The sequence below is a fragment of the Mediterranea sp. An20 genome (assembly GCF_002160055.1).
Taxonomy (GTDB): domain Bacteria; phylum Bacteroidota; class Bacteroidia; order Bacteroidales; family Bacteroidaceae; genus Bacteroides; species Bacteroides avicola.
In genome coordinates, this window is record NZ_NFJV01000018.1 from 1 (window position 1) to 57,671 (window position 57,671).

General features: G+C 52.2%; 31 protein-coding genes and 1 pseudogene (1 of these 32 running past the window's edge). 8 read left to right on the forward strand and 24 right to left on the reverse strand.

All coding sequences use genetic code 11. The features are described from left to right. The 21 genes and pseudogenes from B5F34_RS18080 to B5F34_RS11150 all read right to left on the reverse strand — a co-directional run. Positions 1 to 1,227: pseudogene (locus B5F34_RS18080) on the reverse strand (SusC/RagA family TonB-linked outer membrane protein); the annotation flags it as partial. Between the two features lie 766 nt (positions 1,228 to 1,993). Continuing rightward, positions 1,994 to 3,589 carry an alpha-galactosidase gene (locus B5F34_RS11050; protein WP_239448928.1) on the reverse strand — a complete coding sequence of 532 codons (1,596 nt, stop codon included), beginning with the start codon at positions 3,587 to 3,589 and terminating at the stop codon, positions 1,994 to 1,996. A gap of 173 nt (positions 3,590 to 3,762) precedes the next feature. Then, complete coding sequence (locus B5F34_RS11055) at positions 3,763 to 5,214, reverse strand: tetratricopeptide repeat protein (protein WP_087338797.1); 1,452 nt, start codon at positions 5,212 to 5,214, stop codon at positions 3,763 to 3,765. Positions 5,215 to 5,237: 23 nt separating this feature from the next. Beyond that, positions 5,238 to 6,185 carry a substrate-binding domain-containing protein gene (locus B5F34_RS11060; protein ID WP_087338801.1) on the reverse strand — a complete coding sequence of 316 codons (948 nt, stop codon included), beginning with the start codon at positions 6,183 to 6,185 and terminating at the stop codon, positions 5,238 to 5,240. Between the two features lie 9 nt (positions 6,186 to 6,194). Continuing rightward, positions 6,195 to 7,010, reverse strand: a complete 816-nt coding sequence (locus tag B5F34_RS11065) for an energy transducer TonB (protein ID WP_087338804.1) — start codon at positions 7,008 to 7,010, stop codon at positions 6,195 to 6,197. 30 nt (positions 7,011 to 7,040) lie between these two features. Then, complete coding sequence (locus B5F34_RS11070) at positions 7,041 to 7,691, reverse strand: biopolymer transporter ExbD (protein ID WP_087338807.1); 651 nt, start codon at positions 7,689 to 7,691, stop codon at positions 7,041 to 7,043. Between the two features lie 17 nt (positions 7,692 to 7,708). Further along, entirely contained in the window at positions 7,709 to 8,320 is a 612-nt protein-coding gene (locus B5F34_RS11075; RefSeq protein ID WP_087338810.1) for a biopolymer transporter ExbD, read from the reverse strand. Between the two features lie 82 nt (positions 8,321 to 8,402). Further along, a complete protein-coding gene (locus B5F34_RS11080) occupies positions 8,403 to 9,218 on the reverse strand; it encodes a MotA/TolQ/ExbB proton channel family protein (protein WP_087338813.1) in 816 nt (271 codons plus the stop codon). A gap of 789 nt (positions 9,219 to 10,007) precedes the next feature. Next, positions 10,008 to 12,149 (reverse strand): S46 family peptidase, encoded by a 2,142-nt coding sequence (locus B5F34_RS11090; protein WP_087338819.1) that lies wholly within the window; start codon positions 12,147 to 12,149, stop codon positions 10,008 to 10,010. A gap of 162 nt (positions 12,150 to 12,311) precedes the next feature. Further along, positions 12,312 to 14,201: a hypothetical protein gene (locus B5F34_RS11095; RefSeq protein ID WP_140392998.1), complete on the reverse strand. Its 1,890-nt coding sequence runs from the start codon at positions 14,199 to 14,201 to the stop codon at positions 12,312 to 12,314. A gap of 106 nt (positions 14,202 to 14,307) precedes the next feature. Further along, a complete protein-coding gene (locus B5F34_RS11100) occupies positions 14,308 to 16,635 on the reverse strand; it encodes a TonB-dependent receptor (RefSeq protein WP_087338825.1) in 2,328 nt (775 codons plus the stop codon). Positions 16,636 to 16,821: 186 nt separating this feature from the next. Further along, on the reverse strand, positions 16,822 to 18,276 hold the full coding sequence (locus B5F34_RS11105) for a lipopolysaccharide biosynthesis protein (protein WP_087338914.1): 1,455 nt from the start codon (positions 18,274 to 18,276) through the stop codon (positions 16,822 to 16,824). Positions 18,277 to 18,600: 324 nt separating this feature from the next. After that, positions 18,601 to 19,638, reverse strand: coding sequence for a Holliday junction branch migration DNA helicase RuvB (gene ruvB, locus B5F34_RS11110; RefSeq protein WP_087338828.1), 1,038 nt, complete (start codon positions 19,636 to 19,638; stop codon positions 18,601 to 18,603). A gap of 80 nt (positions 19,639 to 19,718) precedes the next feature. Continuing rightward, complete coding sequence (locus B5F34_RS11115; protein WP_087338831.1) at positions 19,719 to 20,393, reverse strand: bifunctional 4-hydroxy-2-oxoglutarate aldolase/2-dehydro-3-deoxy-phosphogluconate aldolase; 675 nt, start codon at positions 20,391 to 20,393, stop codon at positions 19,719 to 19,721. A 34-nt stretch (positions 20,394 to 20,427) separates the two neighbouring features. Further along, positions 20,428 to 21,453 carry a sugar kinase gene (locus B5F34_RS11120; RefSeq protein ID WP_087338834.1) on the reverse strand — a complete coding sequence of 342 codons (1,026 nt, stop codon included), beginning with the start codon at positions 21,451 to 21,453 and terminating at the stop codon, positions 20,428 to 20,430. A gap of 12 nt (positions 21,454 to 21,465) precedes the next feature. Beyond that, a complete protein-coding gene (gene kduI, locus B5F34_RS11125; protein WP_087338837.1) occupies positions 21,466 to 22,386 on the reverse strand; it encodes a 5-dehydro-4-deoxy-D-glucuronate isomerase in 921 nt (306 codons plus the stop codon). Between the two features lie 246 nt (positions 22,387 to 22,632). Then, complete coding sequence (locus tag B5F34_RS11130; protein ID WP_087338840.1) at positions 22,633 to 24,012, reverse strand: PTS transporter subunit IIC; 1,380 nt, start codon at positions 24,010 to 24,012, stop codon at positions 22,633 to 22,635. 41 nt (positions 24,013 to 24,053) lie between these two features. Then, positions 24,054 to 25,271, reverse strand: coding sequence for a DUF4861 domain-containing protein (locus B5F34_RS11135; protein WP_087338843.1), 1,218 nt, complete (start codon positions 25,269 to 25,271; stop codon positions 24,054 to 24,056). Between the two features lie 4 nt (positions 25,272 to 25,275). Then, positions 25,276 to 26,070: a gluconate 5-dehydrogenase gene (locus B5F34_RS11140; RefSeq protein ID WP_087338846.1), complete on the reverse strand. Its 795-nt coding sequence runs from the start codon at positions 26,068 to 26,070 to the stop codon at positions 25,276 to 25,278. A 437-nt stretch (positions 26,071 to 26,507) separates the two neighbouring features. Next, the gene (locus B5F34_RS11145) at positions 26,508 to 27,737 is read right to left on the reverse strand and encodes a DUF2264 domain-containing protein (RefSeq protein ID WP_087338849.1); all 1,230 of its coding nucleotides are present in this window, start codon (positions 27,735 to 27,737) and stop codon (positions 26,508 to 26,510) included. Between the two features lie 349 nt (positions 27,738 to 28,086). After that, on the reverse strand, positions 28,087 to 29,319 hold the full coding sequence (locus B5F34_RS11150) for a glycoside hydrolase family 88 protein (protein ID WP_087338852.1): 1,233 nt from the start codon (positions 29,317 to 29,319) through the stop codon (positions 28,087 to 28,089). 1,988 nt (positions 29,320 to 31,307) lie between these two features. Between B5F34_RS11150 and B5F34_RS11160 the strand changes: the two genes are divergently transcribed. The 6 genes from B5F34_RS11160 to B5F34_RS11185 all read left to right on the forward strand — a co-directional run bounded on the left by B5F34_RS11160 (position 31,308) and on the right by B5F34_RS11185 (position 47,346). Further along, positions 31,308 to 34,691, forward strand: a complete 3,384-nt coding sequence (locus tag B5F34_RS11160; protein WP_087338858.1) for a TonB-dependent receptor — start codon at positions 31,308 to 31,310, stop codon at positions 34,689 to 34,691. Positions 34,692 to 34,724: 33 nt separating this feature from the next. Beyond that, complete coding sequence (locus tag B5F34_RS11165; protein ID WP_087338860.1) at positions 34,725 to 36,659, forward strand: RagB/SusD family nutrient uptake outer membrane protein; 1,935 nt, start codon at positions 34,725 to 34,727, stop codon at positions 36,657 to 36,659. A 624-nt stretch (positions 36,660 to 37,283) separates the two neighbouring features. Further along, positions 37,284 to 40,625 (forward strand): TonB-dependent receptor, encoded by a 3,342-nt coding sequence (locus B5F34_RS11170; RefSeq protein ID WP_239448925.1) that lies wholly within the window; start codon positions 37,284 to 37,286, stop codon positions 40,623 to 40,625. Positions 40,626 to 40,660: 35 nt separating this feature from the next. Continuing rightward, positions 40,661 to 42,616 carry a RagB/SusD family nutrient uptake outer membrane protein gene (locus B5F34_RS11175; protein ID WP_087338862.1) on the forward strand — a complete coding sequence of 652 codons (1,956 nt, stop codon included), beginning with the start codon at positions 40,661 to 40,663 and terminating at the stop codon, positions 42,614 to 42,616. Positions 42,617 to 43,138: 522 nt separating this feature from the next. Then, positions 43,139 to 44,047, forward strand: coding sequence for an alkaline phosphatase (locus B5F34_RS11180; protein WP_087338864.1), 909 nt, complete (start codon positions 43,139 to 43,141; stop codon positions 44,045 to 44,047). Between the two features lie 362 nt (positions 44,048 to 44,409). Next, on the forward strand, positions 44,410 to 47,346 hold the full coding sequence (locus B5F34_RS11185) for a glycoside hydrolase family 88 protein (RefSeq protein WP_087338867.1): 2,937 nt from the start codon (positions 44,410 to 44,412) through the stop codon (positions 47,344 to 47,346). A 91-nt stretch (positions 47,347 to 47,437) separates the two neighbouring features. On the opposite strand, the gene B5F34_RS11190 is transcribed toward B5F34_RS11185, so the two are convergent. Further along, positions 47,438 to 51,367: an ATP-binding protein gene (locus B5F34_RS11190; protein WP_162609323.1), complete on the reverse strand. Its 3,930-nt coding sequence runs from the start codon at positions 51,365 to 51,367 to the stop codon at positions 47,438 to 47,440. Positions 51,368 to 51,406: 39 nt separating this feature from the next. On the opposite strand from B5F34_RS11190, the gene B5F34_RS17595 reads away from it, so the two are divergent. Continuing rightward, positions 51,407 to 51,763: a hypothetical protein gene (locus B5F34_RS17595; RefSeq protein ID WP_162609324.1), complete on the forward strand. Its 357-nt coding sequence runs from the start codon at positions 51,407 to 51,409 to the stop codon at positions 51,761 to 51,763. A 50-nt stretch (positions 51,764 to 51,813) separates the two neighbouring features. Here B5F34_RS17595 and B5F34_RS11195 read toward each other — a convergent pair whose 3' ends face one another. Together B5F34_RS11195 and B5F34_RS11200 are read right to left on the reverse strand one after the other, a co-directional pair. Next, entirely contained in the window at positions 51,814 to 54,111 is a 2,298-nt protein-coding gene (locus B5F34_RS11195; RefSeq protein ID WP_087338873.1) for a GH92 family glycosyl hydrolase, read from the reverse strand. Positions 54,112 to 54,116: 5 nt separating this feature from the next. Beyond that, entirely contained in the window at positions 54,117 to 56,348 is a 2,232-nt protein-coding gene (locus B5F34_RS11200) for a GH92 family glycosyl hydrolase (RefSeq protein ID WP_087338920.1), read from the reverse strand. A gap of 547 nt (positions 56,349 to 56,895) precedes the next feature. Here B5F34_RS11200 and fucI point away from each other — a divergent pair. Continuing rightward, positions 56,896 to 57,671 carry the 5' end (the start) of an L-fucose isomerase gene (gene fucI / locus B5F34_RS11205; RefSeq protein WP_087338876.1) on the forward strand. Its footprint extends 1,000 nt past the window's final position, so the window shows 776 of its 1,776 coding nt (coding positions 1-776); the start codon lies at positions 56,896 to 56,898; the stop codon falls past the right edge of the window.

The following is a 57,671-nucleotide window of genomic DNA, read 5'->3' on the forward strand; positions in this document are numbered from 1 at the left end:
CGGCCACATACGTACTATATCATGATAAAGCAAGCCACCCAAATCGGTGTACAAGGGGTTGTCCAGATTGGTATGCACGTACTTCACATTTACTTCTACGTCCAACCATTTGAAAGGCTGGGCATTCAGCTTGGCATTGGTGCTAAGACGCTCATAGGAGTCGTCGCCGTAACGCAGATTACCTTCCTGCCCCAAATAATTGGCCGACACATAATACTGCATCTTTTCCGAACCTCCATTCAGATTCAGGTTATGTTCCTGAGCCCATGCCCATTTGTACTGCACATCATACCAGTCAACATTATCGTTGGCTTTCTCGTGAAACTCCCAGTTCGTGCCATTGGCATTGGCAATGGTAGACGTCGTAATCTCTCCGTTCATATATTGCTGAATACGGTTCAGCGTATCGTCATTGAAGATGGCGTTGCCACCGCCGTTGATACTTCCCTCATTGAAATAGTTGGCAAACTGCCAGGAATTCATCAGATTAGGCAGATCCATCGGTCCATAGTAACGGGCGTTGCCGGCTTAGCTTACACTGGCCTTGCCCACCTTGCCTTTCTTCGTGGTAATCAGCACGACACCAAAGGCCGCACGCGAACCGTAGATGGAACTGGCAGCGGCATCTTTCAGCACAGAGATAGACTCAATGTCGTCGGGGTTCAGGTTGTTCATGTTGCCTTCGATGCCATCAATCAGCACCAGCGTGGAAGCCGTTGAGCCGGTAGAGATGGTACCGGTACCACGGATGTTGATGTCCATCGTCTGCCCCAACTGTCCTCCATAAGCACCGACCGAAAGATTCAGACCGGGCACCGTTCCCTGCAAGGACTGCCCCAGGTTGGTTACAGGGCGCGACTTCAAGACCTTGGTATCCACCGTGGCTACGGCTTCGGTCAAGTTGGCGCGGCGTTGTGTACCGAAACCTACTACTACGACCTCGTCCAACACCTCGGTATCTTCAGTCAGTGCAACCACATAATTAGTTGTACCGTCCTTTACCTCTATTTCCTGTGTAGTATATCCTATATATGATATACTCAGGACTTCGCCCGCACTAACATTAGAAATTGAAAACTTACCGTCCAAATCAGTAATGGACCCACGTGTTGTGCCTTTCACGGCTACTGACACCCCAATAAGGGGTTCGCCCGTTTGCTTGTCTGTTACCACTCCGGTAACCGTCTTGGTCTGGGCACACACTTGTGTCAAAACCGACAGAAGCAAAGTAATGATTAAACAAAATTTATTAACAAATATGATATTACTTTTTAGGTTAATAATAAATTGTCATAACAAATATACAAAAGTTGTCTAAATATTACAATATGCTCATCATAAATATGTTAGAGTTATTTTATTTTCGTATAAATAAAGATATAAATGTGGATTAATTCTGCATCCGAAATATGTCTTTTCCGAAACAAAACAGTCATAAAACAAAACAAATTTGTCAATTTAGACACAGTTCGGAATGCCCGAAAGTGGAAATCATAATAAGCCTTAAAGAAGAAAATAATTGGGGCAGAACGGCGAAAAATCACCTTTTCCCACCATTTCGCCACTCATGCAGATGCAGAACACTCCGCCGACATGCACCACCGCATTTTAAAGAAAAAGAATAACGAAACGTACCGGCATTGCGGATGCTGCGCAGGAAAAATCAGAGACGGATGCTGCGCGGTGTCATGCCCGCTGCCAGCCTTTTTTCCCCTATACAGATGGGGCCTGCTGCTTATACGTTTGCAGCAAGGTGCCGGTACCGCTGAAGCAGGGTGCCAATACCGCCGAAGGAGAACACCTGCCCATTCAAACCCGGCAAGCCCCCAATAGACCGACAGTCGATGTTCCGGCTGGCAGAAGCACAAAAAAACGACTTCTCCGCAAGCCTACGGATAAGGCTGTGGAAAAGTCGCAGTAAAACCAAGTTAAAGTCAACAGCCGGAAGAGACTGTCACCATAGAAGATAAAAAGGGTGGCAGCGCCTTTTTGCTCAATCCCCTACCCTCCGCAACGTAAAACAGTCAATATCCGGCGTCCAAGTATAGGGGCTGCACATCCGTACCACGTTATAGCCAGGATTCAACTTAACGGGAATAACCACCTGTACTACCCCGCAGGCAGGGTCTGACTCCAGGTCATCCAGCAGCACCTTATCCCCATTGACACTCACCTCGAGCTTTCTGTCCCAGATTTCGCGCCCGCTGCCTGCCGCAGGAACATACGATATGCACATCTCATAGCAGCCTCCCCGTTCGCTGTAGACCTCGTTCCATTCGGCATAGTTCTCGGCCTGGCCTCCCAGATTGCTGACCACCATGCCTCCGGAAGCACCTGCATAAGGCGCATAGACCACGGAGCGGGGTTTGGCCAAGTCGTTGTAGAGAGGCAGATAAGCCCACTCTGCCTCGTAACGTTCCGGCTCCAGACGTTTCCGGGCCTCCAGACGGAATATCTTCACACCGTGTGCCGGCACCAGGCAAGACAGGGTATCACGCACACTGCCTCGGTCTTTCCGCTCCACCAAGTCACGCAAAGCAGTCTTACCCCCCAGTTCCAGGGCAGCGAGAGGAACGGTAATCGTACAAGCACTGTCGGTAGGATTATATAAAGCCACTGCACGTACCAGACCGCGTTTCTGCCCGATGTCCTTCACCATGACATAACAGCCATCGACATGCTGCGCCACATAGGCTTGCAGGCCGAGCGGGTCTTGATTTAAAGCAATGAGTTCTTCGTTTTTAAGCAAGTTCAGCGAAGCTGTCGGAATGGTTGTCATGTCGCAACCAATCAACAAGGGCGACGACATCATGCACCACATGCCGAAGTGGGTCTGTTCTTCTGTCTGGGTCAGCCCGCGCCCTATCTCCAGCATATCCATGTCGTTATAATGCCCGCCGCCTGCATAGGCCGACAAATAGAGGTTCTTATGTATGATAGACTTAACAGACTGCCAGCTTGGGTTAATATCGGGACTGATGCGCCACGAACGCGCCAACGCTTTCACCCAGGTGCCGGGATAGGCCCAGCGGCAAATGTTGATAGCCACCTCCTTGCGGGCCACCTCACGGATAGCCTCCACGATCTCGGTATAACGCTTTTCCTCGTCCAAAGCCAGTTGCTGGCCCGCCCCGCAATAATCAATCTTTATGAAGTCGAATCCACAATGGTTAAAGAAGAAGTCGGCATCGGCCCTTTCATGTCCATACAGCCCCACACCTACCCCGTGCGTGTCGGCATCCCACAAAGAGCCACAGGTATTGCTGCCGGCATCCGAATAAATACCGGCTTTGAAGCCCTTGGCATGAATATAATCGGCCACAGTGCGGATGCCGTTGGGGAAACGCTCCGGATGTATCTTCAGTTGACCGTCGGCATCCCGCCCGTCAAAGAAACCATCGTCAATATTTATATATGAATATCCGACATCCTTCAGCCCCTGACTCAACATCGCGTCAGTCTGCTTCTTAATCAATTCCTCACTGATGTGAATACGATATGTATTCCACGAGCTCCAGCCCATCATGGGAGGAGCAAAAGATGCCTCTTGGGCATGCAGTCCGCTTGGAACACTCCCGCAAAGGAGCATGCCGAACAAAGCGGACAAAATCGTATGCCGGTGAAATAATGGTTTGTCCATGGTCACGAACCTATCAGTAAAAGAAAAGGCAGGAAGAGTCCGGGAATATCTGCCCCTGCTCTTCCTGCCTCCTATCAAACAATATTCTATCTGCTCAAACAGACTGGATGGCAACCTGGCCTTTATTGTCCAAGTTCCTCAATACCCTTCAAGGCAGTCTTTGCCATCGCATCCTCAGGGTTGATAGCCAGAATCTTGTTCCAATACTCCTTAGAAGTCGGATAATCAGTCTGCAGCATATAATAGTAACCCAAATATCTGTAGCACTCCAAAAGCTGCGAATTATAACGCGGATCGTTCTTAGCCAGAAGCATTTCGACCACCTTTTCATAATAAGGCTTAGCTAAGCCCTGCGTTGTTTCAGGGTCTCTGGCAGAATTAGTACGAGCACGCCAGAAGTTACCGATGTAGTTATCGGGAGCCACTTCGGCAATCTGTGCAAAAATAGTATCTGCCTGAATCAAGGCATTCTGTCTCATCTCGAGAGTAACCTTTACAGAGTCGGTAGAAGTACCCTCATCGTAATACAGACGGCCCAGTTCGAAAGTATTGGCCATGCTCTTTTCTTCAGCAGGAAGTGCATCGCAATATCTGTTGTAAGCCTCGATAGCCTTCTCATAGTCGTTGTTGCCAGCATAAGCGTCCGAAATCTGCTTCAACAAATCCACCGAAGCCGTATCCATCTCGTATGCCTTTTCGTACTGGGTGATGGCACCAGCGAAGTCGTCTTTAGCGCTGAGCAGGGCACCGTAGTAACGGTAGTCCAGACCGGAATAGTTGACATCCTTCAACTGGTTGAAGAACTTGTCGGCAACACTTACCGCTTCGTCATAACGCTTCATGTCAATGTAGTTGTACATGGCGAGACGATTGAAGCCCGTATGGTCGGGATTCTTCTCCAAACCTTTGTGGGCAATCTCCAAGGAAGCCTCAAAGTCCTTGTTCATGAAAAGAGCGAAAGCGTAACTCAGGATATCGCTCTCCGTAGCCAAGTCTGTATGAATAAAGCTTGCATAAGCCTTCACAGCTTCATCAAAGCGGTTGCTGGCATAATATACCTCAGCCAGTGCCTTATCGGCCTCTTTCATGTCAGGGGCCAGCTGCTTGAGCTGCATCAGTTTCTCGATAGCCATCGTAGGACTTGCCGACTTGTAAGCACGTGCATACTTCAGATAAGCCTCGTAGCAGTTGGCATCGAAATAAATAGCCTGTTCATACATCTGGCAGGCAGTACCTACATCTTTCTTGGCCAAAGCGATATCACCTTCCATCAGAGAGACCTTCGGATTCTGCTTGTCGGCTTTCTTGGCTTTTCCAATCAACTCTTCCACTTGCTCCATCTTCTGTGCGTCCAGATAGACTTTAGTCAGTGCCAGAATAAGATCTACATTCTTCTTGTTCTTACCTTTCGTCAGTTCCTCGGTCATATCCCAGGCCTGGTCCGGGTTCGACTTAATCAGTTCTTTCACCTGATTCACGCCAGCCTTCCATTCAGATTCGGGCGTTTGCGCAGAAACCATACCTGCAAAAAGCAGACCTACGCAACATAAAACAATTCTACTCTTAATCTTCATACTTCTATCTTATAAAAAAACAATTATTCGTCTTTCACATTCACGATACGCACAGCCTGCGTAGCCGGCAAAAGTCCCGACTTCTGGATAATCAATTGTCCGCGATAGGAAGTGAGGAAACCGGAGAATCCCCAGCACAGCCCGTTGCGCGGGTCGTTGACTAAAGCATAAATATCACGGCTCAGCGGATAATCACCATAGTAAAGATAAGCTTGATAAGGTTTGAAGCTATTCTCAATGTTGGGACGTGTAGATTGGCTGACCGACATGACACGGACTTCTTTATTGAACGAGAGTCCCGTGCTATCATTGCGGTCGCTCAGCCAATTCACACCGATAATGCCCATGGCACCGGGTGTCTTCGAAACGTAGTTAATAACTTCCTTATTGGTATTCAGAGCGCTGACATTGCCTGCAAGCTGCTTGCCACGACAAATGGAATCAATAGCGAAACGCACTGTACTTGAATTCTTGTTATCAAACACCAGCTGAATTTCGCCCAAACGCGAATCCGAATATATGTCTTTCCACTGTGTCTTCTCACCGGTAAGGATGCCGCGAATGGCATCTACGCTGATAAGCGAATCGGGATTACTGAGGTTCGTAATCAGAGCCAGACCATCGGTGGCAATCTTGATTTCCTGCGGAAAGAACTTACGACTATTGAAAGAATATTTTTCCTCAGGTGTCAGCCTGCGGCTGGCAATAACCAGCCGCAGGCTGTCCTTGAGCAAGAGGTTGACAGCTTCCACCTCAGTCACAAAATGCGGGACGATATCCGCTTGGGGATACAAAGCCTCAAAGACATCGATTTCTTCCTCCACAATAGGACGGAAGCTTTCATCGGCCGCGATGGCCACAGTCCCGGTGGTGTACGTGTCTGTACGCCCATCCTTTGCTTTTTGCTTACAGCCCACAAGCAGGAAGCCCACCATAAGGAGCCAAAGTCCAAACTGTCTATCTCTTTTCATAATACATGCTTAATTCAGTTTAAATCTGACAGGCAGAGTAAAACGTGCAGCAACTGCCTTACCGTTCTGACGACCAGGAAGCCATTTCGGCATGCTCATAATCGCACGTACTGCTTCCTTATCGCAAGAGGGGTCAAGGCTACGCATCACCTTCACGTCACGGATTGTACCATCCGAACCTACCACGAACTGGCAGACTACCACACCCTGCGTTCCATTTTCTGCAGCGATAGGGGGATAGTGGAGGTTCTTACTCAACCAAGCCATCATTTCTGCATCACCGCCGGGGAACTGAGGTTTCTGTTCCACCATATCGAATACCTGCTCTTCTTCGGGAGCTTCGGTAACGATTTGCTTCAGGTCTTCAAGAAGTTGTCCACCTTCTTCGTCGTTACCTTTCACGTCGGCGATAGAGATGGTAACCTTACTTTCTGTCAGTTCTTCCTGACTCTTCATTTCGTCTTCATCAGCCACTTCCTCGTCTTTCTTAATGACAGGGGCCGTAAACTTGATGGAGCTCTTCAGTGCGGGAGGTGGAGACTCCACAGGGCGTACTTCCTGCACTTTTTCTTCCTGTTTTACTTCGGGTTCTTCCAACTGCGAGAGCGTGGTTACCTCGGTCATCACTTCTTTCTTTTCAGGAGTAACCATCGTAATCAGCTTCGGGATGGAGAAGCCCACCAATGCAATCACAATTACCAGTATGACGGAGAACGTCAAACGTCTCGGTGCGCGGGCACGCATCTTATACGCGCCGTATTCCTTATTTCTGCCTTCAAAAATGAGGTCACACCATTCACGAGAGGTCAAATCCAATTTTGCCATAATTTTACTTCTTCATTTAGGTGTTACACATTATTGAGCCAGATTTTCAGCACCGTATGAGCCTTTACTTTCAAAGTTCTTAATAAGGAACTCATCGCCTTCGGCCATATCTGCAATCACATACTTACCGATATTGCAAATCTGCATCTCATCGAGCGCGTCAATCAGATTCTTGTAAGAAGCCTCGCCTTCGGCCTTGATGATGACAGTCGGCGTATCATCTCCGCTTTTGATTTCAGAGAGCTGCTCCTTATATTGCTCTTCGGTTATCTTCAGATCATCTCTGTCCTTCTTCAAGTCATTCACCTTCTGCACAGCCACGCGGTTACGGCGGAGAAGCATGGCACGGAGGCCGTCAGCCTGATACGAGGTTTCCTTCAGCGAGTTATAATCTTCGTAATTAGGTTCTCCTTCGTAGTAATACAGCTTATCTTCACCAGCCAGCAGAAGCGTAATAGCCTGTGAGGCCTTTACCTTTGAGCGCTGCTCATCGGTGATGTTCTTGTCGTTACTCGGCATGCTTATTTCCATCGTCTGAGGCTTGCTCAGCGTGGTACACAGCATGAAGAAGGTAATCAGCAACATGTTCATGTCCACCATCGGCGTGAAGTCCACGCGTACGGTCATCTTTTTCTGTTTGCTGTTGCTCTTCTTGCCGCCACTTTCTTGTATTTCTGCCATATTTGATCCTTTCCAATTTATTCTTCAGAAGTGGTCTTCAGCGTAGTAATCAGATTGTATCTGTTCTCGTGAAGATCCTGAAGTGAGTTCATAACATCTTTAATTGTGGAATAAGGAGTGGTGGCATCAGCCTTGATGGCAATACGCAAGTCCTTGTTGATAGCACGGGCGTTACGCATCCAAGCCTTGAACTCATTGTTCAGGCTGTCCGTCGGAATGCCGGCATCGGGGCTTTTCAGCAGTTCGGTTTGCTTTTCTTCCGGCTGAGCCAAGAAGGCCTTCATGTTCTTCATGGGCACCCCGAAGGTGCTTGCCACCATGAATTTCTTGGTTTCCTCGGCCGAGAACTGCACTCCATATTCCTGTCCCATGGCACCCAGCAGTTGCTCCAGGTCGCCCTGTTTATCCAGGCTCATGAAGACTTTTCCATCCTGCGCAATCAGAATCTGGAGGATATTGGTCTCCGGAATCTTGATTTCGGACACCGAACCCGGCACGTTCACCTTAACGGGTTCCGGTTTAACGAATGTAGAAGTCAACATGAAAAACGTCAGCAACAATACTGTCACGTCACTCATCGCCGTCATGTCGATGAATGTGCTTTTCTTTTTGATTTTGACTCTACCCATAGTTGTAAATTAAAAAGTGAGAAATTAAGACTGGAAGTCGGCGAAGGCGCAAGCTACACACCCTGCCTCTCCATTTTATAATTTACTTATGCGTAGCGGCAAATGTCTGTACGATAGAAAAGCCTACTTCGTCGAGAGCGAATGTCAGTTTATCAATCTTGTTCGTGTAGTAGTTATAAGCGATTACGGCCAATGCACCAGTCAAGATACCGAAGGCTGTGTTGATCAGGGCCTCAGAGATACCTTGTGACAGAGCCATAGAGTCGGCAGAACCACCGGCAGCCAGAGCGGCGAATGAACGAATCATACCGATAACCGTACCAAGCAATCCCATCAAAGTACCCAGCGTCGTGATAGTACCGATGATAGGCAGGTTTTCCTGCATCATAGGCAATTCCAGCGCAGTAGCTTCTTCCAGTTCCTGCTGGATAGCCAGCTGCTTCTGGTCTTTGCTCAGAACGGTGTTGTTTTCCATTTCAGAATATTTCTGCAGAGTTGCGCCTACTACGTTGGCAACAGAACCACGCTGCTTGTCGCACAGAGCCTGAGCCTGAGCCATGTCGTTGTTAGCCAGAGCTACCTTGATGTTGGCAACGAACTTAGCCAAAGAGCCATGACCGAAAGCGGCACGGATAGCGAAGAAACGCTCGATAGACAGAGCAATAACTGTGAGCAACAGGGTCTGGATCACAGGCACGATGACACCACCTTTATAGATGGTTCCCAGGAAGTTTCCGGGCAGCGGGTGATTGTTCGGGTCGTTGTTCATAAAGTTGGCGGGGTTACCCAACACCTGAGTGTAAATCAGAACGGCTACGATAAAGCAGCAAACGATTACGATCCACGCAGACTTAATGCCTCTGAAGCCTACGTTCTTTTTTTTGTTTTTTGTTTCCATAACAAATAAGATAATGAAATTAGTTAATAAATAAATATAGGAACAATTTGTTGTTTTTTCAGTTTCATCTGCTCGTTTCCAGAAAGATAAGACGTACAAAGGACAGTACAGAGGGGTAACGTATCATGGCAGCACACAGGCCGGATTTTGTCCGTCGTGCGGTTAAGGTTATGAAACAGGTGGACCGTCATGCGGCCACAACCCCTAACAGATGTCTTTTCCATCGGCCATTCCTTCCAAAAGATTTGCATTCGTTTTTCTGTACAACATTCTTGCAGTACTTTCTCCCGTATCCGGCTTGAAAGATTATACTACAATGTTTAAAACGCGACAAATTTAAACCAATAATTCAGATATGTCAAACAAATCGAGCGGAATTTCGGTGTTATAGCAAATTTTAACGCTACAAGAACGATTTTTTCATAAGAGAAGAAGGGTAATTTAGGGAAGAAAAGACAAAAAATACATTTTTCTACGTTGGAAAGGGACTGCCATTTCTTTTCAGGGCGGATATAAGGGGAACAGCCCTAAAGGTTATTGCCATGCTTGGTCTTTCTTCCTTTGAATTGCTTTTCGTCCATGAATGTTCCGGGAAGGCAGGATGCAGGAACCGGTTCCTGCACGGCCTGCATCTGCGGGAGACAGAACTTCACAATACACATGCTATCAGCCTGTTATATCAAATATATAAGACATCTGGTTCTTATATATAAGAAGTCCGGTCCTTATATATCGGGCATCTGCGCCTTCTATATAAGGACCGGAGCTATTGCATATAAGCCGTGGCACTCAGTCTCCCTCCACGCCCATTTCCTTGATAAGGCGGGTGGCTCCCCCATACTTTCCGATAATGAAAAGCACATAACGGATGTCTACGCCGATGGTACGTTGCAACCGGGGTTCGTAGAGCACGTCGCTGCTCATCGCTTCCCAGTTGCCGTCGAAAGCCAAGCCCAGCAAACGGCCGCGGGCGTCAAACATGGCACTTCCCGAGTTGCCTCCGGTAATGTCGTTGTTTGAGATGAAGCAGACCTTCATCTCACCGTCGGAATCGGCATACGGACCGAACTGCCGGGATTCGAGCAGGCGCAACAGTTCGGGCTGCACTGCATAAGAGAGGTCACCGGGATGCTCGCGCACCTTTTCGAGGATGCCGCGCGAAGTGGTGAAGTAATTATACACTGCGCCGTCATACGGTTCGTAGCCGCACACGGTGCCGAAACTAAGACGCATCGTAGAATTGGCGTCGGGGTAGAAACGACGGTCGCTGTACATCCGGCGCACCGCCGCGTTCAGCAGGCGTTCGCCCCGCCCTATCTCACGGGAAGGCAGGAACATGTCGAAATGCATTTCAAACAGTTTGGTCAACAGGTCTATGCCCAACGTCACGGCAGGGTCTTCGTAGATGTGATAAGTCGTGTCACGCGCCAGGAACCGCTGCAAGCCACGGGGCGTCACCAACTGTGTGCGGGCGTAAAGCTGGTCGACATAAGCCTTGGTATTGCCGGCATAAGCAGAATCGATGACGTGATACAAGTCCGGCCAGTAGACAGAATCCACTTTGGAACGGTAGACATCGAGCAGGGCGGCAAAGACCTGCTTGTCCAGCTGTGGATTCAGGTTGGCGTACTGCTCGACAATCTTTTCCATATTGGCCACCACCGCCTCGTGTTCGGCCTCAAAATCGAAGTTGAGGATGTTCAGGGCCATCTGTATCAATTCCGGTCCGTTAAAGAATACTTCTTCAAAATAAGCCTCCGCACGGTTTGTGGCACGGCGTGCCCGATAGTTCGCCTGCAGCGTATCCAGCAGTCCCGAAAGCTGCCTGCGCTCGCGGGGGGTCTGCTCTATCCAGCGGCGCAGTTCTTTTTCCAGCGCCTGCTTTTTCTCCACCACCTGCAAACGCCGGATAGCCCGGTTCATCCCGATGGAGTTTTTCCAATAATTAGAGCTTTCATCGTATTTCGAAGCATACATCAGGCGAATGGTGTCATTGGCTTCCATGGCCCGTTGCCAGATGCCCTGCTTCACCCCACGCACGTCTATCTGTGCCTGGTTGGAACCAGCCACCCTCTCTTCGATGCCGAAAGAAGAAAGATAACGCTCGGTGTTCCCCGGATAGCCAAGGGTCATGCAGAAGGAGCCTTCCGTATAGCCTTCCAACGAGACAGGGGCTACATAAGCAGGATGATAGGGCACGTTATCCGCCGAATAAGGGGCAGGCATGTTGTCTTTACCGGCATAGATGCGGAAGACGGAGAAGTCGCCCGTATGGCGGGGCCATTCCCAGTTATCGTTTTCCCGCCCGAACTTACCCACCGACGAAGGCGGAGCGAAGACCAGACGCACATCGGTATAATCGCGATAGACGGAAAGCCAGAATTCATTGCCGCCATAGTAGGCATCGACGGCTCCTACGACGGTAGAATCTTTATCCCTCACCTCGCGCTCTATGGCCCACATCACCGAGTCGACGGCCAGCGAACGTTCCGTCTCATCCATGTCGGGACGCACGACGGAAAGCACGCGGCGGGTCACGTTTTCTTGCTTCACCAGAAAGCGCACAAACAGGTCGGGACAGGGCAGTTCATCGGCATAATCCGGTGCCAAGAAGCCGTCGGTCAGGTAGTCGTGGTCTACGGTGCTTAACTGGCGGATGCTGCTGAAGCCGCAATGGTGATTGGTAAGCACCAGTCCTTCAGTGCTCACCACCACTCCTGAGCAGAAGCCGCCGAAGCTGACCACGGCATCTTTCAGCGAAGGGTGCTCCGGGTCATAAAGTTGGCGCGGCGAAAGTTCCAGCCCTAAATCTTTCATGGCACGGCGCGTATTCCGGTCCATGTTACCCAACATCCACATGCCCTCGTCGGCCTGCGCCAGGACCGTTGCACACACGCAGGCAACGGCAGTCAACAAATGTCTTAGTCTCATCATGGTCTTTGTTTATCATTAAGCAGTTAGAGGGAGGGAAAGGGAGTCATCGCTTCGCCCAAGGAGTGAAAAGCCAATAGTAAGCCAATGAAAGGTATTGGCCTATAACTCTTTTTACCCCCTTTGACTCCTTCTAACTACAAACTCCATATCTTCATATTATCAAAACCTCCACAACCAGCTGTCCAGCATCTCGCCCGGCGACAATCCGAACCCCTCGCTCTGCTGCAGCCGCTTCTTCAGGCGGGATTTCTGCTGGGAGACGGACGAGGGCGACACCGCCATCAGGATGGCTATCTGCGAAACGGTGAAGCGCAGCTTGATGAGGATGCAGTATTGCAGGTCCACGTCCGTCAGTTGGGGAAAACGCACCTTCAGGCGGACGGTGAAGCGGTTGTAGATGCTGTCGGTCAGGAGGGCCAGTTTCTTCCACTCGCCTTCGCCCAGGAACTTGGGCTGGCGGCGCAACAGCTGCACCAGGCTGTCGCGGCGGATGAGTTCTTCCACCAAAGCCTGCTCGTGCGCCTCCAACTGTCGAAGCCGCTCGGCTTGCTGGCGCAGGATGCGTTGTTCCTCCGTGTCGTACTTGTCCCGGTAGTGGTCCAGCGAACTTTGCAAGCGTTGGTTCTCCGCGTCAAGTGTCTTGTTCTGTTGCTGCAGGGCATCGATGGCGGCTTGCAGTTCATCTCGCTGGACTTGCGATTCTTGGCGCTCATCGGCCAACTGGGCTTGTAGCAAGACGATACTCTGGCTATTCTGGCGGAGGGTCTCTTCGTTGTCGTGCAGACGGATGGCGTCTTGCCTCAGTTGCTCGCGAATGCGGCGCAGGCGGCGGCGATAGGCCACGGTGAGCAGGATGATAATCCCCAGCAAGGCGACAGCCAAGGAGAGGCCGATGATGACGCTGCGGTCGCGCTCCATCCGGATACGGTTACGCTCGTTGGCCAGTTGCTCGTTGTCGTACTTCTCCTTGATTTCGGCCACTTGCCGGGACAGTTGTTGCCGCAGGGCGAGGGGCTGGTAGTAGCGCATGGAGTCGGCAGCCCAGACGGAGCGTGCATATTGCTGCTTGGCGCGGTAGTACTGGAACAGCAGGTCGTAAATGTTGTAGCGCAGGTTGTTGCGGTCGGGCAAGGTCATGGCCTCGTCGATGTACACCTGTGCCGAGTCGGGCTGGTCCAGTTGGAGGTAAGTCTGGATGAGCGTTATCAGGATAGGCTGCTTGCTGTCGGGCGTCTGGCTGGACAGGTAGTCTTTGGTTTCCTTCAGCAGCGGCAGGGCTTCGAAGGGTTGCTGGAGGGTCATGTAGAGCACGGCCAGTTCGTATTTGCTCTGCATCTCCAAGTATTGGTCTTTGGCCAGGGCAGCCAGCCGGGTGGCTTGGCGGAAATGCTCCACGCCTTCTTCCGGGCGGTTGTGGAGCGTGTCTTCGTGTATGGCCGCGAAGTAGAGGCGCCCCATGTACATGTGCGCCAGAGCCAGGGCAGCGGTATCTCTGCATGCTTCGGCCAGCTGCAGGAAGCGGCTGGCGGTCTGGGCGCCTTCGTCCCTCAGGTGGGTGCGTTGCAGGTAGAAGCTGGTGAGCAGTTGCCGGCAGCGCATTTCCATCCGCGGGTCGCCGCTCTCCAAAGCTGCTTGCAAGGCTTGCGAATAGACCTGTTGCGCCTGCTCCATCTCGCCCCGCCACTCCAGGCTGCGGGCATGGAGCAGGAGGGCTTCGGTTTGCTCCGCGGGGGTGCCGTGCCGCTCCAGATAATCAACAATGGGAACAATCAGCGAGTCATTGACGCCCCGGTTGGTCTGCGCGGCGGTGAGCCAGGCTTGTGCCAGTTGCCACAGGACGCGCTCGTGGCGGTCGGTAGGCGGCGCCAGGCGGTTAATGGAATCGAGCAGGCGGACGTCTTTTTCATCGCTGCTATTGTGCGTGGAGAGGATGAGGTCGAGCCATGCTTGCTGTCGGGCGGCCAGGACAGTGTCGTTTGTACGGCTGCACGAGGTAATGGCTGTACAGGCCGCACACAAGCTCATCAGGAAGAAAAGGAGATGTCGCATAGTTTCTATGTATTCCAAAAACACCGCAAAGGTACTCTTTTCTGCCTCTTGCTCCAAGTCCGGCCCCTGCAAAGTGGGAAAAACGGGCACGGCGACCCGCTGTGGGCTACATGCGGCTGCGCTGCTCCTGCCCGGCACCCGTGCCTTTGTACTTGCTCTTGGCGGGGTTGAACTTGTAGCGGAGGGTCAGCGTGATGCTGCGACGCGATTGCGGGTTGACCCTTATCAGGCGGTCGCCGCCATAGAGGGTGGCGTCGCTGCCGGCAGAGTTGAAGAGGTCGCGTCCCTGCAACTGCAGGCTGAGGCGGTCGTTGAGGAATGCCTTGCGCAGACCGACGTCCACCGACCAAGGAAGGTTGTCGAGGTGATAGTTCTCCTGGTCGCCGCGCGTGGTGAGCGAGGCATCCACGTCTAATGTCAGTCCCCACGGCAGGCGGATGTTGTTGCGCCAGCTGAAGTTGCCCATGGGGGTATTGAAGTTCTTCTGCGTGCCGCCGGGCATATCGACCAGGTACCATTGCTGGAGCATCATCAGCGTGAGCTGGGGCGACCACGGGCCGAAGGTGGGCGACAGGCTGAGGGTGAGGTAGAGCTTGTCGGCGTCACCCTTGTTGAGGTAGGTTATCAGCGAGATGCTGGGGTTGTCCTCCGAATAGGCCCCGGTCTGCTGGATGATGAAGTCCTTGATGCGTGTATAGCGTGCGTTGAAGTAAATCCACTTCCACGAAATGTCCGCCGACAGGCGGTGGATGAGGGAAGGACGGAGCAAGGGGTTGCCGCCCTCGTAAGTGTAGCGGTTGGCGTAGGTGATGTTGCTGCGCAGCAGGTAATAGCTGGGACGGTTGATGCTGCCGGTGTAGCTCAGCGAGAGTTGCGCCTTGCCCACGGGCAGGGAAAGCGAAAGCGTGGGGAAGACATTGTCGTAGGTTCGGCTCTGCTCGTCCACCCGGACATCGTTTTCGTAATAATCGGAAGTGATGTGCTCGTAGCGCACACCCGCCGTGGCTTGCAGCTTGCCGAAGGTGCGGGCATATTCCAAGAAAGCTGAACCGGCATTCTCCTCGATGTTGCTGTAGTCGTTGTCCAAGATGCCTTGGTCGTTGATGTACGTGTTCGTATGGTCGGTATAGGTGTACTCGCCGCCGAAGGACAGATTGCCTTCCCACAAGGGACGGCTGACGATGAGCTTGGCGGCATAGAGGGTGTTCTCGTCTTTGTTGTAGCTGGTGACGTTCTGTTCTTGCGGAGCTTCGCCGACGGTGGTGTAGTGTTCCCACGTGTCCTGAAAAGACTTGCTGTACGCCCACAGGCCGTCGGCATTGAAGTCGATGTTCCAGTCGCCCGCCTGCCCGTTGTAATAGACGTTGAGGGTGTGGCTGGTGGAGGGGTTCCTCTGCCGGTTCCGGCTGGTGTTCTCTTCGTAAAGTTCATCGTTTCGGAACACATGCGAATACATGGGATTGATGTTCCACCAGTCCTTGGGCGTGCGGTCGAAGTCGTAACGGACGCCTATGGAGTGGTTTTCGTTGAACTGGTAGTTGAGCGAGAGCATGGTGGAGACGTTATGGAAACCTCCTGTTGTAGAAATAAGGCTCTCCTGCCGCCATGTGTTGTCCAGGAAAGTCTCTGTGGTCAGTCTCTTGTTGTCCTCACCGGAGAGTTTCGAGCCATAGAGCATCCCGCTGAGGTCGAAGCCTCCTTTGCGGTAGTTGAAGTTGAACTGGTCGAGCACAGTCCAGCCGTATTGGTAGCGGGTGAGGAAGCGGTTGTTGAAGCCGAAGCCTTCGCCCTGCGCCTTCTTGGTATAGATGCGCACCACCGCCTGCACCGTAGCGTCATACCGTGCACCGGGGTTGCGCACCACCTCTACCCGTTTGATGTTGTCGCTCTCCAGTTGGTCCAGCTCACTGGCGTCGCGCATTTTACGTCCGTTGATGTAGATTTCAGCCGTGCCGCTGCCGAAGACGTTCACCGTCCCCTCGTCTGCCGACACACCGGGCAACTTGTTCAGCAGGTCGTTGCCCGTGCCCGCTTGTTCCAGGATGCTGCCCTGCACGGTGGTGACCTGCGCATCTCCCTTCAGCCGCACCTTAGGCAGGTCTGCCTTCACCACCACCTCGCCCAGCATCTGCGCATCGGGCTGCAACTGGAGGATGCCGAGGTCTTGCCCCGTGCATTCCTTATATAGCGTCGTATAACCGATGGAAGAGATGCGGATGAGCCGGTTCCGGCACGCAGAGTTCAGGACGAAAGTGCCGTCGTCGCCGCTCACCACGCCCGCCACGAAAGCGGAGTCGGGCAAGGAGAGCAGCACGATGTTGGCATACGGCAGGGGTTGATGGTTCTCGTCGATAAGTTTTCCCGTGATGGACTGCGCCCGCACAGCAAAGGTTGCCAGCAGGGACAGACAGAGGAATGCGATTCGTTGTTTCATGAGTTCTGTTCGTTAAAGGGTTATTTTGCTCTGCCAGACGGGCCATACCGCCCCATCCGTTGCATTGCGGGAGCAAAATTAGTGCATTCCTCCGGTACGACCGCGCAACACGCCTCTACAGCCAGGCAGTCCTAAAACAGCGATTATCAATCAGATAAGAAGATTCCCACCCCGGTTCATCTCTACTCAGCTCTTCCGCTTCGCGAAACGCCGGCCTATCACCGGCCAGTGCGACAGCGGCAGGTCGCGCCGGATGATATACGCCACGAACACCAGCAGCAGTACAGTCCGCCACAGCAAGCGCAGCCCCAAAGAGTCTATCGGCATGTATTCGCCTGCCGCATAAAGCACGGCTGCCAGCAAGACATACGTACCGATGCCGCGCAGGTCGTAGCGGATGGGATATTTCTTCTGTCCGACAAAATAAGAAAAAAGCATGGCCACACCGTAGCCGGCAAATCCGCCCCACGCACAGGCCATGTATCCAAACCGGGGCACCAGCGCCACATTGACAGCCACCAACACCGCACAGCCCGCCAGCGAAAACCAGGCTCCCCAACGGGTTTCGTCTATCAGCTTATACCAGAAAGAGAGATTGAAGTAAACTCCCATAAAAATCTCGGCCATCATAACAACCGGCACCACACGCAACCCCTCCCAATAACTGCGGTCGATGAGATATTTCAGAATATCCAGATAAAACATTACCGCCAGAAAAGCCAATAACGTAAATATGATGAAGAACTTCATGACCAATGCATAAGTCTCGCGGTTGTCCTTATCACGGCTCTTACCGAACACAAAAGGCTCGTAGGCATAGCGGAAAGCCTGGGTCAGCATGGCCATAATCATGGCGACCTTGGCGCAGGCACCGTAGATGCCCAGCTGCACGTTGGTCTCTGCCGGGTCGGGGTAAACAAAAGGGAAGATGATTTTATCGGCCACCTGGTTCAAAATACCGGCAATGCCCAGCACCAGCAACGGCAGGCAATAACGCAACATACGCTGCAACAAGGCACGGTCCAGCACATAGCGGAAACCACTCAGTTCGGGCACCATACATACCATGATGACCGACGTACAAATGAGATTGAAGAGAAAAGCGCATCCCACGTCTTCGCCGTCCATGCCCACATAGTACGCCATATTCAGCCCGATGTTGAGCACAATGAACAGCATCTTGAGAGCCGCGAAACGCAACGCCCGCTTGCGATAGCGCAGATAAGCAAAGGGAATGCTCTGCACTGCATCCATGGCTACGACAATCATCATCATGCCTACATACCACGGATGCTCCCCATATCCCAGCCAATTGGCCACACAGGGCAGGAAGCCCAATCCCAGCGCCAGAAACACGACACAGCCTCCCGCTACAGCCAGCAATGTAGTGGAATACACCCGCATCGGGTCCTCGCCTTCGCGATTGGCAAAACGGAAGAAGCCGGTTTCCATGCCGCAGGTAAGCAATACCAGCACCAGTGCCACCCAGGCATAGATATTGGTCACTACCCCATATCCCCCCGACTCCACAGGCATGGACATGGTATAGACAGGTACCAGCAAGTAATTCAAAAAACGGCCTACAATGCTACTCAGGCCGTAAATGGCAGTATCTTTAGCAAGACTTTTCAGATTACTCATACGTATCAGCATTAAACAATGAAGATTTGCTTTCAACAGGCCCGGCAGTTTGTCGCCTGCCCGCACCTCTGTCTACCCGAAGCAAACGGAGGGTGTGTCACAATCACTATCATTAGCTTCGCTCAAAACCTCTTTTAATTATTTCATTCTCATTAAGGTATAGTCTGTCACCCCGAGCTTAGTCGAGGGGTCTCACTATGCGTAATGTGAGATGTTTCGACTTCGCTCCGCTCCGCTCAACATGACAGGCTATACCTTAATGAAATAGTTAAAAGAGGTTTTGAGCGAAGCTAATGATAGGCAATATCTATTTTGACATACCCTCTACGAATCACCAAACAGACTTGCCTGCGAGTTATATCTGTTACGTCCCAAATGCTTATAAGCCAAGTCCGTAACTTCGCGCCCACGCGGCGTTCGCTTGATGAAGCCTTCTTTGATGAGAAAAGGCTCGTACACCTCCTCTATGGTGCCGGGATCCTCCCCCAAGGCTGTAGCAATGGTAGTCAGGCCAACGGGTCCGCCGTTGAACTTGTCGATGATGGTCAGCAGCAGTTTGTTGTCGATGCGGTCCAAGCCATAGCGGTCGATATTCAGTGCTTCTAAGGCAAAGACTGCAATTTCGGTATCAATGCTCCCCGAACCTTTCACCTGGGCAAAGTCGCGCACACGTCGCAACAAAGCGTTGGCTATGCGGGGGGTTCCCCGGCTGCGCGATGCAATCTCCTGTGCTGCCTTGTTAGAGCAGGGCACTCCCAAGATACCGGCCGAGCGGCTCACGATGCCTGCCAATACACGGGTATCATAGTATTCCAGATGCAGATTGATGCCGAAACGTGCCCGGAGTGGCGCGGTCAGCAAACCGCTGCGCGTGGTAGCTCCTACTAACGTGAATGGATTCAGGCTGATTTGTATGCTGCGTGCCGAAGGTCCCTTGTCTATCATGATGTCGATGCGGTAGTCCTCCATGGCCGAATACAGATATTCTTCCACTACGGACGAAAGGCGGTGAATCTCATCAATAAACAATACATCGTTCGGTTCCAAGCTGGTCAGTATGCCTGCCAGGTCACCCGGTTTGTCCAGCACCGGACCGGAGGTGATTTTAAACCCCACGCCCAGTTCATTGGCAATGATATTGCTCAATGTGGTTTTTCCCAAACCGGGAGGCCCGTGCAGCAGCACATGGTCCAACGCTTCCCCACGCAGGCGGGCTGCCTTGACAAAGATGCGCAGATTATCCACCACCTTGTCTTGCCCGCTGAAATCCTCGAACCGCAAGGGACGCAGTACATTCTCAAAGTCGCGCTCCCTGCCGGTCACAGGCTGCTGGTTACGTATGTCAAATGATTCTTCTTCCATGTTTCGTTATTTTGGTCGCGAAAATAACGAATTTATGCTAATCCCTGCCATGGAAGCAGGGATTTTTTATGGGCAGAGTTTCAATCGGCCGGGCGCACCCGTCTGACAATCTCCAGTGCTTCGTGGCATTTGTCCGAGATGGCTTGCCAGTCCGAGGCGCTGATAATAGCCTTGGGAAACAGCTTGGAGCCCATCCCCACGCAAAAAGCACCGGCGCGGAACCATGCTGTCAGGTTCTCTTCGGTGGGTTCAACGCCTCCTGTTATCATCAACTTCGACCAAGGCATCGGGGCAAGCAGGCCTTTGACAAACTTCGGTCCCAACACGTCGCCGGGAAATACCTTGCACACCTGACAGCCGACCTCCTGCGCCGCACCGACTTCGGACACCGAACCGCAACCCGGCACATAAGGAATCAGACGGCGGTTGCACACCCGGGCTATCTCCGGATTGAACATCGGGCCGACCACGAAATCCGCTCCCAACTGCATGTAGAGTACGGCTGTGGGGGCATCCACCACCGAACCGACACCCAATGCCAACTCCGGGCACTCGGTACGCACGTAACGGATAACCTCCGCAAAAACCTCGTGCGCCATGTCGCCCCGGTTGGTAAACTCAAACACTCGGACACCTCCTTTGTAGCAAGCTTCCACCACTTGCTTAGCCACAGATGCCTCCTTGTGATAAAAGACAGGCACCATGCCTGTCTCCTTCATCTTATTCCAAACTGATAATTGGTCAAATTTTGCCATATCTGTTAAGATTCAAATCTTGATTAACTACACCTTACCGCTGCACTCTGCCCGAAGCATCACCACCGGCCAAAGCTTCGACTTCGGCAACGGAAACCATGTTGAAATCGCCGGGCAGCGTATGCTTCAAGGCTGAAGCGGCAACGGCAAACTCCAACGCATCGGCCATCGACGGCTTCGTCAGCAGGCCATGAATAATTCCACCCGAAAAGGCATCGCCGCCACCCACACGGTCGACAATGGGGGCAATGTCGTAACGGCGCGAAACGTAGAACTCCTGCCCGTCGTATATCAGTCCTTTCCATCCGTTATGCGAAGCCGAATAAGACTCCCTGAGGGTAGAGACCACATACTTGAAGCCAAATTCGGAAGCCATGCGGCAGAATATGCCTTTATAGCCTTCGGCATCGGTCTGACCGGCTTTCACATCGGCATCGGGTTTAAAGCCCAGGCACAGTTCGGCATCTTCTTCGTTGCCGATACATACATCTACATACTGCATCAACGGACGCATGACAGACTGAGCCTTCTCCGTCGTCCAAAGTTTCTTGCGGAAGTTCAAATCGACAGAGACGGTCACGCCGTGACGCTTGGCAGCCTCACACGCCAGACGGGTGAGTTCTGCTGCCCGGTCTGAAATGGCAGGGGTAATGCCCGACCAGTGGAACCAGTCTGCTCCCGTCATGACAGCATCAAAATCGAAATCCGCAGGTTCAGCCTCGGCCATCGACGAATGTGCACGGTCGTATATCACCTTGCTGGGACGCATGGCCGAGCCGCTCTCCAAATAATAGATGCCGACACGGTCTCCGCCACGGGCTATAAAATCCGTATGCACCCCATAGCGGCGCAAGGCGTTGACAGCCGCCTGCCCTATCTCATGTTGGGGAAGTTTGGTAACGAAGTAAGCCTCGTGCCCGTAGTTGGCGCAGCTGACAGCCACATTCGCTTCACCGCCGCCATAGACGGCATCAAAGACATCTGTCTGCACAAAACGGCTGTGTCCCGGTGTAGACAGCCGGAGCATGATTTCTCCTAAAGTAACAATTTTTTTTCCCATTACTTCTGTTTTTTATCGCATTTCCGTATAAGGAATCTTATCCATGTCGTTGTAATCCAGGTTTTCGCCTGCCATGCCCCAGATGAACATATAGTTGCTGGTACCGGCCGCTGCATGGATAGACCATTCGGGCGACATGATGGCCTGCTCGTTGTCCATCCACACCAAACGTTCTTCCTGCGGCTCGCCCATCAGGTGGCAGATGCGGTTGCCTTCGGGCACGTTGAAGTAGAAGTAAGCCTCGATGCGGCGGCTGTGGGTATGGGCGGGCATCGTGTTCCATACACTGCCCGGCTTCAATTCCGTCAGTCCCATCTGCAATTGGCACGGTCCTTCTTCGAGCACATTGGCCACAATCAGCTGGTTGATGACTCGGTCGTTGCTTTCTTCCATCTTACCGGCGGGGAAAGAATTGGATTTCAGGGTACCCTTGCGCCCGTCTATCGTCACCAACTGTGTCTTGTATGCCTTATGGGCAATGGCCGAATTGATGTAGAACTTGGCGGGATGGGCAGCGTCTTTACTCTTGAAGGTCACTTTCTGCTTGCCGCGTCCCACATAAAGCGCTTCTTTAAAGCCCAGGACATATTCCTGACCGTCCACTGTGACAATGCCTTCGCCACCGACATTGATGACGCCCAGTTCGCGGTTGTACAGGAAATAAGGAGCCTTCAACGGGTCGATGGTATCCAGCGAGAGTTCTTTGTTTACGGGCACGGCACCACCAAAGATAAAGCGGTCGTACATCGAATAGGTCACATTGATTTCATCGGGCACCATTACTTTCTCCATCAGGAAGCTGCTCCGGAGTCTCTGGGTGTCATACGTCTTCACATCCTGCGGATGGCAGGCCACCTGCATCCGGTAATTCACTTGAGCATGGGCCGTAGCCACGGATGCTCCTAAAATCACAGCAAGAAATAGTTTCTTCATATTGGTTGATTATTAAAGTAAGTAATTATCAATTGAGCAAATGTGCAAAATCAAATGATACCAAACACAGAGGCACGGAGACACAGAGTTTTTTTGTCCATAGCTCACAGAGTTAATTCTCTTTCTCTCGTATGCGGCGAAGCCGCGAACTCTGTACCCTCCCGTCATTTTTCCGACAGACAGTTACAGAACTTTGTGTCTCTGTGTTTGATATAAACTAAATCTGATTGATTACTTATCCCGGTATTATGCTTTCTGTTCTACAGCCCCACTCTGCTTTCTGATGCGGCGATAATTCAGCCAGACCATAAACCCGGTAAAGAGTACCAACAGGGCAGGTCCCGCATACTTGACAGACACCACCAAGTGGTAAATGACCCATGCAAATGGACTGGAAGCAAAGTCCAGCGATGCTGCATAGTCAAATCCTTCCGGAATCTTCACGGCCGCATCCTGCGTGGTGGCATATACGTCCTTGGCTGCCAACGAGAAGGCAGGTGCCAGGTTGGTGACAAAATAAACGCCAATCACCAGCACCACCAATCCGATGACAAATGTCTTGAACACATTTCCTTTGGTAATGGGCAGCACCAGCGGGAAGAGATAGAACATGCCTGCCAGCGATGCCAACGGCAGGAATTCATTTCCCGGCAGGATGACAGAAAGGAAAATAATGACGGGTATCAGCAGCAACGAAACGACCAGCGTGGCCGGATGACCGATGACCAACGCCGGGCTCATGCCGATGTTCAACCCGGAAGCGTTCTTGAATTTGCGGGCTATCAACTGGCGCGTAGCATCGGAAATAGGCATCAAACCCTCAATGAACAGTCCCGTAATGCGGGGAATCAGTTCCATGACGGCTCCCATCTGTACGCCCAACATCAGAATCTTGGGCAATTCGTAACGGGCAAGCACCCCTACCAAGCACCCCACTATGACGCCCAGAAACAACGGCTCGCCCAACAGGCCAAAGCGTTTCTTCAGACCTTCGGCATCAATCTGTATCTTGTTCACGCCGGGTATCTTATCCAACATCTTGTTGATGGCCAAGGCAAAGGGTACAAACCCCGCACAAAACGGCTGGGGAATGGATATGCCATCCATCTTCTCGTAAAAGCCCTGAAACTGCTTCGATGTCATATCTGCAATGACTAACGTCAGGATGTAGCAAATCACCGCAGCAAAGAATCCCCACAGAATGCTGTCGCTGACAAAATAGACAATGGCACCGATGAAGGCAAAATGCCAGTAGTTCCAAAGATCGATGTTCACCGTACGCGTTGTCCGTGTCAGGAGCATCAGCAGATTTATTCCCAGACAGACAGGGATGATAAAAGCTCCTACCGAGGTATTGTAGGCTATACTGGCGGCAGCCGGCCAACCCATATCGAACACCCCCAACTGCAAATGATAAACATCCACTACATTGTTCAAAGCAGGCCCTAAAGCCGATGTAAGCAAAGCCGTCACGATGGACAGGCCTACAAAACCTACACCTACCAGCAGGCCGCTTTTAAGAGCCTTGCCCAATTTCACGCCTATGCATACGCCCAATATCGTAAAAATAATCGGCATCATGACCGGCGCTCCTAATCCCAGGATATAACTGAATACTTGTTCCATTTCTTTTCGTTAAAATATATAGTCGGTTTGTGTTCACTCTATTACTTAATCTCTACCAGTAACGGATGTTCCAGCCGCTGCGCATACTGATTCAGATAATCACACCAGGCTTCCATCGACGAGATGCCTGCCTTGCTCCAACCGCTTCCCCAATAATAGCAGAAAGCCGTACCGGGCTGATACGGGCTGATGCCCAGCACATGTCCTTCGTCCACACAGGCGTCCGACAAAGGCTCCTTGAAGACAGCGCCCACATAAATGACGCCATTCCCTGCCTGTGCATTGTCCGTCGAATCGGCATAGGCGATAAATCGCTTGTCTTTGTCATAACGGTATCCCTCCGGATTCTGCGGATGAATGACTATGCCCGCCGCAACTTCGGCCGGCTGAGAAAGATGCTCATAAGTCACCCATGTCTGGTTGAGGGACGAACCGGCATCGAGCGAGATAATCCGTTTTTCCACCACGGCCGTATCGCCCTTTACCGCCACCGGCGGGAAAGTCAGCTGCAGGGTAAAACGCAACGGTCCATTGTCTATAATCTCATAATCCTTGTAGCAATAAGGATAGACGAGGGCCGAATCTATCCACAAAGCCGCCGTACCTCCTCCCAATGTCGGTCCCACGGCATAGCAGTCCATGCCATTGCCATGATCTACATGGTAAGAGATGGCACGCGCCAGACTGTCGGCGCGCATCTTTTCTCCGGCTTTCCGCCAAAGGGCAATCTGACGTCGGGCAGCCGTGTCCAGCTCCAGGGCATAGCGCTGTTCCAACACCGGCTGCCCGACGTTCTTCACCATGATATCATACCCATACGCACGTTCACCGGTCCGTTGCAAGGCAGGTCCGTAGGCTCGGTATCCGGACTTGTCGTTTTCCCAGGCTATATCGTCCAAGCGTTCCGGATACTGTCTGCCGCAAGCCACCGGCTGCACCGGCGCCGGCTGTCCGGCTTCCAGTTTGTAGACAGCCTGCTGGCGGGCTTTCAGACTCACAGGAAAGATAACCTGGCCGTCCGACAGCCGCTGGTAAGGAACCTCCGCGCCCGACTCGTCCCGAATGACAAATCCTTCGGCCGCCCAGGCATACTTGTTGACCAACTCCGGATAAGAGAACTCTGCCATCTCACCCGTCCGATCCATATCCGTCGGGTTCGAGACACTGACGGTCGGCCCGCCGGATGCACAACCCGTCAGGCCGAACCCACTCAACAGGCAAGCTACACCTATTGTATATATTGCACGCCAACCTCTCATACGCTTACTTGGGTTGCTTTCCTATATATGCCAGAATGCCTCCATCCACGTACAGGATATGACCGTTCACAAAATCCGATGCGTCCGAAGCCAGGAACACGGCAGGCCCCATCAGGTCTTCCGGAGTGCCCCAGCGGGCAGCCGGTGTCTTGGAGATGATGAACGAATCGAACGGATGACGCGAGCCGTCTGCTTGTTTCTCACGGAGTGGAGCCGTCTGCGGGGTAGCGATATAACCCGGTCCGATGCCATTGCACTGGATGTTGTATTCGCCATATTCCGACGCGATGTTTCGGGTAAGCATCTTCAGTCCTCCTTTGGCGGCAGCGTATGCCGATACCGTCTCACGTCCCAGTTCGCTCATCATCGAGCACACGTTGATAATCTTGCCGTGGCCTTTCTGAATCATGTCCGGTATGACAGCCTTGGCCATGATGAAAGCGGCAGTCAGGTCTATATCAATCACCTGGCGGAATTCATCCACGCTCATCTCCGTCATGGGGATGCGCTTGATAATGCCGGCGTTATTCACCAGGATGTCTATCACGCCCAGATTTTCCCGTATATCGGCCACCATGTGTGCCACTTCGTCTTCCTTGGTCACATCACAGATATATCCGCGCACCGGGATGCCCAGCCGGGCATATTCAGCCTTGGCGGCTTCCAGATGTTCCACACTGCGGCAATTGAAAGCGATTTTTGCTCCTGCCTCGGCCAATGCCTGTGCAATGGCAAAACCTATACCATAAGCGGCTCCTGTCACTAAGGCCACTTTTCCGTCCAATGAAAAATTTACCATGTTGTTTATCTCCTATAAGTAAGTAAATGTGCAAAACTAAGTGATACTAAGTAGTTGTTGATATTTAGTTTATATGATGTGTATCTGTCTTGTTGAGCGGAGCGCAGCGAAGTCGAAACATCTCCCGAAAGACACGATTCCCTTGGATAGTGCATGTCATGAGATTCTTCGACTACGCCCTACGGGCTTCGCTCAGAATGACAGATACTTCATTCTCCATTAGAGTATAAACTAATTATGAACGGCTACTTATGCAAAATCAAATGATAGGAAACACAGAGGCACGGAGACACGGAGAATAAATAGAAGGGAAAGGGCTCAAAACCCAATTTTGTCTCCGTTGACTCTGTCCGCTTCAGAAATAAGACTCTGTGCCTTCGTGTCTCTGTGTTCCATTCATTTGTCGCAAACCAATTTTATTCTGCGGCTTTTCCGTGTTATTTCTTCAGCGATACATGACCGTCGATGGGGAAGTCCTTGCCGGTCCAGGCTTTCTGCGAGGTCCAGGGTTCGGCAGGGTCTGTCCAGAACGGATGGTCGGCCGGCAAGCCGAGAGGCAGATACACCAGCGAAGTCATATACAGGCTACCGTTATTGGTATAATAGTTGGCCAAATCGGGCTGATGGCCAGCAAAGCCAAGTGCCAGGAAGCCTTTCTCATTGAAGTTTCCTTCGACGGCAAACATATTCTGCATGACCTTTGTCAGTGCGGCACGCACCTGTCCATTGCTGATGTTCTCCGGCATGCCATATTTCCAGGCAGCCAGCGCCATGGTCTGGAATACGCCCATGCGGTAGGTGATGGAGCGGCCCACCGGCGGGAAGGTTCCTTCCGGCGAGATAAGGCGCTCCAGGATGGTGTTGAAGCGCTGCATCCGCTTCACGGCCAATTTAGAGCTGACGTTCGACCAGAATTTGTTGGCTTCCAGCGTTTCCAGTACCTCCACATACATCGGGTGCATGACGAAAGAATTGTAATAGTCGAAGGCGAATTCCGGACCGTCAGAGTAGAATCCGTCGCTCAGGTACCATTCATTGATTTTGTTGGGTCCTACAGAGAGAACAAAGGCATCGGCTTCCTCGCCTACCGACAGAAGGAAAGCCTCGACCATCGTACGGAACAACAGCCAGTTGTTGTATGCCGGGCGAAGCACACGCAGGCCTTTGAAGCATTCGATGTAGCGCTGTTGCGTCACCTTGTCGAGCTTTTGCCACGTAGCTTCCGGGGCACGGAGGAAGCTCTCCGCCAAGTAGGCGGCATCCACCAGCGTCTGGCTGGGGCAGTTCTTCCACAGCAGGTAATCGGGGCTTTCGGGATCCACGGCATTTTTATACGACAGCAATGCCCACTCGTGCAGTTGTTTGCGCATCTTGCCTTCTTCCGTATTATCTTCCGGGAGGGCCAGCCAGGGTGTGATGCCTGCCATGAGGCGTCCGAATGTCTCCAGATAAGCCACGCGCTTGTCGCGTCCGTCCCACGTAGGGCTATACTCCAGCTGCATATTCTTCTGCAACTCGCCTTTACTCATATTCTCCAGCACGGGCCGGGCTATTTTGTAGCACATCTCCGCCCATACCTGGCGGTCGTTTTTCGGTTCGGCGGCGCGGCAGAAACCGACCGTCACACAAAGCCCTATCAGAAGGGCAGCAAGTTGTTTTCTTTTCATGACTATTTACTTAAGTAATGGTGCAAAATTAAATGATACGGTGCTCGGGTTCTGTGTTTCATTTAAGAATCCGATTGATTGCTTATTTGAAACAGGCAACATGGTTCGAAGCTGGGGAATCGGGCCTACTGTCTGCCGGGAACGGTTTCCGCCCCTGCCGGGAAGCGGCCCGATTCCTGCACTTCTTTGACATCTTACCTATTAATCTTTCTGTAATTAAGTAGTTGTTGATATTTAGTTTATATGATGTGTATCTGTCTTGTTGAGCGGAGCGCAGCGAAGTCGAAACATCTCAGAATGACAGACACCTCATTCTCCATGATAGTATAAACTAATTATGAACGGCTACTTACTTGTTTTCTATCTCTTTCTTTCTCTTCAATGCCTCCAGATAGTAATAGTCGGCATAGTTCAGGGGCACATCAATCTCGCTGTTGTGCGGAATGCTGCCTACGCTATGCATCAGGATGAAGCGTCCGTTCTCGCCCAGCGGTGCCGTATAGGCAGGCGAAGCCAGCGACTGCATCATGCTGTCGGCATACGCCTTGTAGGTCTCTGCCTCGGGAACGTCGAAGGTGCTGATTTCATACAATGCCGAAGCGATGACCGATGCTGAAGAGACATCACGCGGCTCGTTGGGGATGTTGGGCGCATCCATGTCCCAATAGGGTATCAGGTCGGCAGGCAGGTTCTTGTGATTCTTCATGAAACGGAAGGTCTTCAGGGCCTGGTCCAGATATTTCCGGTCGCCCGTCTCCCGGTAGCACATCACATAGCCGTAGACGGCCCATGCCTGTCCGCGCGACCACGCCGACTCATCGGCATAGCCCTGGGCAGTCTGCCGGTGGCGCACCGTGCCGTCGGCGATGCTGTAGTCTACCACATGGTAGCAGCTGCCGTCCGGGCGGAACTGTTCCTTCAGGGTGCGGTCGGCATGCGACACGGCCACCTTATAATAGGTAGAGTCGCCCGACAGCTTGGTTGCCTCGAAGAGGAGTTCGAGGTTCATCATGTTGTCTATAATCACCGGGCACTCCCAGCCGCGCTTTGCCTGCCAGCTGTCGCCCGTGACATTCCAGCTCTGGATGACGCCCGGTTTCTCGCGGAAACGCGTGCAGAGTGACTTGGCTGCCTGCACCATCACGTCCTTGTAGGCTTCGTTGTGCGACAAGCGGAGTCCGTTGCCGTAACTGCAATTAATAATGAAGCCTATATCGTGATGCCACGTCAGGTTCTTGGCTTCATCCAATGCCTCGGTGTACTTCACAGCCAGGGGCAACAGGGTGGAATCGCCGGTCAGTTCATACAGATACCATACGCTGCCGGGGAAGAATCCGCTCCGCCAGTCGGCATAACCACAATAATAGACTTTACCTTCCGGTGTCATCGTTACCGGATTCAGGCATTTCCCGCTGGCTTCAATCGTATCGATGGCCAACCCAATCTGCGCCCGGGCGTTCTTTACCGCCAGGGCATCCCACGACGTGTCTGTCGCATCTTTCTTCTGTGAAGGTGCGCATTGCAGGCACAGCAACATGCCTGCCACCGCACCTAATCCTGCAAAAATTTTTTTCACTGTCATATCTATTCTGTTAGTATATTTTTCCGAGTGCAATATTAGCAACTTCTGCCCAAACAGAGCCTACACGATTGTACAAAAAAAGAGCATATATTATCCAAAAGACTGTTTTTCGCTCTCCAGAAGCACTTTTTTTCACCGGAATCGGGAAATCCGCGGGGTATAGGACACAAAAATCGGGCTGGCACGAGGAGGGAAGAATGGAAGGCGGACACAGCTTCGCCAAAGTCAGAGTTACGTTGCTAAAGTGCCATTTTACGCCGCTGAAATGGCACTTTACGTCCCCCGGATGCAGGTTGGCATCTCTCCGGTGACTGCCGGCATGGTCTTCCACCCTGACGACAAGACGGTAGTGCTTTCAGTTTTTGGGGGATGTTTCAGATACCCATTCGCGGTGTATGATGCTGCGGTCATGCCTTTACATCCGATGTTTCACACTCCTCATACTATTTCTTCCGTTTCTTTCCTTCACGCCTTCACGCCTTTTTAATCCATTGTCATCCAGCAGATTGTTGTGAAACATAGTGCCTTCACGCATCCTTCACAACTTTCAAATTGCCTTTCCCCGACAAACCGGTCCGCTTCCAGGCGCTTGGAAGCCGCCTTCCCGGCTATGGGAAGTCTGCTTTCAAAGTATAAGCAGTCTTTTCGGAACGACCGGCACACGACATATCCGTGAAAGAAGCGTGAAGGATGCATCTTTCACCGTATTTCTCTTTCAATGAACGGATTAAATGGAAGTGAAGCTTTGAAAGATTTCAGGATAAAATTGTCCGTAGGTTTATTTTCCTACAAAACAGGCAGGAAATCTGCCCGATTTCCATTTATAAAAAATCGCTCTTGAAAAATTATCACTCATCTGGATATGAATGAAATACGGTGAAAGATGTGCTAAAACCATTTATAAAGAATGCCATTTTCCCCGTTTTTTCAGAGGAAGGCGATAAACTGTAAGAACACAAAGACACAAATATAAACACAGAGACACAGAGGCACAGAGTTCTATTTTCTTGTCCACGGCTCACAGAGTTCATTCTCCTTCTCTTGTATGCGACGGAGCCACAAACTCCGTGCCTCTCCCGTTGGCTTTCCGACAGACAATTACGAAACTCTGTGCCTCTGTCTTTATATTTGCGTCTCTGTGTTTGATATGAATTTATACTTTGCGCGGGCTGGAATTGTGCATATCGCCACACTTTTGCTTGCACGCCCAACTCTTTCTAGCTTTGTACACGCGGCAACCTCAAAGAGGTTGAACTGTGCTTAACCGCTGGTGGCTCCCCGAAGGGGAACACCTGCGGAGCTATCCTCTTACTCGCACATCGACCTCGAAGGGGTCGAACCACATATATCCAGCCACATTCTTCAGACTGACTCATTCCGAGATTCGACGGATGGAGAAAGTCACACTTCGCCGCTACAGTCTCTATGTCCGGGAAGGACGCAGTGCCCCAGTACACCATGAACCCAAGAGAGCACCATACGTGGTTCGACCCCTTCGAGGTCGATGGAAGGAAGATGAGATAACCCGCAGGTGTTCCCCTTCGGGGAGCCACCAGCGGTTAAGCACAGTTCAACCTCTTCAAGGTTGCCGCGTGTACGAGACAAGAAAGAGTCAGATGTGCGAGATTCAACCTCTTCGAAGCTGTCAGGGCAGGCAAGGTAGAAATACACAATGCTAACCCGCACAAAGTATAAATCCGATTGACTACTTATATATATAATAATGTGTAGCGGATTTATCGCCGTGCAGGCATAACCGGAAACTCTCACAAGTCCGCTCCAAAAACGGATATGGAAGCTGCAAACAGGGCAAATTTTAGCAGGAAAAGGCGATTTTTATCCTTAAATATATTCATATAGACAATTTTCACTGTTTTTTCGGACAATTTTAGATTATATAATAGAAAGGTATTCCATAATTTTGCCCCAAAATTAATAAAAAAGTTACCAAACAAATCATCCCTTTTACTAATTTATTAAGTACATCTATGGAACGAAAACACAGAATTCGGGCGAAGTCGCCCAGATGGCTCATGCTATTCTGCATGTTGCTTTGCTCCTTTGCATCGGTTTTCGCACAGAAGACCGTCACCGGTACAGTATTCGATGACACAGGTATGACTGTCATCGGAGCCAGTGTGGTAGAAAAAGGTACCACGAACAATGGCTCCATTACTGACATGGACGGTAAATTCTCGCTGAAAGTACAAGACGATGCAACCTTGGTTATCAGCTACATCGGTTATGTGACACAGGAAATCTCCGTCAAGGGAAAGACGGACATCACCGTGACACTGCAACAAGACAACGAAATGCTCGAAGAAGTAGTCGTTGTGGGTTACGGTGTACAGAAGAAAGTGAACCTCACCGGTTCGGTAGCCTCCGTAGGCGCCGATAAGATTGCCAACCGCCCCGTCACCAGCTTGGGACAGGCACTGGCAGGTGCAGCTCCCGGTGTGCGCATCACGCAGGGCAGCGGTGCCCCCGGTGATGAAGGCATCTCTATCCAGGTACGTGGTCCCGGCTCGTTCAACAACAGCAGCCCGCTGATTATCGTGGACGGTGTGCAGGCCGACATGGCTCCGCTGAACACCGACGACATTGAGAGTGTCTCCATCCTAAAGGATGCCAGCTCGGCTGCCATCTACGGTTCGCGTGCGGCAAACGGCGTTATCCTGATTACTACCAAAAAAGGTAAGAACAACGAAAAACCCCGCGTGACGTTCAATGCCATGTTTGCTTCGCAGCAACCGGTGACCGACTACAGCCTGATGTCCAGCACCGCCGACTTCATGGAATTGCACAACATCGCCAAACTGAACGCACAGCCTACCTCGGCCGGCAACCCAGACTACAGCTATTCCAGCATCGAGGAATGGCGGGCAGCCGATGCCAACCCCAACGGCATCTACACCAACCCCACCACGGGCAACCAGATTCCCAACTGGCTGGCTTATCCCAACACAGACTGGGCGCAGTACCTGTTCCAGCCCTCGTTCTACCACCGCTACGGTGTAAATGTGACGGGTGGAAGCGCCAACACGACCTACCTGCTCTCCTTAGGCTACCAGAACAACCCCGGTACGCTGGACAATACTGCCTTGCAGCGTTTCAACATGCGTGCCAACGTGGAGACTAAGATTGCCGACTTCATCACCTTCGGTACGCAGACCTACGGTACCAAGGAATTCAAGGATCCGGGCAGCACGTCCATGACTTACCTGCAGCAGGCTTATCCGGGCATCAACCCCATCTACGACGGCAAGTACGGTGCCAGCGAGAACCCGGAAGTAACCAACAAGGACAACATCCTGCAGCAGGTGGCCGCCCAGGGGGGACGCAACACCTATACCCGCCTGAACACGACGTGGTATACCAATGTGGAACTCCCGCTGAAGGGCTTAGTAGCAGAAGCCAAGTTCAACTGGAGCCAGTACACGCGCCACGACGAGCACTACAGCCAAGACCTGCCGCGCTACAGCTTCCGCGAGAGCCTCGACACCCCGAAAGAAGGGGTCGGCGTGCTGGACCAGGCCACGACCTACCGCTACTATTATGAATCGACCAGCTACACGGCCGACCTGTTGCTGCGTTACAACAACACCTTCGGCAAGCACGATGTGGGTGGACTCTTCGGCTACGAGCAGTACCGCGCCGAAACAACCGGCTTCAGCGCCACCATGCAGGGCCTGATTGACTGGGGCATTACCGACATTACTTCCGGAGCCGAGATGTACTCCATCGGCGGCAGTGCCAAATCGGTCAACGCCATGCTGTCTTACTTCGGACGCCTGAACTATGCCTACGACAGCAAATACCTCTTTGAGTTCAGCTTCCGTTCGGATGCTTCGTCCAAGTTTGCACCGGGCCACCGTCGCGGTTTCTTCCCCTCCGGCTCTGCCGCCTGGCGCATCAGCGAGGAACCGTTCTTCGAACCGATCCGTAACGTCTTCAGCAACATGAAGCTCCGCGCTTCCTACGGTTCATTGGGTAATACCGTGAGCGGCAACTACGACTGGCAGGCTTTGTACTCATCTGTCAACAACGTATTCAACGAATCCGTACAGAACGGTCTGATTCAGGCTTCCATCCAGAACCTCGGCCTGTCGTGGGAAAAAGTGACGACCTGGAACATCGGTCTTGACCTCGGTTTCTTCGACAACCGCCTGACCGCCGAAATGGACTACTACATACGCAACACGTCGGACATCCTGACCAACTCCGTCATCTACAAGACCATGGGTACCATCGATGCCCCCATGTCCAACACCGCCAGCCTGCGCAACCGCGGTTTTGAAATCAACCTCGGATGGAACGACCGCATACGCGATTTCAGCTACGGAGCCAGCCTCAACCTGGGCTTCAACAAGAACGAAATCACCGACTTCCAGGGTACGCTGAGATGGGAACAAGACCCGAACACACTCGACATTTGGGGCAATCCTACCTGGCGCTACACCAACCTGGCTGATGTATCAACCGGTGGTGATACCCGCCGTGTGGAAGGACACATGATCGACGAATGGTTCCTGCGCCGTCCCTACAGCGGCGATGCCACCTACTATCTTGCCGACGGCAGCGTGAACCCCAACGGCGGTCCGCGCGACGGTATGATCCGCACCAAGGCCGACCTCGACTGGGTACGTGCCATGATGGATGCCGGCTATACCTTCAACAACAACCTGCGTGAAATCGGTCCCGACGGTTCCAGCCTGTGGTATGGCGACCTCATCATGGCCGACCTCAACGGCGACGGTAAGTATGGTAACGACGACGACCGCGAGTTCACCGGCAAGAGCACGACCCCGAAAGTAACCTTCGGTCTGAACCTCTACGCCCAGTGGAAGGGTATTGACGTAAGCATGGTATGGTCCGGCCGCTTCGGCAGCTACCACTACCTGAAGGGACGCGGTGCCAACGAAAACATGATAACCAATGTAGGCGACCAGCTGCCCGGCGATGCTTGGGACAAGTTCTACTTCTACGATGCGGAAGCTGCCTACAACGGCCTCATCACCGATGAAGACGGTGTCATCCGCGGCACGACCTACGACCCTGCCACCGACCCCAACGCCAGCATCAACGGCAAGTATCCGCGCCTGCTGACTTCGGGCGGCACGGCTCCCAGCAGCACCTATTACCTGCAGAACACTTCGTTTGTCAAACTGAAATCACTGCAGATAGGCTACACCCTGCCCAAGAAGTGGCTGAGCAAGGCACACATCGAAAATCTGCGCATCTTCCTCACGGGTGAAAACCTGCTGACCTTCAAGCACAAGGGATTCGAAGGTGTAGACCCCGAACTGGGTTCCAGCTTGGTAGTTTACCCCATCGCACGTATGTTCTCGGGCGGCATTTCGCTCACTTTCTAAACTTACACCTTATATTAAACAGATTCAGACAATATGAAAAAGATATTCAATTTACTGGCAATAGCTTCCGTAGTGGGCAGCATGACAGCCTGTACGGAGATTCTGGACCAATCACCCACGAACCAGCTGTCCAGCGGTACCATGTGGACAACGGAAAACAGCGTGGACCAGGGTGTCATCGGTGTGTACTATTCGTTAAGAAATCCTTTCCCCGGCAACGGAGTTGTCGGAGAATCCCTCTCCATCGGTTACTATGGATTTGATGCTTACGGCATGGGCGGACAAGGTGAATACGGCATGCAGAACTTGTTTACGGCTTCTGTCAATCCCAGCAACAATGTATTCCTGAGCATCTGGCAATGGTGCTACAACGGCGTTCACCGCGCCAATGCTGCCATCGCCGGCATACCGGGCGCTCCGATTGACGAAGAGAAAAAGGCACGTCTTGTGGCAGAGTGCAAGATTCTGCGCGCTTATTTCTACGACCGCCTGAACATCCTCTTCGGCAACAGCGGCGTTGCCAACGACGGCAACGGCATCGGTGTGCCCCTCTACACCGAACCGGTAGACCCGGACCAATGCAACAAAGTGCAGAGTTCAGAGGCCGAAGTATGGGCACAGGTCATCCAGGACCTGACGGATGCCATCAACGAACCCGCCCTGCCGGACAACCAGATTGGCGGTGAAGGACGTGTCAGCAAAGGTACCGCCTACGCCCTCCGTGGCCGTGCCTATCTGATTACCAAACAGTATGACAAAGCAGTAGCCGACTTCGAACAGGTGGACGACTGCGGATACAGCCTCTTCCAGGGTGGATACAAGGAACTGTTCAAGCAGGAAAACGAGCGTTGCGAGGAAATGGTCATGAGCCTGCAGTACATCGAAGACCCCACGGGCTACGGTTCAAGACTGCAGAAATATTGCGCCGCTTTCACCCAAGGCTCCCAGGATAGCCGCGGCTGCTGGACCGACCTGCAGGTAACGCCTGCCTTAGTGAACCTCTACGAAGAGATCAATCCCGACGGCACGGTAAAAGACTTTGCCTGGGAAGACTACCTGGGCGATGCCTGGACCTACGTGACCAACAAGGAAGCCTCTGAAGGCCACACCCGCTACCGCAAGGTGTTCTTCCTGCGCGACAAGTACGTCAACGGCATGGAAGTGCACAGCACCGTAACAACAGCCATTGATGCCATCCTTGCCGACCTCCCCGCCGATATCCAGGCCTATTACCTGCCCGAAGGCAACGAAGCCCGCCTGAAAGCCGCTTACGCCAACCGCGACCCGCGCTTGGAATACAACGTGGTGACACCGTATGCCGACTACCTCGGGGTAAACAGCAACTCCACCGCCGAAGGCTGGTACACCTACCGCTGGCCGGTAAGCGGTAAATACTACTTCGACCAGACATCTGCCGAACCCAACGCCAACCCCAACCTGCCGGATGATTACTACACTTCGGGCTGCTGCAACGCACAAGCCGAATTCAAGTACATCCACCGCAAATACGTAGGTGAAGGTTTGGAATACCTGCGCCGTCAGGACAACCCCATCGACGAACCCATCATCCGCTATGCCGACGTGCTGCTGATGGAGGCCGAAGCCGAAGTGGAACAGAATCACCTGACCGAAGCCATGGCCTTGGTAAAGCAGGTACGCGACCGTGTGGGCATCCCCACCCCGGCCGAAAAATTTACCGACCAGGAAACAGCCCGCAACTACGTGCGTGACGAACGCCGCCGCGAGTTCGTGAACGAAGGTATCAACTTCTTCGATGAAATGCGTTGGCGCACACTGAAGGAGACCAAATTCAGCCAAGTTTGCGCACAACATGCCTGGGGCGGTTCGGAAAGCACCGGCGGTACCACTTACAACTGGATAGGTGACCAGTGGTACACCTGGCCCGTGCCCAAGAGCGAAATCGAGCTGAATCCCGCCATGACTCCCACTCCGGGATGGGAATATTAATCCGGCATAACAGATAACTGCTTAACATAAGGAGACAGTCCCCGCAAGTCCATCGGATTGGCGGGGACTGTTGCATATAAGTAATCAATCAGAATTAGTTTATATCAAACACAGAGACACATTAATCTGAACACAGAGACACAGAGGCACAGAGTTTCGTAATTGTCTGTCGGAAAGTCAACGGGATAGACACTGAGTTCGCAGCTTCGCTGCATACGAGAGAAGGGAAATTAACTCTGTGAGCTATGGACAAGAAAACAAAAACTCTGTGTTTCCGTGCCTCTGTGTTTCCTATCATTTAAGTTTGCACATTTACTTACGCCCCCATGTTTATAGCCTGTCCTCCGTGTGCGACAAGCATCCACCAAAGGAAAAAAGCGTTAAACAAGACTCCCGACTGTTACGGTTTTGTAACATCGTTGCAAAAAAAACGCAACCCATTCCCCCTACTTTTGCGCCCCAAAAGCAGCGAATTGGACAAAAAAATATAACATTGGACAAAAACATACGATGATTCGGACAAATTTGTACCCCCTGTTTCGTTTTAGACACATAATTTTGCAGCATAAAATTAACGAAAACTTTTCTAACATTCATTCATTTAATAACTAATTAACAAGATCTATGGAACGAAAACAGAGAACTCGGGTAAAGACACCCAGATGGCTCATGCTTCTCTGCATGTTGCTATGCACTTCTGCATCGGTTTTCGCACAGAAGACCGTTACAGGTACAGTATTTGACGACACGGGCATGACCGTTATCGGTGCCAGTGTGGCAGAAAAAGGCACTAACAACGGTGCCATCACCGACATAGACGGTAAGTTCACGGTGAAGGTACAGGACGATGCCATCCTGGTCATCAGCTACATTGGCTATGTCACCCAGGAAATCTCCGTCAAGGGGAAAACAAACATCAATGTAACCCTGAAAGAAGACAGCGAAGTGCTGGACGAGGTAGTCGTAGTGGGTTACGGCGTACAGAAGAAAGCCAACCTGACCGGTGCGGTAGCCACGGTGGCTTCCGACAAACTGGAAAGCCGCGCCACTACCAGCCTTTCCAGCTCACTCTCCGGTCTGGCAGCCGGTGTGCAGGTCAGCCAGAGTTCCGGTAAGCCGGGCAGCGACGGCGCCAACATCCAGATGCGTGGTTTGGGTAGCTTCAACAGCTCTTCGCCCATGGTCATCGTGGACGGTGCCGAAGCCAGCATCGCTTCTGTCAACAGCGACGACGTAGAAAGCATCTCGTTCCTGAAAGATGCCGCCAGTGCCGCCATCTACGGTTCGCGAGGCGCCAACGGTGTAATCCTCATCACCACCAAGAAAGGTAAGAAAGGACAAGCTCCGAAGGTAACCTATACCGGTATTGTCACCAACTCGAAGATGAGCGGTAAAGCTTTCCGCTTCGAGAACAACTATGCCGAATACATGGAAATGGCCAACCGCTGGAGCACCAACCGCGACTACCAGGCAGGTACCAAATACACACAAGCCGCCATCGACGAGTGGCGCGAAGGAGCAGTCAAAGCTGCCACCAATCCCTACGGTACCGACAACCCCTACGGTGTGCCCAACTTCCTGGCTTACCCCAGCACCCAATGGGTAGACGTGCTGTTCCGTCCCTACACCATGCACAAGCATAATGTGTCCATCACAGGCGGTAGCGACAAGACCACCTACCTGCTCTCTTTCGGCTACATGGACAACCCCGGTATGCTGGAGAACACCGGACTGAAACGCTACGAAGGACGTATCAACGTGGAAACCGAAATCACCAAGTTCCTGAGCATCGGTACACAGACATACGCTACATTTGAAAATGCCGAACCGGGCAACACCAGCTTCACCTACATGTTCCAGAACACCCCCGCCATGACACCGGAATACAACGGACGCTACGGTGTGGCCGTGGACGGTTCGTCCAACAATAACCTACTGGCTACCGTAGTGGGTACAGGCGGTTCCTACAACGACACCCGTCTGAACACCACCTGGTATGCCCGCCTGAAACCTTTCAAAGGTTTGACCATCGAAGGACGCTTCAACTACCAGACCCTGTTCAGCGAATCGGAAACCTGGAGCAAGTGCATCGACAAGGAAAACTTCCGCACCGGCGACTTATATCCCGGAACCAGCGCCGACCAGGCCACCACATCACGCGGAACCACCCGTTACCAGAACCGCACGCAGACAGGAACTATCCAGTATGCCAATACCTTCGGCGACCATGACTTCAGCGTCATGCTGGGTACCGAACAATACTACTGGACCGTGAAAGGATTCAGCGCCACCCGCACGGGTCTGCTGGACCTCTCCCTGCCCGACTTCACCGCTGCCACCGACCAGCAAATTCCCACCGTGGGCGGTACCGCCATGCAGGAATACGGCGTAATCTCCTACTTCGGCCGTTTAAACTATTCGTATAAGGAACGCTACCTGCTGGAAGCCAACTTCCGCCGTGACGGTTCTTCCCGTTTCGGTCCCGACCACCGCTGGGGTACCTTCCCCTCTGTATCTGCCGCATGGCGCATCCTCGAAGAACCCTTCATGGAACCCGCCAAAGACATTCTCTCCAACTTGAAGCTGCGTGCATCGTGGGGTAAGTTGGGTAACATGACTGCCGGCTACTACGATTGGCAGGCTACTTACAGCACTGTCAACTATTCATTCAGCGACCAGGTTGTAAAAGGTCTGCGCCAAAGCAAAATTGCCAATCCCAACCTGCACTGGGAAGCCGGCGAATCCATCGACATTGGTCTGGACTTAGGATTCCTTGACAACCGCCTGAACATCGAAGCCGACTGGTACCAGCGCACCACCAAAGGCATCCTGGCATCGCCCTCCATCTACATGACCATGGGTAGTGTCAGCGCCCCCGTCACCAACACTTCGGATATGCGCAACCGCGGTATCGAACTGAACTTGCGCTGGGCCGACCGCATCAAAGACTTTGAATACAGCATCAGCGCCAACTTCGCCTGGAACAAGAACACCGTATCGAAATATAAAGGCAAGCTGGAACAAGGCTGGACTACAGACGAAAACGGCAACCCCATCTACGTGACCAACCGCGGCGACGTGGCCGACTATGGCAATACCATCGTAGTGGAAGACCACATGTACAACGAACACTACCTCTTCGAACGCCACCACGGTAACGGCAACATCTACTTGGCCGACGGCGTAACGCCCGACCCCAACGGCGGTCCGCGCGACGGTATGATCCGCACCAAGCAAGACCTCGACTGGGTGCGCGCCATGCTGGACTACCGCGATGCCGATGGCAACCGTGTGTATGACTTCAACAACCAGAGCATCGGACAAGGACAGGGCCTGTGGTACGGTGAAATGATTTATGCCGACATCAACGGTGATGGCATGTACGGCACGAACGACAACGACCGCGTCTTCACCGGCAAGTCCACCACACCGAAATATACTTACGGTATCAACATTGCCATGGCTTGGAAAGGCTTCGACCTGAACATGACATGGGCAGGCAACGCTGGCATGTACCGCTACATCTACGAACGCGGCTTCAACCAAATGAGCGATGCCGGCTGGCAGGAAGGAACCATCGTGGCCAGAAACGCCCGCGACATTTTCTATTACTGCGACCCCGAGCTGTCAGTGACCGACCCCAACTACGACCCGGCTCTCGACCCCAATGCCAACATTGACGCACCCTACATGCGCATCGGTAATACCAACAGCGCCCACCGCGCCAACACCAGCGAGCTGTACAACGCTTCGTACATCAAGCTGAAGACGTTGCAAATTGGCTACACCCTGCCGCAGGCACTGACCAAGAAGGCTTACATCAACAAGCTGCGTATATTCGCTTCGTTCGAGAACCTGCTGACGATTACGAGCTTCCCCGGTGTTGACCCGGAAATGAGCGGTTCTGGATTCCAGTCCTACCCCATTCCCCGCATGATCTCCGGCGGTATCAACATTACATTCTAACCCTGTTCATTTACTGACAAATAAAAACATTGAATATGAAAAAAATAATCTTACCCTTCATCGGACTGGCACTCTGCGGACTGCAAAGCTGTGTAGACTTAGACATGGCGCCGCATAACCAGGTGGCTTCCGGCAATATGTGGACCAATTCCACTCTGACCAACCAGGGCGTAGCCGCCATCTACCAGCGACTGCGCGGCTGGGGCGTATACAACCAGGACTATTCCAATGCGACACCTGCTTTCGAGGCATTGGGCATGACCACCGATCCCTACCGTACACCGCCTTACACCAAAGGAACGGCCGGTTCCAGCGACGGTCTCTTCTCCAACGCATGGAAAAATTTCTATGAAGGCGTACACCGCGCCAACGATGCCATCCAGGCCCTTTCACAACCGGGCGGCGGCGGTGTGGATGACGAAACCCGCCTGCGCCTGCTGTGCGAAAGTAAATTTCTCCGCGCATTCTATTACACACGTCTGAACGAACTGTTCGGCCGCTACGGTTTGGGTGTTCCTCTTTATCTGGAACCCCTGGAGTCCGTAGACGAATGTACGAAGAGCCAATCACCCGAATCGGAAGTTTGGGCACAGGTGATACAAGACTTGACAGACTGCATCAACGAGCCTAACTTCCCCGACTACTATCAGGAGACAGGACGCGCCTGCAAGGGTGCTGCCTACACGCTGCGCGGACGTGTCTACCTGATGCTGGGCGCCAAATACAACTACGACAATACCGTGGGCACTGTAACCAGCACGTCCATTGACCAGGATATGCTCCGCAAAGCCGTCGCCGACTTCGAGAAAGTAGGAGAATGCGGTTTCGGATTATTCCAGAACGGATATAAAGAAATCTTCACGGAAGAGAACGAAGGTTGCGAGGAAATTATCTTCGCCGTTTCCAACACCGACAAAATGGAAGGATACGGTAATGCTACACAGCGCTATTGCGGCACACGATCCATGGTAGGACACGACGGCGTGGAAGGCTGGTCTTATTTTGCTCCTTCCAACGCCCTGGTAGATATGTATGAATACAAGGACGAGCAAAGAGACTTCGACTGGAACGACATCATCCCCGGATATTTCGACATCCCAGCCAATGACCGACTGATTTACTTCCTCCGCGATTCAGTAGCCAACGGCCAACCTCTCGGCGGCACGGAACTGAGAAAAATGATACGCCAGAAGATAAACATCGTATCGGAAGGCAACCGCAGCCTGTACCTGCCCGAAGGCAACGAAGCCCGTCTGAAGAAGGCCTGGGAAAACCGCGACCCTCGCCTGCGCTACAACGTAATCCTGCCCTACGACGAAGTTTATCTGGGTGGCGATGCACAACGCCTGAATGCGGGCGACATGAACCCGGTACCCTACGTATTCCGCTGGCCGGTAAAACAACAACGCCACTACGTAGACCTGCAGGAAGACCCCAGCTGGGGAGTAACCGCTCCGTATGACCTGATGCAGGACGGTAGCAGCGAGGCAGAATTTGCCTATCGTTACCGCAAGTTTGTAATGGAAGGCTACGAATGCGAATATGCACAAAACAGCCCCATCGACGAACCGGTATTCCGTTATGCCTACGTATTGCTGATGTGGGCAGAAGCTTTGGCACAGCTGGATGATCTGAACGGTGCCGCCGAAAAGGTGAACATGGTGCGCCAGCGTCCGTCGGTAGAGATGTGGCCGTACACTTTCACCAGCAAGGAAGATGCCCTGAACAAAATCCGCAACGAGTCGCGCCGAGAGCTTTGCATGGAAGGCGTCAACTTCTTCGAAGAACTGCGCTGGGGTACGCTCCGCGAAACCGAGTTCGAACCGTTCATGAACTACATTGCCGGTGCCAAGACCTGCAACGGCATTCAGAGCAGTGGTAACGGAGGTGCAAGCTGGTCTACGACCAACGACTACAGCATCTGGCCTGTGCCCAGTACAGAAGTAGAAAAGAACCCGAACCTGCAAAAGACTCCGGGATGGCTGTATTAATCCTGAGAAGTATATAAACAGGAGATAGAAGAGGATGTGTCGGAACAATACGGAAAGAGACATTTGCCATGTCTATAAACATCTGACGTATTTGTTCTGACACACACCTCTGTCTGTTTCCGATAAAGTCAATGAGACTCCAATATATATGCAAAATTAAATGATACTAAACACAGAGGCACGGAGACACAGAATTTTTGTTTTCTTGTCCATAGCTCACAGAGTTAATTTCCCTTCTCTCGTATGCGGCGAAGCCGCGGACTCTGTTCCCTCCCCTCATTTTTCCCGACAGACAGTTACAGAACTTTGTGTCTCTGTGTCTCTGTGTTTGATAAACTAATTCTGATTGATTACTTATTCCTTAAAGTTTATTTAAAATTCATTTCTAGTCAGAACGGGTGCGGCCGGGATTCGTGAGTAAAACATTTCAGGAATCCCGACTGCACCCGGAATGGCAGGAAAAAGGGAACAAACTGAATCCTTAAAACCATTCACAAACAATTATCTAAAACTTACACTGTTATGAAAAAGATTGCAATCTCAATCATCTGCTGCCTGTTGGCCTTGGGAAACATCGCCCCCGCACAGGCCGCCAAACCGAAAGCGAAACACGTAGTCATGATTGCCTTAGACGGCTGGGGCGCTTACAGCATGAAGAAAGCCGAGGTGCCCAATATCCGCGCCCTGATGGCAGACGGCTGCTACACCCTGAAGAAGAGATCCGTACTTCCGTCATCATCGGCTATCAACTGGGCATCGATGTTCAACGGAGCCGGAACGGAAATCCACGGTTACACCACCTGGGGATCACACACACCCGAAATACCCTCTGCCGTCACCAACGAACACGGTATCTTCCCCACCATCTATTCGCTCATGCAGGAACAGATGCCCGAAGCAGAAACCGGCTGTCTCTATGAGTGGGAGGGCATCAAGTATCTGGTAGACACGCTGGCCATCAAGCACTATGCTCAAGCCAAGGACTACGACAAACAGCCCGACAAACTCTGCACCATGGCCGAAGAATACATCAAAGCCGAAAAACCGGCCTTTGTGGCTGTGTGCTTCGACCAACTGGACCACGTAGGGCACGCCGACGGACACGACACTCCTGCCTACTACCAGCAACTGGAGACGCTGGACAGCTACGTGAAGCGTATCGTGGATGCCGTAAAAGCTGCCGGCATCTATGACGACACCATCATCCTCATGTCTGCCGACCACGGTGGCATCGAGAAAGGACACGGTGGCAAAACGCTGCAGGAAATGGAAACTCCGTTCATCATCGCCGGAAAAGGCATCCGCAAGAACGGAGGCCAGTTTGAGGAACTGATGATGCAGTATGACGTGGCTGCCACCATCGCCTATATTTTCGGACTGGAACAGCCGCAGGCATGGATCGGCCGTCCGATGGTACAGGTATTTAAATAACAGGCACGCCTACTGACAGAAATGCGCCGTTTCATTCTGCGCAGAATAACTTTTTTCCAACAGCCTTCACGCCTTCACTTGCTGCATCCTGATGCGTTAGTGAAGGCGTGACGTTTTTCTTTCGCCCGATTTCCGGCAGTCCGCGTAAAGAGTTACGCTCTAAATGAACCATTAACTTATGAAGTAGACAATTGTCGCTGCTTTTTCGGACAATATTACTGCCTCCCATCCATAGAAGATGCGTATTTTTGCAGACAGGAAATACGCATGTCTGTCCCGCGCCAGACAGATAAACAGCCTGAGCAGGAATACCGGGGCTGAGTGAGCATGCATCATTCTAATAACATTAATTATATCACACGATGAAAAAAGTTCTTATGCTGTTAGTGCTCTTCGCAGGTTGCCAGATGGCCTGGGCTGAGCAGACTTTCAACAAAGCCGACCTGCGGCAAACCATGCGCCGTGTGGCCGACTGGCAAATTGCACACATCGGCGCTTCGCCACATGGCGAGCTTAACTGGGTGAACGCCACCTTCTACTTAGGACTGACCCGCTGGGCAGAAATCGCCGAGGAAGAGAACGGCGATGAGTCTTACTTCAAATGGCTCCGACGATTGGGAGCGCGTAACTACTGGCAGGTGGAGAAACGCATGTATCATGCCGACGATGTCTGCATCGCCCAAACCTACCTGGACCTCTACCGCAAATACAAACAGGAGTCTATGCTCATCCCCACCGTGGCACGTACGGAATGGGTGATGGAACATCCCTCGTCGGGTTCGTTCAACCTGAGCTATTCCGATGCCAGCACGCTGGAGCGCTGGACGTGGTGCGATGCCCTGTTCATGGCACCGCCAGTCTATGCCCGCCTGTATGTACTCACCGGAGACAAGAAATACATCCGCTTCATGGACAGGGAATACAAAGAGACCTACAAACAACTGTTCGACACCGAAGAACACCTTTTCTACCGCGACCGACGCTACATCGGCCAGAAAGAAGCCAACGGCCAGAAAGTGTTCTGGAGCCGCGGCAACGGCTGGGTGATAGGTGGCTTAGTGGAAATTCTGCGTGTGCTGCCTGCCGATGACAAGAAATACCGCCCCTATTACGAAGCACTGTTCAAGGAAATCTGCGGCCGCATACGCGAACTGCAGCAACCGGACGGCTTCTGGCGTGCCAGCCTGCTGGACCCGGAGTCGTACCCCTCGCCTGAAACGAGCGGAACAGGCTTTTTCCTCTACGGCTTTGCCTACGGCATCAACCAAGGACTACTGCCCAAAGAAGAATTCATGCCTGCCTTGGAAAAAGGCTGGAAGGCCATGCTGACGGCCATAGAAGAAGATGGCAAGTTGGGCTTCGTACAGCCCGTGGGTGCCGACCCGAAGAAAGTATCGCGGGAAATGACCGAATCTTACGGTCCCGGCGCTTTCCTGCTGGCAGGAAGCGAATTGTATCAGATGGCAAGCAATGACCTGGTGCTGAACAATCTCTCTGCAGACCGTGTGCGCGAAATCGCTGCCATGCTGCCCGACAAGCCGCAGGGAATAGGCGTAACCTACAAAGACCGCAAGTATTGGGAGGCTGTGGCTGCCATGCCCGAAGCACAAGCACTGGTGAAAGAGGCTAGAGAAAGTATGGAAAAAGGAATGCCTCCCTTTGTCGACTCACTTTACCTGCATCTGAACAAGACGGGGGTCCGCCTACCAGGCGAAAACATGATGAACGCACGCTACCAGTACGTATTCCGCCTGTCGCTGGCAGAGTGCATCGAAAATAAAGGACGCTTCGTGCCTGCCATCCGCAAGGGAATCGCCGAACTATGTGCCCAGAAGCCTTGGTCTATCCCTGCACATGACCGCAACCTGAACAACTACTACGGACGCGATTATTACGTGGACTTGGTGGTAGCCACTTCGGGCAACAGCCTGGCACAATGCCTGTATATCCTGGGCGACAAACTGCCTGCCGAAACGCACGCCCTGGCACAATGCGCTTTCCGCGAGAAAGTGTTCCGCCCCATATTCCGTTGCCTGGAAGAGACCAAACCTTTCTATTGGTTTACCGTCAGAAACAACTGGAATTCGGTCTGTCTGGCCGGGGTTACGGGAGCGGCACTTACCCTGCTGACTGATAAAGAAGAACGTGCCTATTTTGTAGCCATGGCCGAAAAATACCATCACTATGGCATGGAAGGATATCCCGACGATGGCTATTGCAGTGAAGGTGTAGGCTATTACAACTATGGATTTGCCGCTTATGTCACACTACGCGAAGAGGTCTGCCGGGCCACAAACGGACAGATAGACTTCTTCTGCCTACCCAAGTTCGTACGCCTGGCACAATACGGCAAGAACATCCAGATTCAAAACAATATCTGCCCGGCTTATTCCGACTGCCGTATCGGACTCGCACCCGCGGACTTCATCACGGACTACTGCGCCCGTGCCCTGGGACAGGAAACATCGCCTGCCCGCTATCGCTTCCCCTCCATGACGGACAACCTCTCGCTGCACCTCATCTATCTGTTTCCCAACCCTGCCTGGCCGGTGAACATGACTTCGGAAATGAAGAAAGCCTTGCAGGAAACCGCCGCCCCGCTGCATTCCCGCTGGCCGTTGGCGAACATCTTCATCTCACGACCTGCACCCGACTCGGAGTGCCGGATGGGGGTGTCATTCAAGGCTGGACACAACGGAGAGAGCCACAACCACAATGACGTGGGGTCGTATACCGTGGCCGTGGGAGAGGAAACGCTGGCCGGTGACATGGGAGGTCCGTTCTCTTACCCCGGAGACTACTTCGACAACGGCTCCTACAAGTATCCCATCAAGAACTCTTTCGGACACCCACTTCCTGTGGTAGACGGAAACCTACAGCAGACCGGGAAATCGGCTCAGGGCAAAATTCTGCATACGGCCATGAGCCAGACAGTAGACTCCTGCCTGCTGGACCTGACGGCTGCTTATGCCCAGACGACTTCCCTCCGCCAGCTGACCCGCCAGTTTGTCTACGACCGCACAGGCAAAGGCAGTTTCAGCATTGAAGACCGCTATTCGGCAGAAGCTCCCATTGCTTTTGAAACAGCCATCACTACCCGCGCCTCCTGGAAGACCGTCGGCAAGGACATGCTGGAACTGACCTCAGGCAAAGAAACCGTCCGCATCCGCATCGAGGCATCTGCTCCCGTCAGCTTTACCTCGGAAACCATCGAAGTGAACTGCCCGCCCTACACCCGCATCGGCATAGTCATGAAAGACAAGGCACGCAACGGATATATCCGCATGGTCATGATGTAGAACAAGTTGCGGGCTACAGCCGCAGGTTCGTCATACCCCCCCCCGGCCGTAGCCCGCAACCCAAGCGGATATTGAACACTAACCATCCCCCTCACTCCTCATCGGAAGCGATATTCTGCCCCAGTTCTTTCCGATAAGCCAACGGCGACTTGCCATACTTTTCCTTGAAACATTGCCTGAAATAGGGCACCGAGCTGAAACCGCAACGTCCTACGACCTCCGATACGGACAAAGAAGGATTACTCCGAAACATGGCCTCTGCCGCCTGCAGACGGACGTTGGTAATGAAAGCATTCGGCGTCATCTCCATCAGAATCTTGAACTTGGAGAAAAGCGTGGAACGCCCTATCCCGATTTCACGGCACAACATCGGAATATCGAAATCCTGGTCTGCCAGATGCTGCTTGACCACCGTTTCCACCTGTTGCAAGAAATTACGGTCATACAGACTGATGCCGGAAAAATCGACCTCTGCCATAGGTTTCTGTCCAATCTGTTGCCTCAACAGCATCCGGCTGCGCAACAGGTTGTCGGCACGTGCCAGAAGGACACGGGCGTTGAAAGGCTTGGTGATATAGTCATCTGCTCCCAGGCTCAACCCCTCGATGTTCTTCTCGGGCGTATTCAACGCCGTCAGCAGAATAACCGGAATGTGGCACAAGTCCGGGTCTTTCTTAACCTGCGCACAAAACTCCGTACCATTCATGACCGGCATCATGACATCGCTCACAACCAGGTCGGGCAATTTCGTGCGCACCACCTCCAGAGCCTCCTGACCATTGGAAGCCAGCCTGATGTGGTAGTGAGGCTGGAAAATCCGTTTCAATACCGCCCTCATCTCCTGATTGTCTTCTACCAAGAGGACTGTATACCGTCGCTCCGTTTTTGCAACATCCTCTTCACCTTCCTCCGTCTCAAGACATGCCTCATACAACGGATGGTTTTCGACGGTCTTTTCTGCCTCTCCACTGTCATTCCACTCAATGTGTTCGTCACCTTCATAAGCTTCTCTCGCCAATGGCAGAAAGACATTGAAGATACTCCCTGCACCCAGTTTGCTTTCCACATAGATACGGCCGTGATGCAGTTCTACCAGGCGCTTGGTCAAAGCCAGTCCAATGCCGGTGCCTGCCATCTGTTCTGTGACGTCCTGCCGTTTACCCTGATAGAAACGGTCGAAGATATGGGGTACGTCTTCCGGAGCGATGCCGATGCCCGTATCGCTGACAGTTATCTTCACACCATCATCCCACGGCGCAACTTTCACACAGATTTCCCTGCCGTTCGGCGTATATTTGAAAGCGTTAGACAAAAGATTGGTGAGGACTTTGCGCAACTGTTGCCTGTCAAACCAGCCGACTAAGCTCCCTGACGTACCACTGAAGGTATAGTTGATGCTCCGGTGCTGGGCAAAATAGCTGAATGAAGTGTAAATGTCGTAAGCAAAACGCACAATATCCAACTCGCTCAACACCAGTTTGCCTTTGTTTTGCGAGAACTTGCGGAAATCCAGCAAATCCGTCACCAGCTGAGTCATGATCTGGGAGTGCTGTTTGATGCGCTGCAACTTGTGATAGAGGGCATCGGGCAGCCGCTCCTCCAACAGCGAATCCACATAACTCACAATAAGCGTAAGCGGTGTGCGCAACTCATGGCTGACATTCGTGAAGAACACAAGCTTCTCGCGGTTCATTTCATCGGTGTACCTCGCTTGCATACGCTCCTTTTCCAATGAAAACTCCAGTGCCTGCTGCTTCCGTTTCTCCGTTTCCAGCGACAAAGCCCAGGCATGTTTCTGCTGCCGGTTCCATATCCAGTAGGCTACGACCGAACCCGTCACCAGCAAATAAAGCAAAATGGCCCACCACGTAGCATAAAACGGTGCCGCGATATGAATGCTCATCTTCTGCACTGCCTCCGGATTGCCGACCGGACGGATAAAGAGGTCGTAATCGCCGGCACGAAGCCTGGTATAACGAATCCTCTGTTCGGTCACCGGCGTCCACTCTTTGTCAAAGCCCTCCAACTTATATTCGCACACCACATCCGTATGCTGGTACATAGAGCCTTTCAACTGGAAATAAATGGTCAGATTATTCTGGTGGGCCTGCAAGTGAAGTTCCTGTGTAAACGGCAATGCCTGCTGCAAGATGCCGCTTTTGTCGCCAGGCTCTACCAGCAGATTGTTCACCCACAACGACGAGAAGTAGGGCGTAAGCTGGCGGCTCAGTTCAAACTCTTCCAGCGAAAAGAAAGTGACTCCCTTGGTATCGCCCACATAGACCTGGTGGCCGTCGGAGAACAGTCCGCATCCGTCGATGACAGAAGCTCCCGTAGCATAAGTCCCCAGTGTCAGCGTACTGACTTGCTTCTCCGGAAACGAAAGCAGGGAGATGCCTTTGTCACTCAAGACCAACAAACGGGTACTATCTATCGGCTCCACTGCATAACAATAACTGCTGGGAAGGTCTTCGTATATCTCGGAAAGGCAATGCAACTGCTCCGTCTTTTTGTCGAACCGATATAGTCCGGAGCCCAGCATGCATACATACAAGCTACCCTGATAAGCCAGCACCTGGCTTAAAGAACCATGTCCACCATTTGAATCCATCCAAACTGTTTTCCTGTGCGAAACATCATCCAGAGGGAAAAACGTGAACGAATGGGAACCCATCATATACAGTGTGCCGTCTTGGTCAATATCGAACCATTCGCAATACCGGTTCTCGTTGATCCGCTCAAAATGGTTGCGGTCCGGGTCCAAACGGAAAATGCCTTCCCGCGAAGAGATATACAGGTCTCCCCGCCAAAGTTTCAGATGATGAATCACCGCCCCCGGACTGTCTCCCGAATTCTGCGAAGGCTGATGTTGCAGGTAATTATAAAACCGATGCGTCCGCCGGTCATAGCGCGAAAGCCCCCCTAAATAGGTCCCGATAAAAAGGCAATCGCGCGACTCATCATATACTATGTCTTTGATGTTATTATGCAAGAGGCTCTGACTGCCATTGCCTGCCGTGAATTGTTCCAGCAGATTCCAGTTTTTGTCCAGACATGAAATGCCGCCACCGTCGGTGCTCAGCCACAGATTGCCGTCTCTGTCTTTGACCATATTTCCTATCAGCGAATAATAAAGCGGTCCGCCTGTATAGTTCTGGTAGTCATAATGCACGATACCGTTGCGACGGGGGTCGAAATAATTCACGCCTCCATAATAACTGCCTATCCAGATAACCCCATTGTTGTCTTTGAACAAAGAAAAAATAGACGGATGATTCAACCCGCCCACATACATAGGGACATCGATGCGCGCATATTTCTTGTCGCTGATCCGGTACGTCTGCAAGCCCGAAAATGTACCGAACCAGATATTCCCGTCGTTGTCCTCAACAAATTCACGTATCTGCGAATCAATGGTCCCCTGCGTGCCGTCGGCAGAATAAGGCACACGGGAGATTTCCGCATCCTTCAGCCGGTACAGTCCGTCCATGCGTGTACCAATCCACATCTCTTCGCTCCGGCTCTCGAACAGGCTATAAATCTCAAGGCCCTTCAAGTAAAGCTTGGAATCCTCTCCCTCATAGCTGCACATGAAAAGTCCTTGCCGAGAGCCGACGAAGAGATAGTCTTTCGTAATCCGCAGGGCTGTCGGCTTAGAAACAGGCGACTTCCGCATATATCGGCGTCTGTCAGTCTGCATGTCCCAACGGAAAATGGAATCATTCTGCACAAACCAGACATTGCCCCCGTCTTCGACGACAGTCCACGTTGTTCCACCGAAAGTCAGCTGACGGAAGAAATCTCCCTTCACGTCATATCCATACAGGTTCTCTTCGGACAAGATATACATATTCTTGTCATTCCCCCGGCATACATAGCTAATATCGTTGCCTAACCAGACACGGTCCCGGCTTCCACGCACCCAACCTTTATAGAAGATGATTTCACGTCCATCGTAGACATTGATGCCCTCGCGTGTCCCAAACCACATCCGCCCCAACTCATCCTGCGAAATAGTCATAACGGAAGGCTGTGACAGGAAGTTAGCCGATTCCAACTTGTGAAAATATACCGCTTTAGCATCGGTCAAGACAAAGAAAAGACCTATCCACAGAAGAAAGCATACTTGCCCTGCCTGTTTGCAGAACCAATCAGAACAATTACAGATTATGTTTATCAAAAGGCTCCTGTTTTCCATGCACAAATACTTTGCCCACAAAATAACAAAAATATTTTCACATATCAAACGAAAGCTGCTCAAACTTTCTGCCTGCCACTCTCCGACCGGCTTTTAAGACTGTTCCGGCAAGCTCCGGAAGAAGCTTCCAAGCTATCAAGAGTCTATTGGCAAGGTATAAGACGCAACCTTCCACGCCATAAGGAGCAGACTCTTTATAGCGTGGAAGTAAACCGCTGAATGCCAATAGTATAAAAATCAAGCGCCGGCAACTCACCAAGGGAAGGCAATCAGTCGGCAAGCATCTTGCCTGCCTTCTGTTCGCGGCTAAAGGAATACGGCCGGTCAGTAGCCTTTGTACCACGCGACTTATTGGGCCGGCTACTCATGCCGAAGGTCAGCGTTCCTCCAGTCTGCAGGTCTCCATGTTTCAGAAAATTCTTCGTATAAATTTGCCCATTGCGCATCAGTTCATCCACATACGGCCGGTCTGCCCCATTTCCGGGTGCTTCTATCGTAAGCGTTTGCCCGTTCTCTATATGGAGCACAGCCTTTTCAAACAGCGGACTGCCCAACACGTATTCATCCGTCCCCGGACAAACCGGATAGAATCCCAGCGCCGAAAAGACATACCAGGCAGACGTCTGCCCATTGTCTTCATCGCCGCAATAGCCGTCGGGAGCAGGACTGTACATACGGTCCATGACCTGACGCAACCAATACTGCGCCTTCCAGGGTTGACCGGCATAATTATAAAGATAAATCATGTGTTGCACCGGCTGGTTGCCGTGGGCATAATTCCCCATATTCATAACAGTCATTTCGCGTATCTCATGAATGACCTGGCCATAATAACTGTCATCAAACAGAGGAGGCACCGTGAAGACCGAATCCAGCATCTGCACAAACGCCTCATCGCCGCCCATCAAGTCTATCAGCCCTTGCGGGTCGTGGAACACCGACCAGGTGTAGTGCCAGCTGTTTCCCTCGGTAAAGGCATCGCCCCACTTCAACGGCGAGAAAGGAGACTGGAACGTTCCATCGGCATTGCGTCCGCGCATCAGGCGGCTTTCCCGGTCGAACACATTCCGATAATTCAACGCCCGCCTGGCAAACAAATCCTGCTCCGCCTTAGGACGATTCAACGCCTTTGCCAACTGATAAATGCACCAGTCATCGTAGGCATACTCCAAAGTACGGGCCACATTCTCGTTGATTTTCACATCGTAGGGTATATATCCCAGGCGGTTGTAGTATTCATATCCTGCACGGCCGGTAGATGACACTTCGGGATGCACAGCCTCCGTGCCATGCAACAAGCCTTCGTACAGCGTCTCTACGTCCTCTACCCGCACGCCTTTCAGCCAGGCATCGACCAGAACGGAAGCGGAGTTATTGCCCACCATACAGCCCCGATGACCCGGACTGGCCCATTCCGGGAAAAAACCGCTCTCTTTATAAGCATTTATCAGCCCCTCCTGAATCTGTCTGTTCACCGAAGGATACATCAAATTAAGCAAAGGGAAAAGGCAGCGGAAAGTATCCCAAAAGCCCGTATCGGTGTACATATATCCCGGCAGCACCTGCCCATTGTAAGGACTGTAGTGGACAGGCTGTCCGGTCTCGTCCCACTCATAGAACGCACGGGGAAAAAGAAGGGAACGATAGAGACAGGAATAGAACGTGCGATACTGGTCAAGCGTACCTCCTTCTACCTCTATCCGCCCCAGCACCCGGTTCCAGGCATCGCGGCCTTTCTCTACCAATGTTTCAAAAGAATCATCGCCCAATTCCAGCAGATTACGTTCGGCCTGCTCCAGACTGATGAACGAAGAGGCTACCCGTGCCTGTATCTTCTCACCCTTACGGGTCCGGAAGCCGATGATGGCACCTGCATGACCGGCCTGCCGCTCCAGTATGTCTTCGGCAAGCACCGTATCTGCCACCGATGCCTGGTAGGTAAAAGGCTTGTCGAATTCTACCACAAAATAATTCCTGAAATTAGAAGGCACTCCTCCGCTGTTGCGTGTGCTGTACCCCACAATACGGTTGCGCTCCGGCTCAATTCTTACATACGAACCGCCATCGAATGCATCAATCACTACGTAGGAATGCTCACTCTCCGGGAAAGTGAAACGGAACAGTACGGCACGTTCCGTGGGAGTAAACTCCGTCACCACATCATATTCGGAAAGATATACCCTGTAATAATGAGGCATGGCTACTTCGCCCTTGTGGGAAAACCAACTGGCCCGCTTTGTCTCATCAAACTCCGGCGAGCCCACTACCGGCATCAACGAAAACTGGCCGTAATCATTTATCCACGGACTGGGCTGGTGCGTCTGCTTGAAACCGCGTATCTTGTGAGCCGTGTAGACATATTGCCATCCATCGCCCATCGGTCCCGTCTGCGGCGTCCAGAAATTCATGCCCCAGGGACGGGCGATTGCCGGATAGGTATTCCCGGCCGACAGTTCGAAACTGGAAAGTGTTCCCATCAGCGGATTGACATACTGCGTCAGGTCGCGGGCAGGCAACACAAGCGTCCCCACGAGCAGGCATATCACTGCAAATAATCTTTTTCTCATACAGCTTATTTCTTTTCGTTCATCCCAGCCAGGTTCCCGTTCTCTGCCGTCATTTCGAATTCCAGCACACCACCCGCAAGCAATTGTTCATGGGTGATGTATGTCTTGTCGTAGGGTTTGCCATTCCACTTCACCGAGCGGACATAGCATTTCTCACGGCTCACTCCCGATGCCTTCAAGGTAAAGGTCTTCCCGCCGGGCAAATGTATGACAACTTCGGGATAGAGCGGCGTACCCAGCTCATAGCGTCCGCTCACCGGATCGGCAGGATAGAAACCTAAGGCACTGAATACATACCACGCCGACATCTGCCCGCAGTCTTCATTGCCGCACAGACCAGCCGGAGTATTCAGGTAAAGTTCGTGCATCACCTGTGCGGCGTAATGCTGCGCCTTCCAAGGCTGGCCGGCAGCATTGAACCAATAAATAACGTGATGGCTGGGTTCGTTGCCATGAGCGTACTGTCCTATCATGCCCGTACTGAAGATGGGCAACTCATCATCGGCTGAAGGATGATAAGTGAACATACTGTCCAGTTTCTGTGCAAAACGTTCCTTTCCGCCCATCAGTTCCATCAATCCCTCCACGTCGTGTTGCACCGACCACAAATATTGCCAGCCGTTGCTCTCGCAAATGTGCGGTGTATAGTCGTCCGGGCTGAAAGGCTGCACGAAATGTCCGTGGCTGTCCCGCGGCTGCATGAAGCCGGTCTGCGGATTGAAGACGTTGCGATAGTTCTGAGCCCGTTTGTAGAATTCGTCTGCCACCTCCTGTCGCCCCATTTTCTCGGCCATACGGGCTATGCAATGGTCGTCGAAAGCATATTCCAACGTCTTGGAAAGCGACCAGTCATCGGCATTATAGGGGTCTTTCAAGTCGCAGGGAACATATCCCAACTGCTTGTAGGCACCGATACCGCGGTAATCATCCAGATTGGCCGTAGTTACGCAAGCCTCCAATGCCTTTTCCGCATCAAAGTCACCGATACCCTTCAGATACGCATCAGCAATGACGGCAACGGCATGATAGCCTATCATCATGTCAGTCTCGCTGCCCCACATGTTCCACACAGGCAACCGTCCGTTTTGTTCATAGAAAGCCAACAGCGATTTTACCATATCATTCACCCGCTCCGGCGTAAGCAGCGTGTAGAGGGGATGGGCTGCACGATAGGTGTCCCATAAGGAGAATGTACCGTAATTGTTCCATCCGTCGGCGCGGTGTACCTGCCTGTCGGGTCCATAATATGAACCGTCCACATCGCCATACAACGTGGGAGCCAGCATGGAGTGATAGAGGGCTGTATAGAACTTCACCATTCCATCATGGTCCGTACCGTTCACCTGTATTTTACCCAACTCCTTGTTCCAGGTCTGGCGGGCCACCTCCCGATAATAGTCGAAATCATCAGCAGGAGCCTCTGCCATCAGGTTACGCATGGCTCCTTCCATGCTGACACCGGAGAGAGCCGTGCTCACCACCAAAGACTCTCCTTTCCGGGTCTTGAAGTCGAAACGGGCTATGGCAGAAGTACCGGCCCGCTTCCCTGCCTTCATTATCGCCGCCGTATCCAACGTCATGGCATCGAAAGGCCGTGAGAAACGGGTACAGAAATACACCTTCTGCCCACGCGCCCATCCGTCGGAAAATCGGTAACCTCGCACCGTGACAGAGTCGACCTGCTCGATATGGGTATCTTCGGTAGCATCCCAGTTCATCGCCTTGCGCAGGTTCAGGAACACGGCAGCATCGGCTTCCGGAAAGGTATAACGCTGAATGCCGCACCGCGGAGTGGCGGTCAGTTCTACCAGGATGTCATAGTCGGTCAAACGCACCTGATAATAACCGGCCGAAGCCATCTCGTCGGCGTGCGAGAACTTAGAATGAATGCCCAACGACCCTTTTGCTTCTTTATAAGGCAACGTGACAGGCATGAAGGAGATGTCATACAAATCGCCTGCTCCAGTGCCCGAAAGATGGGTGTGACTGAAGCCGGCAATGGTGCTGTCTGGCCAGAAATAACCTGCAATGCGGTCCCACCCCGGCAAGCCATTGTCCGGACTGAGCTGTACCATGCCAAACGGCACCTGCGCTCCGGGATAGGTGTTTCCGGTAAAATCTGTCCCTATAAATGGATTTACATACGCAGACAAGTCCTCTGCACGGTGCTTGTCCGAAACACACGCCGCCAGCAGGTTCAAAGCGGCAAGCCAACAAAACAGTCTCACTATTCGCATGATGATATTTGGATTAATATACTGTGCAGGCAAAGATAAAGCATTCTTTTTATTTACACAAACCCAGACAGATGCATATCTGCCACGGCCTTTCCATTTAGCCTGTGTATGGTAAGAAACATTGCCTTGAGACAAAACAATGTCATTCTTCATTCTCCCAACAATACCACCGGGGCACGCGGAATCCCACAACCCGTCTTTTCCGACCGGGAGAATAAGAACAGGTGAAGACCAGGGAATTCTGTTCTCTGCTCCTCCACGGTGAAAAAAAACAAAAATCACACATGTTATCATCGTTTTATGTTGTAAAACACAATAAACCTTCCCTTTTCTCCGAAATAAAAAAGCTTTCTTTGTAAGCACATTTTTCATTAAGAATGGAAAGGATACCCTAATATGATGGATTTTCATCGCTTTCTTGTCAAGCCACTACCCGTTTGACAGCCATTATTTCGGGATTTGAAACAATGAACAAACCGTTGGCAGAAAAATAAAACGCTATGCTGCCTCACGATTTGATATAGACATTTTTAACATATAATTCAGTATGAAAAAGTATCCAAAAATCGGGATTCGTCCCACCATTGACGGTCGCCAGGGCGGCGTCCGCGAAAGTCTGGAAGAGAAAACCATGAACTTGGCAAAAGCCGTGGCAGAGTTAATTACAAGTAACCTGAAGAACGGTGACGGAAGCCCCGTGGAATGCGTCATTGCCGATAGCACCATCGGTCGCGTGGCTGAAAGTGCTGCTTGTGCCGAAAAGTTTGAACGCGAAGGTGTGGGAGCCACCATCACCGTCACCTCATGCTGGTGCTATGGCTCGGAAACTATGGATATGAATCCGTATTACCCCAAAGCCGTATGGGGATTCAACGGCACCGAACGCCCGGGTGCAGTCTACCTGGCTGCCGTGCTGGCTGCACACGCTCAAAAAGGACTGCCTGCTTTCGGTATCTACGGACACGATGTACAGGACCTGGATGACAACACCGTACCTGCCGACGTGGCCGAGAAAATCCTGCGCTTTGCCCGTGCCGCACAGGCCGTAGCTACCATGCGCGGCAAATCCTACCTCTCAATGGGTAGCGTGGCCATGGGTATCGCCGGCTCTATCGTTAATCCCGACTTCTTCCAGGAATACTTAGGCATACGTTGCGAATCGGTAGACCTGACCGAAATCATCCGCCGCATGTCCGAAGGAATCTACGACAAAGAAGAGTTCGAAAAAGCCATGGCATGGACCAAGGAACACTGCAAACCCAACGAAGGCGAAGACTTCAAAAACCGTCCCGAAAAGCGCAAGACGCGCGAACAGAAAGATGC

Excerpts from the sequence above, each read along its gene's own strand:
- B5F34_RS11050 (WP_239448928.1), bottom strand. The coding sequence starts at position 3,589 with ATGCTCCTTTGCGGGAGTGTTCCAAGCGGACTGCATGCCCAAGAGGCA.
- B5F34_RS11055 (WP_087338797.1), bottom strand. The coding sequence starts at position 5,214 with ATGAAGATTAAGAGTAGAATTGTTTTATGTTGCGTAGGTCTGCTTTTT.
- B5F34_RS11060 (WP_087338801.1), bottom strand. The coding sequence starts at position 6,185 with ATGAAAAGAGATAGACAGTTTGGACTTTGGCTCCTTATGGTGGGCTTC.
- B5F34_RS11065 (WP_087338804.1), bottom strand. The coding sequence starts at position 7,010 with ATGGCAAAATTGGATTTGACCTCTCGTGAATGGTGTGACCTCATTTTT.
- B5F34_RS11070 (WP_087338807.1), bottom strand. The coding sequence starts at position 7,691 with ATGGCAGAAATACAAGAAAGTGGCGGCAAGAAGAGCAACAGCAAACAG.
- B5F34_RS11075 (WP_087338810.1), bottom strand. The coding sequence starts at position 8,320 with ATGGGTAGAGTCAAAATCAAAAAGAAAAGCACATTCATCGACATGACG.
- B5F34_RS11080 (WP_087338813.1), bottom strand. The coding sequence starts at position 9,218 with ATGGAAACAAAAAACAAAAAAAAGAACGTAGGCTTCAGAGGCATTAAG.
- B5F34_RS11090 (WP_087338819.1), bottom strand. The coding sequence starts at position 12,149 with ATGAGACTAAGACATTTGTTGACTGCCGTTGCCTGCGTGTGTGCAACG.
- B5F34_RS11095 (WP_140392998.1), bottom strand. The coding sequence starts at position 14,201 with ATGCGACATCTCCTTTTCTTCCTGATGAGCTTGTGTGCGGCCTGTACA.
- B5F34_RS11100 (WP_087338825.1), bottom strand. The coding sequence starts at position 16,635 with ATGAAACAACGAATCGCATTCCTCTGTCTGTCCCTGCTGGCAACCTTT.
- B5F34_RS11105 (WP_087338914.1), bottom strand. The coding sequence starts at position 18,276 with ATGAGTAATCTGAAAAGTCTTGCTAAAGATACTGCCATTTACGGCCTG.
- ruvB (WP_087338828.1), bottom strand. The coding sequence starts at position 19,638 with ATGGAAGAAGAATCATTTGACATACGTAACCAGCAGCCTGTGACCGGC.
- B5F34_RS11115 (WP_087338831.1), bottom strand. The coding sequence starts at position 20,393 with ATGGCAAAATTTGACCAATTATCAGTTTGGAATAAGATGAAGGAGACA.
- B5F34_RS11120 (WP_087338834.1), bottom strand. The coding sequence starts at position 21,453 with ATGGGAAAAAAAATTGTTACTTTAGGAGAAATCATGCTCCGGCTGTCT.
- kduI (WP_087338837.1), bottom strand. The coding sequence starts at position 22,386 with ATGAAGAAACTATTTCTTGCTGTGATTTTAGGAGCATCCGTGGCTACG.
- B5F34_RS11130 (WP_087338840.1), bottom strand. The coding sequence starts at position 24,012 with ATGGAACAAGTATTCAGTTATATCCTGGGATTAGGAGCGCCGGTCATG.
- B5F34_RS11135 (WP_087338843.1), bottom strand. The coding sequence starts at position 25,271 with ATGAGAGGTTGGCGTGCAATATATACAATAGGTGTAGCTTGCCTGTTG.
- B5F34_RS11140 (WP_087338846.1), bottom strand. The coding sequence starts at position 26,070 with ATGGTAAATTTTTCATTGGACGGAAAAGTGGCCTTAGTGACAGGAGCC.
- B5F34_RS11145 (WP_087338849.1), bottom strand. The coding sequence starts at position 27,737 with ATGAAAAGAAAACAACTTGCTGCCCTTCTGATAGGGCTTTGTGTGACG.
- B5F34_RS11150 (WP_087338852.1), bottom strand. The coding sequence starts at position 29,319 with ATGACAGTGAAAAAAATTTTTGCAGGATTAGGTGCGGTGGCAGGCATG.
- B5F34_RS11160 (WP_087338858.1), top strand. The coding sequence starts at position 31,308 with ATGGAACGAAAACACAGAATTCGGGCGAAGTCGCCCAGATGGCTCATG.
- B5F34_RS11165 (WP_087338860.1), top strand. The coding sequence starts at position 34,725 with ATGAAAAAGATATTCAATTTACTGGCAATAGCTTCCGTAGTGGGCAGC.
- B5F34_RS11170 (WP_239448925.1), top strand. The coding sequence starts at position 37,284 with ATGGAACGAAAACAGAGAACTCGGGTAAAGACACCCAGATGGCTCATG.
- B5F34_RS11175 (WP_087338862.1), top strand. The coding sequence starts at position 40,661 with ATGAAAAAAATAATCTTACCCTTCATCGGACTGGCACTCTGCGGACTG.
- B5F34_RS11180 (WP_087338864.1), top strand. The coding sequence starts at position 43,139 with ATGAAAAAGATTGCAATCTCAATCATCTGCTGCCTGTTGGCCTTGGGA.
- B5F34_RS11185 (WP_087338867.1), top strand. The coding sequence starts at position 44,410 with ATGAAAAAAGTTCTTATGCTGTTAGTGCTCTTCGCAGGTTGCCAGATG.
- B5F34_RS11190 (WP_162609323.1), bottom strand. The coding sequence starts at position 51,367 with ATGACTATTTCGCAGGATGAGTTGGGGCGGATGTGGTTTGGGACACGC.
- B5F34_RS11195 (WP_087338873.1), bottom strand. The coding sequence starts at position 54,111 with ATGAGAAAAAGATTATTTGCAGTGATATGCCTGCTCGTGGGGACGCTT.
- B5F34_RS11200 (WP_087338920.1), bottom strand. The coding sequence starts at position 56,348 with ATGCGAATAGTGAGACTGTTTTGTTGGCTTGCCGCTTTGAACCTGCTG.